Origin of the sequence: Alteromonas sp. NFXS44 (genome assembly GCF_040148705.1) — a bacterium.
In the GTDB taxonomy this organism is placed as follows: Bacteria; Pseudomonadota; Gammaproteobacteria; order Enterobacterales; family Alteromonadaceae; genus Alteromonas.
Genome location: NZ_JAGDEA010000007.1, coordinates 115,343 through 173,013, shown reverse-complemented (window position 1 = coordinate 173,013; position 57,671 = coordinate 115,343). Strand labels below are relative to the sequence as shown.

53 protein-coding genes, 3 tRNA genes and 1 pseudogene (2 of these 57 running past the window's edge) are annotated in these 57,671 nt (G+C 45.5%); 29 read left to right on the top strand and 28 right to left on the bottom strand.

The window, feature by feature from the left end; genetic code table 11:
- The 11 genes from uvrC to J3369_RS10955 form a co-directional block, all read left to right on the top strand.
- A protein-coding gene (gene uvrC / locus J3369_RS11005; RefSeq protein WP_349586698.1) for an excinuclease ABC subunit UvrC crosses the window boundary here: on the top strand, positions 1–869 show its end. It extends 949 nt beyond the left edge of the window; 869 of the gene's 1,818 nt are visible here — the last part of the coding sequence; its start codon lies beyond the left edge, outside the window; its stop codon occupies positions 867–869.
- A 74-nt stretch (positions 870–943) separates the two neighbouring features.
- Positions 944–1,516 carry a CDP-diacylglycerol--glycerol-3-phosphate 3-phosphatidyltransferase gene (gene pgsA / locus J3369_RS11000; protein ID WP_349586696.1) on the top strand — a complete coding sequence of 191 codons (573 nt, stop codon included), beginning with the start codon at positions 944–946 and terminating at the stop codon, positions 1,514–1,516.
- A 277-nt stretch (positions 1,517–1,793) separates the two neighbouring features.
- Positions 1,794–1,869: transfer RNA gene (locus J3369_RS10995), tRNA-Gly, on the top strand.
- Between the two features lie 4 nt (positions 1,870–1,873).
- Positions 1,874–1,947: transfer RNA gene (locus J3369_RS10990), tRNA-Cys, on the top strand.
- A gap of 54 nt (positions 1,948–2,001) precedes the next feature.
- Positions 2,002–2,088, top strand: a tRNA-Leu gene (locus J3369_RS10985).
- Between the two features lie 154 nt (positions 2,089–2,242).
- On the top strand, positions 2,243–3,076 hold the full coding sequence (locus J3369_RS10980; RefSeq protein WP_349586694.1) for a sulfurtransferase: 834 nt from the start codon (positions 2,243–2,245) through the stop codon (positions 3,074–3,076).
- A complete protein-coding gene (gene cobB, locus J3369_RS10975) occupies positions 3,073–3,807 on the top strand; it encodes a Sir2 family NAD+-dependent deacetylase (RefSeq protein ID WP_349586692.1) in 735 nt (244 codons plus the stop codon). The genes J3369_RS10980 and cobB overlap by 4 nt, the downstream gene beginning before the upstream one ends.
- Positions 3,808–4,443 (top strand): LysE family translocator, encoded by a 636-nt coding sequence (locus J3369_RS10970; protein WP_303574693.1) that lies wholly within the window; start codon positions 3,808–3,810, stop codon positions 4,441–4,443. It abuts the gene before it with no gap.
- Between the two features lie 61 nt (positions 4,444–4,504).
- Complete coding sequence (locus J3369_RS10965; RefSeq protein WP_303574692.1) at positions 4,505–5,254, top strand: DUF2189 domain-containing protein; 750 nt, start codon at positions 4,505–4,507, stop codon at positions 5,252–5,254.
- Positions 5,247–6,032, top strand: a complete 786-nt coding sequence (locus J3369_RS10960) for a glucosaminidase domain-containing protein (RefSeq protein ID WP_349586689.1) — start codon at positions 5,247–5,249, stop codon at positions 6,030–6,032. Before J3369_RS10965 ends, J3369_RS10960 begins: the two co-directional genes overlap by 8 nt.
- A complete protein-coding gene (locus J3369_RS10955) occupies positions 6,032–6,670 on the top strand; it encodes a DUF2987 domain-containing protein (protein WP_349586687.1) in 639 nt (212 codons plus the stop codon). The genes J3369_RS10960 and J3369_RS10955 overlap by 1 nt, the downstream gene beginning before the upstream one ends.
- Before the next feature lie 33 nt (positions 6,671–6,703).
- Here J3369_RS10955 and rssA read toward each other — a convergent pair whose 3' ends face one another.
- The 6 genes and pseudogenes from rssA to J3369_RS10925 all read right to left on the bottom strand — a co-directional run bounded on the left by rssA (position 6,704) and on the right by J3369_RS10925 (position 12,331).
- Entirely contained in the window at positions 6,704–7,639 is a 936-nt protein-coding gene (gene rssA, locus J3369_RS10950; RefSeq protein WP_119501402.1) for a patatin-like phospholipase RssA, read from the bottom strand.
- A 3-nt stretch (positions 7,640–7,642) separates the two neighbouring features.
- Positions 7,643–8,410: pseudogene (ttcA, locus tag J3369_RS10945) on the bottom strand (tRNA 2-thiocytidine(32) synthetase TtcA); the annotation flags it as partial.
- A gap of 315 nt (positions 8,411–8,725) precedes the next feature.
- On the bottom strand, positions 8,726–9,595 hold the full coding sequence (gene ttcA / locus J3369_RS10940) for a tRNA 2-thiocytidine(32) synthetase TtcA (RefSeq protein WP_349586684.1): 870 nt from the start codon (positions 9,593–9,595) through the stop codon (positions 8,726–8,728).
- Positions 9,592–10,005, bottom strand: a complete 414-nt coding sequence (locus J3369_RS10935; protein WP_349586682.1) for a hypothetical protein — start codon at positions 10,003–10,005, stop codon at positions 9,592–9,594. The genes ttcA (J3369_RS10940) and J3369_RS10935 overlap by 4 nt, the downstream gene beginning before the upstream one ends.
- A gap of 428 nt (positions 10,006–10,433) precedes the next feature.
- A complete protein-coding gene (locus J3369_RS10930) occupies positions 10,434–11,810 on the bottom strand; it encodes a DEAD/DEAH box helicase (protein WP_349586679.1) in 1,377 nt (458 codons plus the stop codon).
- Entirely contained in the window at positions 11,807–12,331 is a 525-nt protein-coding gene (locus J3369_RS10925; protein ID WP_349586677.1) for a VspR family transcription factor, read from the bottom strand. Before J3369_RS10925 ends, J3369_RS10930 begins: the two co-directional genes overlap by 4 nt.
- Before the next feature lie 72 nt (positions 12,332–12,403).
- On the opposite strand from J3369_RS10925, the gene J3369_RS10920 reads away from it, so the two are divergent.
- The 16 genes from J3369_RS10920 to J3369_RS10845 all read left to right on the top strand — a co-directional run bounded on the left by J3369_RS10920 (position 12,404) and on the right by J3369_RS10845 (position 31,850).
- Positions 12,404–12,670 (top strand): helix-turn-helix domain-containing protein, encoded by a 267-nt coding sequence (locus J3369_RS10920; RefSeq protein ID WP_349586675.1) that lies wholly within the window; start codon positions 12,404–12,406, stop codon positions 12,668–12,670.
- Positions 12,671–12,994: 324 nt separating this feature from the next.
- Positions 12,995–14,500 (top strand): SAVED domain-containing protein, encoded by a 1,506-nt coding sequence (locus J3369_RS10915; RefSeq protein WP_349586673.1) that lies wholly within the window; start codon positions 12,995–12,997, stop codon positions 14,498–14,500.
- 5 nt (positions 14,501–14,505) lie between these two features.
- Positions 14,506–15,645 carry an SMODS domain-containing nucleotidyltransferase gene (locus tag J3369_RS10910; protein ID WP_195812080.1) on the top strand — a complete coding sequence of 380 codons (1,140 nt, stop codon included), beginning with the start codon at positions 14,506–14,508 and terminating at the stop codon, positions 15,643–15,645.
- Entirely contained in the window at positions 15,642–17,444 is a 1,803-nt protein-coding gene (locus J3369_RS10905) for a ThiF family adenylyltransferase (RefSeq protein WP_349586671.1), read from the top strand. The genes J3369_RS10910 and J3369_RS10905 overlap by 4 nt, the downstream gene beginning before the upstream one ends.
- Positions 17,434–17,916 carry a Mov34/MPN/PAD-1 family protein gene (locus tag J3369_RS10900; RefSeq protein WP_349586669.1) on the top strand — a complete coding sequence of 161 codons (483 nt, stop codon included), beginning with the start codon at positions 17,434–17,436 and terminating at the stop codon, positions 17,914–17,916. Before J3369_RS10905 ends, J3369_RS10900 begins: the two co-directional genes overlap by 11 nt.
- A gap of 1,148 nt (positions 17,917–19,064) precedes the next feature.
- A complete protein-coding gene (locus tag J3369_RS10895; protein ID WP_349586667.1) occupies positions 19,065–19,556 on the top strand; it encodes a DUF411 domain-containing protein in 492 nt (163 codons plus the stop codon).
- The gene (locus tag J3369_RS10890; RefSeq protein WP_349586664.1) at positions 19,553–20,938 is read left to right on the top strand and encodes a TolC family protein; all 1,386 of its coding nucleotides are present in this window, start codon (positions 19,553–19,555) and stop codon (positions 20,936–20,938) included. The genes J3369_RS10895 and J3369_RS10890 overlap by 4 nt, the downstream gene beginning before the upstream one ends.
- On the top strand, positions 20,938–22,668 hold the full coding sequence (locus J3369_RS10885) for an efflux RND transporter periplasmic adaptor subunit (protein ID WP_349586661.1): 1,731 nt from the start codon (positions 20,938–20,940) through the stop codon (positions 22,666–22,668). Before J3369_RS10890 ends, J3369_RS10885 begins: the two co-directional genes overlap by 1 nt.
- Positions 22,669–22,684: 16 nt before the next feature.
- On the top strand, positions 22,685–25,825 hold the full coding sequence (locus J3369_RS10880; RefSeq protein WP_119500359.1) for an efflux RND transporter permease subunit: 3,141 nt from the start codon (positions 22,685–22,687) through the stop codon (positions 25,823–25,825).
- Positions 25,826–25,900: 75 nt separating this feature from the next.
- Complete coding sequence (locus tag J3369_RS10875; protein WP_349586657.1) at positions 25,901–26,254, top strand: copper resistance CopC family protein; 354 nt, start codon at positions 25,901–25,903, stop codon at positions 26,252–26,254.
- 19 nt (positions 26,255–26,273) lie between these two features.
- Positions 26,274–27,167: a CopD family protein gene (locus J3369_RS10870; RefSeq protein ID WP_349586654.1), complete on the top strand. Its 894-nt coding sequence runs from the start codon at positions 26,274–26,276 to the stop codon at positions 27,165–27,167.
- 13 nt (positions 27,168–27,180) lie between these two features.
- Positions 27,181–27,645, top strand: a complete 465-nt coding sequence (locus J3369_RS10865) for a YybH family protein (protein WP_349586651.1) — start codon at positions 27,181–27,183, stop codon at positions 27,643–27,645.
- 749 nt (positions 27,646–28,394) lie between these two features.
- Positions 28,395–28,820 (top strand): MerR family transcriptional regulator, encoded by a 426-nt coding sequence (locus J3369_RS10860; protein ID WP_119500363.1) that lies wholly within the window; start codon positions 28,395–28,397, stop codon positions 28,818–28,820.
- Between the two features lie 89 nt (positions 28,821–28,909).
- Positions 28,910–31,153, top strand: a complete 2,244-nt coding sequence (locus J3369_RS10855) for a heavy metal translocating P-type ATPase (RefSeq protein ID WP_349586720.1) — start codon at positions 28,910–28,912, stop codon at positions 31,151–31,153.
- A gap of 11 nt (positions 31,154–31,164) precedes the next feature.
- Positions 31,165–31,524, top strand: a complete 360-nt coding sequence (locus tag J3369_RS10850; RefSeq protein ID WP_349586647.1) for a cupredoxin domain-containing protein — start codon at positions 31,165–31,167, stop codon at positions 31,522–31,524.
- A 2-nt stretch (positions 31,525–31,526) separates the two neighbouring features.
- Positions 31,527–31,850: a DUF2933 domain-containing protein gene (locus tag J3369_RS10845; protein WP_349586645.1), complete on the top strand. Its 324-nt coding sequence runs from the start codon at positions 31,527–31,529 to the stop codon at positions 31,848–31,850.
- A 24-nt stretch (positions 31,851–31,874) separates the two neighbouring features.
- Here the strand turns inward: J3369_RS10845 and J3369_RS10840 are convergent, their stop codons facing one another.
- The 11 genes from J3369_RS10840 to J3369_RS10790 all read right to left on the bottom strand — a co-directional run bounded on the left by J3369_RS10840 (position 31,875) and on the right by J3369_RS10790 (position 45,773).
- The gene (locus tag J3369_RS10840; protein WP_349586643.1) at positions 31,875–32,744 is read right to left on the bottom strand and encodes a cation diffusion facilitator family transporter; all 870 of its coding nucleotides are present in this window, start codon (positions 32,742–32,744) and stop codon (positions 31,875–31,877) included.
- 41 nt (positions 32,745–32,785) lie between these two features.
- Positions 32,786–35,896, bottom strand: a complete 3,111-nt coding sequence (locus J3369_RS10835; protein WP_349586640.1) for an efflux RND transporter permease subunit — start codon at positions 35,894–35,896, stop codon at positions 32,786–32,788.
- A 12-nt stretch (positions 35,897–35,908) separates the two neighbouring features.
- Entirely contained in the window at positions 35,909–37,090 is a 1,182-nt protein-coding gene (locus J3369_RS10830) for an efflux RND transporter periplasmic adaptor subunit (protein ID WP_349586637.1), read from the bottom strand.
- A complete protein-coding gene (locus tag J3369_RS10825; RefSeq protein WP_349586634.1) occupies positions 37,083–38,282 on the bottom strand; it encodes a TolC family protein in 1,200 nt (399 codons plus the stop codon). Before J3369_RS10825 ends, J3369_RS10830 begins: the two co-directional genes overlap by 8 nt.
- A 143-nt stretch (positions 38,283–38,425) precedes the next feature.
- Positions 38,426–38,797, bottom strand: coding sequence for a hypothetical protein (locus tag J3369_RS10820; RefSeq protein WP_349586632.1), 372 nt, complete (start codon positions 38,795–38,797; stop codon positions 38,426–38,428).
- A gap of 369 nt (positions 38,798–39,166) precedes the next feature.
- A complete protein-coding gene (locus J3369_RS22030; RefSeq protein ID WP_502877438.1) occupies positions 39,167–39,331 on the bottom strand; it encodes a hypothetical protein in 165 nt (54 codons plus the stop codon).
- 428 nt (positions 39,332–39,759) lie between these two features.
- Positions 39,760–41,085, bottom strand: coding sequence for an APC family permease (locus J3369_RS10810; RefSeq protein WP_349586629.1), 1,326 nt, complete (start codon positions 41,083–41,085; stop codon positions 39,760–39,762).
- Positions 41,086–41,241: 156 nt separating this feature from the next.
- Positions 41,242–41,991 carry a copper resistance protein B gene (locus tag J3369_RS10805; RefSeq protein ID WP_502877437.1) on the bottom strand — a complete coding sequence of 250 codons (750 nt, stop codon included), beginning with the start codon at positions 41,989–41,991 and terminating at the stop codon, positions 41,242–41,244.
- Between the two features lie 9 nt (positions 41,992–42,000).
- Complete coding sequence (locus tag J3369_RS10800) at positions 42,001–43,815, bottom strand: copper resistance system multicopper oxidase (RefSeq protein WP_349586627.1); 1,815 nt, start codon at positions 43,813–43,815, stop codon at positions 42,001–42,003.
- 703 nt (positions 43,816–44,518) lie between these two features.
- The gene (locus J3369_RS10795; RefSeq protein WP_119500373.1) at positions 44,519–45,250 is read right to left on the bottom strand and encodes a MauE/DoxX family redox-associated membrane protein; all 732 of its coding nucleotides are present in this window, start codon (positions 45,248–45,250) and stop codon (positions 44,519–44,521) included.
- A 1-nt stretch (position 45,251) separates the two neighbouring features.
- Complete coding sequence (locus J3369_RS10790; RefSeq protein ID WP_349586625.1) at positions 45,252–45,773, bottom strand: DUF305 domain-containing protein; 522 nt, start codon at positions 45,771–45,773, stop codon at positions 45,252–45,254.
- A 108-nt stretch (positions 45,774–45,881) separates the two neighbouring features.
- Between J3369_RS10790 and J3369_RS10785 the strand changes: the two genes are divergently transcribed.
- Positions 45,882–46,277: an ion channel gene (locus J3369_RS10785; protein WP_349586622.1), complete on the top strand. Its 396-nt coding sequence runs from the start codon at positions 45,882–45,884 to the stop codon at positions 46,275–46,277.
- A gap of 547 nt (positions 46,278–46,824) precedes the next feature.
- Here J3369_RS10785 and J3369_RS10780 read toward each other — a convergent pair.
- The 11 genes from J3369_RS10780 to J3369_RS10730 all read right to left on the bottom strand — a co-directional run bounded on the left by J3369_RS10780 (position 46,825) and on the right by J3369_RS10730 (position 56,488).
- Positions 46,825–49,812, bottom strand: coding sequence for a Tn3 family transposase (locus tag J3369_RS10780; protein WP_349586619.1), 2,988 nt, complete (start codon positions 49,810–49,812; stop codon positions 46,825–46,827).
- A 116-nt stretch (positions 49,813–49,928) separates the two neighbouring features.
- Positions 49,929–50,495: a hypothetical protein gene (locus J3369_RS10775; RefSeq protein ID WP_040133153.1), complete on the bottom strand. Its 567-nt coding sequence runs from the start codon at positions 50,493–50,495 to the stop codon at positions 49,929–49,931.
- The gene (locus J3369_RS10770; protein WP_040133152.1) at positions 50,492–50,887 is read right to left on the bottom strand and encodes a hypothetical protein; all 396 of its coding nucleotides are present in this window, start codon (positions 50,885–50,887) and stop codon (positions 50,492–50,494) included. The genes J3369_RS10775 and J3369_RS10770 overlap by 4 nt, the downstream gene beginning before the upstream one ends.
- Positions 50,888–50,910: 23 nt before the next feature.
- Positions 50,911–51,345, bottom strand: coding sequence for a MerR family transcriptional regulator (locus J3369_RS10765; protein WP_349586615.1), 435 nt, complete (start codon positions 51,343–51,345; stop codon positions 50,911–50,913).
- A gap of 19 nt (positions 51,346–51,364) precedes the next feature.
- Positions 51,365–52,165: a putative bifunctional diguanylate cyclase/phosphodiesterase gene (locus tag J3369_RS10760; protein WP_020833625.1), complete on the bottom strand. Its 801-nt coding sequence runs from the start codon at positions 52,163–52,165 to the stop codon at positions 51,365–51,367.
- 11 nt (positions 52,166–52,176) lie between these two features.
- A complete protein-coding gene (merA, locus tag J3369_RS10755; protein ID WP_020833624.1) occupies positions 52,177–53,844 on the bottom strand; it encodes a mercury(II) reductase in 1,668 nt (555 codons plus the stop codon).
- Between the two features lie 37 nt (positions 53,845–53,881).
- Positions 53,882–54,301 (bottom strand): organomercurial transporter MerC, encoded by a 420-nt coding sequence (gene merC / locus J3369_RS10750; RefSeq protein WP_007642843.1) that lies wholly within the window; start codon positions 54,299–54,301, stop codon positions 53,882–53,884.
- A 3-nt stretch (positions 54,302–54,304) separates the two neighbouring features.
- Positions 54,305–54,580, bottom strand: coding sequence for a mercury resistance system periplasmic binding protein MerP (gene merP, locus J3369_RS10745; protein WP_011711647.1), 276 nt, complete (start codon positions 54,578–54,580; stop codon positions 54,305–54,307).
- 55 nt (positions 54,581–54,635) lie between these two features.
- Entirely contained in the window at positions 54,636–54,983 is a 348-nt protein-coding gene (locus tag J3369_RS10740) for a mercuric transporter MerT family protein (protein WP_007642845.1), read from the bottom strand.
- Positions 54,984–55,076: 93 nt separating this feature from the next.
- Complete coding sequence (gene merR, locus J3369_RS10735) at positions 55,077–55,463, bottom strand: mercury resistance transcriptional regulator MerR (RefSeq protein WP_040133151.1); 387 nt, start codon at positions 55,461–55,463, stop codon at positions 55,077–55,079.
- Between the two features lie 2 nt (positions 55,464–55,465).
- Positions 55,466–56,488: a tyrosine-type recombinase/integrase gene (locus tag J3369_RS10730; RefSeq protein WP_139758094.1), complete on the bottom strand. Its 1,023-nt coding sequence runs from the start codon at positions 56,486–56,488 to the stop codon at positions 55,466–55,468.
- 204 nt (positions 56,489–56,692) lie between these two features.
- Here J3369_RS10730 and J3369_RS10725 point away from each other — a divergent pair, with 204 nt between their 5' ends.
- Positions 56,693–57,671: the 5' portion of a DNA-binding protein gene (locus tag J3369_RS10725; protein WP_011711649.1), read on the top strand. The gene runs 71 nt beyond the window's last position; 979 of the gene's 1,050 nt are visible here — the first part of the coding sequence; the start codon lies at positions 56,693–56,695; the stop codon falls past the right edge of the window.

Genomic DNA, 57,671 nt, shown 5'->3' with positions numbered 1-57,671 from the left:
CCCGCGCATTAACCGAAGAAGACAGTATTCTTGATGTGTTATGCGAAGAAGCAAAACGCAAAGTTAAGATATTTAAAGGTGCACGGGAAGAAAAGCGCCGGTATCTGAAACTGGCTCAAACCAATGCTGAAAATGCACTGGATGCCCAGTACAGTCAGCAGAAATCTGTGCATGCCAGATACCTGGACTTAGAAGATATCCTTGAACTTGATACGCCGGTACAGCGTATGGAGTGTTTCGACATCAGTCATACATCCGGTCAGCAAACCGTGGCGTCCTGTGTGGTGTTTAACCGTGAGGGGCCACATAAAAGCGACTATCGCCGGTACAATATTGAAGGTATAACGCCGGGTGACGACTACGCCGCGATGGCTCAGGCGCTCAGACGCCGCTATAAGAACGTTAAAGAGGTCAGTAAAATTCCTGACATCCTATTTATTGATGGCGGTAAAGGGCAACTGGCACAAGCTGAGTCATTTTTTGAAGACTGGCCGGAAGATAAAAAGCCCATGCTTATCGGTGTGGCGAAAGGCACAACCCGGAAACCCGGACTGGAGACGCTTATCCTGGCCGGTTCTCATGAAACCATTCCTATGGAAAGTCACTCACCTGCGCTACATCTTATACAGCATATCAGGGATGAGTCTCACCGGTTTGCCATTACCGGGCACAGAAACCGCCGGCAAAAAGTTAAAACGACCTCCAGTCTTGAATCGATTCCCGGTATCGGAGCGAGGCGCAGACAAAGCCTGCTTAAATACATGGGCGGTTTGCAGGGTTTGAAAAAAGCCAGCAAAGATGAGATTGCAAACGTCCCCGGGATCAGTGCTGAGCTGGCGGAAACCATTTACGATCATCTGCATCTTTAAGCAGGTGAATAATCAGGGACGTGTTACCATGCTTACCTGTGTGATGTCATTGATGAAAATTGAGAAGTAATAATATGTGGACGGTACCAAATATCATCACGCTTTTTCGTGTTGTGCTTATTCCTGTATTCGTGGTGGTGTATTTTCTTGACTGGCGCTGGGCAAAAGAGGCTGGTGCCTTTGTATTCTGGCTCGCAGCCATAACTGACTGGTTTGACGGTTATCTGGCAAGAAAGCTGAAACAGTCAACACCGTTCGGTGCTTTCCTTGACCCTGTGGCGGATAAACTCATTGTTGCAACGGCACTGATCATGATTACCCATACCTATGGTTCTTTGTGGATCACGCTTCCGGCTATCGCTTTAATGGTGCGAGAAATTTATATTTCAGCATTACGTGAATGGATGGCACAGCGGGGGTACAGCGATACGGTAAAAGTCAGCTTTATCGGTAAAGCGAAAACCATGGCGCAGATGCTGGCATTAATCGGATTGTTATCAGGCCTCGAAACGTTTATGGGCTTCCCCATTTATTGGGTAACACTGGGGCATATTCTGCTTTATATAGCGGCAGTTTTGTCTGTCTGGTCCATGCTTGTGTATACCGGCGCGGCCTGGAAGCATATCTCCGGACGTCATAAGCCATAAGGGTTGGCTGGATGTTGTGCAATACGAATAAAAAAAAAGCAAACAGACAGCAAATTAAGTATTTAGGTGTATTTTGATGGTTTTTGCTGTTGACAGTTTTGTCCGTGCAGGTAGAATGCACCCCACGTTTCAGAGAGCAGCAGCGAACTGAAACAGCAGCAGAAATGCTTATGCGGGAATAGCTCAGTTGGTAGAGCATGTACCTCGTCACGAAGTGATTGCCAAGCTTGGCAAGTTTCGGAGATACAGACTTAATCAGCGGCAGGAACGCAAATATGCGGGAATAGCTCAGTTGGTAGAGCACGACCTTGCCAAGGTCGGGGTCGCGAGTTCGAATCTCGTTTCCCGCTCCAAATTGGCGGAATGGCAGAATGGCTATGCAGCGGATTGCAAATCCGTGGATCTCGGTTCGACTCCGGGTTCCGCCTCCATCATCGCAGCAGCGATAACAGGTTCCAACCTGTACCAGTCGAAAGACAACCCAGGCCCGGGTGGTGAAATTGGTAGACACAAGGGATTTAAAATCCCTCGCTGGTAACAGCGTGCCGGTTCAAGTCCGGCCCCGGGCACCATTTCTTAATGATCTCAATTTTTAATCAACCATCCATAGCTTAAATCACTAAATTTTCAAATTTGTGACGATAATTGGCTGTATTTTTAGGATGAATCTTCGTATAGTGATTGAATCGTGCAGTTTTATTTACAGCCGTTCTAAGCAGGGACGTAATGAATCGATTCTTAATCTCAGCCGGTACACTTCGGCAAACTCTTGATGAAAATGCCACTTGCGTACTCCGTGCCATTATGTCGGATCCTGTAAACGGTACTGCTGATATTTCCGGTTCACAAATTATACCCGGCGCCCTTGATATTAATATTGATGAAGAAGGCAGTGACCATTCAGGAGATTTGCCGCATACAAATCTTTCTCCTGATGCGCTGGCGGTATTACTGGGAAGCTTAGGCATTACCGAAAATAGTGATGTTGTGGTTTATGATAATCGTGGCATGTTTACGGCACCACGGCTTTGGTGGATGCTAAAAGCAGCCGGCCATGATAAAGTGACTGTATTAGACGGCGGCTGGCCAGCCTGGCAAGCAGCGGGCTATCCTGATTCCGGAGCGGCCCCGCAAAGCGGGAATGCACTTTACAATCCGTCTTCGCCTGTCCGCAAATGGTTTGTTAATGCTGAAGAAGTCAGCAACGCACTTTCACAAGATATCCAGATTATCGACGCCAGAAGCGAAGCCCGCTTTTATGGCGAAGTAGAAGAGCCCAGACAAGGACTACGTCGGGGTCACATGCCCGGCGCGTTTAATTTGCCTTTTCAATGTGTATTAGACAACGGATGTTTTAAATCACCGGAAGCACTCAAACAGATTTTTGCAGACAAAGGGATCGACCTTGATAAACCAATCATCTGCAGTTGTGGCTCCGGTGTTACAGCATGTATTACCGGCATGGCCGCTCTGTTATGTGGTGCCACAGACGTATCCGTTTATGATGGCGCATGGGCAGAGTGGGGAGCTAATTCACACTTTCCTGTGGAGGTTAAATGATGAGCAATAAACCACGTGTCGTCGTGTTAACCGGGGCAGGTATTTCAGCGGAATCCGGTTTGAAGACATTCCGCGACAGCAATGGCTTATGGGAAAACCATAAAGTTGAGGATGTTGCGACACCTGAGGCGTTTGCTGCAAATCCTGAACTGGTTTACCGCTTTTATAATGCACGGCGGGCACAATTGCAGGAACCCGGTGTGTTACCTAATGCTGCACACAGTGCACTGGCCAGACTTGAAAAGCAGCTTGGTAAAGACTTTCTGCTTGTAACCCAGAACGTGGACGACCTTCACGAGCGAGCCGGCAGTCAGCGCATGATTCACATGCACGGAAAGTTACTCTCAGCCCGTTGTACTGGTTCCGGCCAGTCTCACTCCCGGGATGAGTCTTTTGATGATCAAACCCCTTGCCCGTGTTGCACACCTTCTGCAGGTCTTCGTCCTGACATTGTGTGGTTTGGTGAGATGCCGCTGCAAATGGATGATATAATCCTGGCTTTGACTAAAGCGGATTTGTTTATCTCAGTGGGGACATCAGGTCAGGTTTATCCGGCAGCCGGCTTTGTGCAGGTTGCGAAGGACAGCGGAGCCAGAACTGTGGAGCTGAATCTTCAACCCAGTGATCGCTGCGACATGTTCGATGAGTCATACCACGGCCCGGCGTCTAAAGTTGTTCCTAACTTTGTCGACAGTCTGCTTGAAGAGTTATCACTGACCGCCATGTTGTAAATGTCGCCGTATTTTGATGAATTTATTACTATCGCTCTGGTACACCTGCTGGCAGTAGCCAGCCCGGGGCCTGATTTTGCTGTAGTGGTGCGTAACAGTGTTGCTTATGGTCGCAGGACAGCCATGTTTACCAGTGTGGGGATTGGCGTGGCAATTCTGGTCCATGTGGCTTACTCACTCGTCGGAATTAGCGTACTTCTGAAAACCACCCCCTGGCTGTATACCGCGTTTACCTATATTGCCGCAGCCTACCTGTTATATCTCGCTTCGGGAGCGCTAAGAAGCGGCCCTGCACAGACAAACAATGAAGCAGGTGCTGAAATCGCCGCTAAACAACCGGCTATCAGCGCTAAAAAAGCGTTCATTCAGGGTTTTCTTACCAATGGCCTTAACCCTAAGGCCACTTTATTTTTCCTGTCACTGTTCACTGTCATCATTGACTCACAAACACCATCAGATATCCGGTTAATGTACGGGCTTTACCTGTCTTTCGCGACGGGGGCGTGGTTTTGTCTGCTTTCCTATTTGCTCAGCACCAGTCGTGTTGCAGGCGCTATCCGGTCAAAAGGCTACTGGCTCGACCGGGCCATGGGCGTTTTACTCATCGGGCTGGCTGTGAAGTTAGTCTTAGCGTAGTAGGCAATCTGGCCCATTGGGGTATAATCGCCACAACTTATTGAATTAAAGAAGTATCTGAGTGCCTGATATGCAACCTGACAACAAAAAAGCCTTGTACAATGACCGTTTTAACCTGCTGAACGGCAAAGGGTTATTTGATTTCAGAAAGCTGGCCTCCACATCAGTAAACCTGCTGAAAAGTAACTTCTGGCCGATTTTTCAGGCGTGCGCGCTTATCATACTGGTCGTGTTTGCGTTTGCCATGGTGATCTCCGGCATTTATCCCATAGAGCAACTTACTGCAATGCCCGCTGAACAACAGGGTATTCTTGATATCGCGATGATCCTGATTGTTGCGCCGTTGTCAGCCGGGTTGTCACTGATGGGAATTAATATCGCCAGGGGTAACAAAATTAAAACCAGTGATGTATTTCGTTATTTATCCTGGGTTTTGCCGCTGGCTCTGGCACAGCTTCTGGTCACAATTCTGGTACAAATAGGGCTGACTGTGCTCATCCTGCCCGGTTTGTACCTCTTCGTAGCCACCACATTTACCTTACCTCTGATTGCAGATAAGAAGCTGGGGGTATTGCAGGCCATCATCACATCCTGCAAAGCAGTGAATCAATTTATACTATCGTTTATTGTTCTTTTTGTTATTTTTCTCGTACTGTTCCTGTTAAGCATTTTTACATTCGGGTTAGCCTTTTTAGTGATTATGCCGCTATATTTCGTGGTGACTGGTATGCTGTATACCACACTGTTTGATACTGCGGAAAATCATCAGGTTAACGAATCAGCGGGGCAGGAGTCGACGTTCGATGCATAAAAGAGAAACCATGAAAATTGTACTGATCACGGTTGCCGTATTACTGGTAATTGTTATCAATGCCTGGATCATGTCCTCACGGGAGCCTGATATTCTGGACATTCCGGTGACAGAACAGGCAAGAAAGCCGGTACCGGACTTCAAAGAGATTGAAAATGTGCAGGATAAGAAGGAAGCTTTCTTCTCGTATCTGAAGCCTGAAGTCGAGAAACAAAACGAATATCTTCTGTCTCTGCGACATTATATTCAAACATTGCAGCGACAGTTATCGTTAGGTGAAACGTTAAGTGAAGACGACACCAACCGCATAGCGTGGCTGGTCAATGAGTACAAAGTGGGCGAAGGCGCAGATTTAACAGATCAACTTCAGGTACTGATGCGCCGTGTAGATATTTTACCGGTATCACTGGTTCTTGCTCAGGCAGCAAATGAATCTGCATGGGGAACCAGCCGCTTTGCTACTGAAGGATATAACTTCTTCGGACTGTGGTGTTTCAGAAAAGGATGCGGTTTTGTCCCGTCACGGCGAAGTGACGGACTCGATCATGAAGTGGCCAGGTTCCCGAATCTGTCGAAAGCCACTTATACCTATATGCGAAACATAAACCGCCACTATGCCTACAAAGAACTGCGCGATATTCGAAATACACTGCGCAGCAATCAGCTTCCTGTTACCGGCGTTGCGCTGGCTGAAGGACTGATGAATTACTCGGAACGCGGGGTCGCTTATGTTGAGGAACTACAGGCGATGATCCGTTATAACAAGGATTATATGTAGTGAAAAAGGCTTTACTGGCAGCAAGCTTTCTTTGTCTGAACATGTTTCAGGTGTCGGCTGAAACCATTCAGGTGGAGTACAGCCGTTTCTATAGTCATGTTAAAAAGCTCGATGGTGAAGATACTCAAGCTCTGCAGTTTGCATTTGGTTTTGTGCGCGTAGGGGAAGGGTATCTGTGTGGTATTAACGATGCGAAAATCATCACAGAAAAACAGGTGATGCCACTCACTGTTTCGCCGGAAAACCGATTCACCGTCCCTGATGACAAGATCCTGAAAATGGCAGAAGCAGTGGTTGAAATTGATTTGGCGGAAGCGGCGAACCTGTGTGATATGTCCGTTCAGCTCGAGACAAAGCCGGCTTATCTTTCCAAAACCTACACGAAAGAAGAACTGGTATTTCTGCTCGGGCAATACAAATCATTCTTCAATGCTATGGGCAGTTTTTTGTCATTCATGATGCCTACTGTCGACGGGCTGAATATACAGTTTGCCGATGATAACATCAGTATGCCTCTTAAAAATGCGCCTTCAATCAATATGGGCATCGTGACGTTACCTGCTGACTGGATAGAACAAAGTAAAGGCCTGACTCTGCCGGATGTGCCATTGAGGATCACAGCTAAAGCCGTGCGCTGAGACGGAGAGCAGAAAAAGTAAAGGAGCCGCTTCCTATGAAGCGGTGCCGATTGTCGTGTTTTCTTCGATATTATCTTCAATAACCAACTGATATTTAATTTCTTCGGCCAGCCGGTTAACTGTTTTTTCCCCTTCCAGACATAATTCACCTGCACGGTGAAATTCCATCAGTCCTACATCTGACAGATGAGGTTCTATCAGTACGTCAGGCGGATCTCCGGCCAGTCTGGAGCGGGTCACGCGGGCTTGCAGTATTTCCAGAGAACTGCTCATGACACTCAGGATCCCGGGCGGTTCCGGTTTGTCGGACCTGGATTCCGGTGAAAACCACTGCCTGACAATATTTGAACCTTTAGAGAAAAAGTCGTCGGTTTTTTTCTGGATTTTTTCATGTTCTGCGGCTGGTCTTTCCAGGCGCTGAGGCTTGAAATCAGCGTTGAGATTCACCGCAATCACAAAATCTGCGCCCAGTTGACGGCAAAGGTTTACAGGTACAGGATTGACGACAGCACCATCCACCAGCCACCGGCCATTATATTCAACCGGACTGAACAGGGCAGGAATTGCGCAGGATGCCTGGATACAATTATCAACGGGCCCCTGGTTGAACATGACTTCGCGGCCGGAGTATAAATCCGTGGCAACCACAGCAAAGGGTTTATTCATCTCTTCAAAAGACGGGGCGCAAAATTCTTCCGCCAGTTTGGTAAACACTTTTTGTCCGCTGGCAATGCCTCCTTTGCGGATGCCAACACCCATTAAAGACAGGATTTGCCATTCTGTTAACGAGCAAGCCCACTCTTTGAGGGGCTCAAGCTTACCACTTGCATAGGCTGCGCCCACATAAGCACCTATCGAGCAACCCGCAACCACATCTATCTTAACGCCCAGACGTTCAAGTGCTTCAATGATGCCAATATGTGTCCAGCCCCTAGCAGCGCCGGCACCGAGTGCGAGTCCGATTTTCATGGTTTATTCCGTCAGATTAACAATTTGAACAGGGGATTGTGCATCATCACTGACCGCACTGGTAAAATCCGGCTTGTCGAAGGCTGTATCACCGTCTTCTACCGGTGCGCCTGTGGCCTTGATCCCTTTAAAATCATACAAATTGCCATCAGCGAGGTGTGATGGGGCAACGTTCTGAATTGCACGGAACATAGACTCAATGCGACCCGGAAAACGCTTATTCCAGTCCTGCAGCATCATTTTAATATTCTGTCTTTGCAGATTCTCCTGAGAACCGCAAAGATTACAGGGGATGATCGGGAACTCAGTGGCGTCAGCGTATTTCTGAATGTCTTTCTCACTGCAATAAGCCAGCGGGCGAATAACAATGTGTTCACCGTTATCACTTACCAGTTTGGGGGGCATGGCTTTTAGCTTTCCGCCATGGAACATGTTCAGAAACAATGTTTCCAGCATATCATCACGATGATGACCGAGGGCTATTTTGGTTGCGCCGAGTTCCTTTGCAGTACGGTACAGGATCCCGCGTCTTAATCTTGAACACAGTGAACAGGTGGTTTTCCCTTCAGGGATTTTATCTTTAACAATGGAATAGGTGTCTTCTTCTACAATTTTGTAGTCAATACCCAGAGAATTCAGGTATTCAGGTAACACATGCTCCGGAAAGCCGGGCTGCTTCTGGTCGAGGTTAACCGCGACGATATCGAAATTGACCGGTGCAATTTTGCGTAAAAATAGCAGGATATCCAGCAAGGTATAGCTGTCTTTGCCTTCTATTAAATAATGTCCCTCGAATTGAAGAGGTGTAGATATTGTAACCCATTGTTTAATATTGCTAAAATATTTAAGTGGAAGGTCGGATGCTTTACACAATATATAGCTTTTGTATACAAACGTTAGTGCAGCCCTCAGATATCTGCTTAATAGCAATGATGAAGCTTTACAAAAATTGACCAAGACTTTGTAAATGTGCCAAATGAAAATTATTAACTCTGTATTTAATAACAGTCCACGATAGGCTGATGTCCAGTCAAAGCCGGGAGCATAAACCAGCTTATTTTGATACTGCATTAGAGAGGTCCTAACTTAAGCTTCATAACTTATTGCTACATCAATAAGGTTTGTGGATGAAATGGTTGGGCCACTGTGCTCATACTCTTGACGAGGTCCCTCTCTAACAATCTTTAAGTCTTCAAAATTGAAAATACTGTTATCGGCCAATTGGCTGGGGCTCACATCACAAATGCTGTTAAATATATTTTCAATTCTTCCGGGGCTTGATCTATCCCAGTCAGTGAGCAACCCTTTAATCATTTTCCTTTGAAGATTTTCTTGTGAACCGCATAAGTTGCAAGGAATAATGGGAAAGCGACAGATTTCAGCATACTTTGCGATGTCTTTTTCGCGACAGTAAGAGAGAGGGCGGATTACTATATTGCGTTTATCGTCACTGAGCAGTTTTGGAGGCATTGCCTTCATCTTTCCATTGTTGAACATGTTAAGGAATAATGTTTCAACAATATCATCCATGTGATGACCCAAAGCAATTTTAGTTGCGCCGATTTCTTCAGCGAAAGTGTATAGAGAACCTCGTCTTAATCTCGAGCAAAGCGAGCAGGTTGTTTTTCCTTCTGGTACCTTTTCTCTAACAATCGAGTAAGTGTCTTTATCTATGATATAGTAATCGATATCCTTTGATTCAAAATAATTTGGCAGAATGTGTTCTGGGAAACCTGGTTGCTTCTGATCAAGGTTTACAGCAACCACCTCGAAGTCAATTGGCGCGACTTTTCTTAGATGAATCAATATATCTAGTAATACGAATGAATCCTTTCCACCACTGACAGCACAAAGTACCTTGTCTCCATGCTCAATCATATTGAAATCTTGAACAGCTTTGCCCGTAAGACCTCTCAATTTTTTTTGTAATTTCTTTTGATTGTTTGAAAGTGTCACAGTTTGTCCTCGGGTCTCTCTGCGATAAGCAAATCTATATTTCCTTTAAAAGCAGGTATTTCTGCAGCATTCTGAAGAATTCGCTGAAGAAACCTTTTTTGTTCATTGATGATTTTATTCCTGATTTCAACATCAGCCTGAAGCTTCTTAACTTGTAAAACTAAATCGACATCTTTTTTTGTAATAGCTTTCTCTATTTGGGGTGTAGCCCCTCTCAAGCTTTTCTTTTTTGTTCTGTAAGCATTATAAATGCCTTTATAGTCTTCAAGTGTCTGCCTGGTTATTTTTAAGCCTAATTCAATCTTTATCTTTTGAGTCAATAGTGCCCAAGTCAGCCTACCTTCCCAGTCCCAAAGCATCTTTTCGATCCTAAACTGCATTTCCTCAGTTATTTTTGGTTTGGCTGGCAATGAAAAAAACTCCTAACAATTCACAAGTAGAGACAGGAACACTGCAATATTGTAAATCCTGTAGATACACCCACTCAAGCTCAAATATTGTCTTTTTGATACAGAAATTTCTGAAACCCAATGAATGTTTCGCGAATAACGGGTTCTATCCAGACTTTACGTATACATCCATAAGGAGGCAAATTATGCCTGTAAGGAGTGTCTATCACCAAACGAAGGAAGCATTCCCCAGAAGTCAAACGCGAAGTGGTGTTACTTGCACAGGAACCTGATGCAAGTAGCCGTCAAATTGCATGGCAACTTAAATACCAGCCTAATCATTCGAAGTAATTTGAGGCAATAAAATGGTCTTTTGCTATCGGCTTATTTGACTTCCCAGCTTTTACTTTCATCGACTTTTTAGAACCTAAAGAGTGTATTGATTAATTTTACAACATGAATATTTTTTTCCGGAAGCGACCAAATGAGTCGATCGTCGATCCATACCATCTAGGGAGAGGGTTGTAGAGAGGATTCTCTTCTATTTCCTTATCTGCGAAGGCTGTTGTTATAATATGTGAGTTGACGCCTCGAGAAGAAGTACCATTTACCATGTTTAATTTTGGAAACTCCGTACTATTTATCTCATTTGTTTCTGAAGTTTTAATGACGGCACAATGTGGTACTTCTTCAGAAACTCGACTTGCAAATTCAAGCAAGCGTGGGTGTGCCAAGGAAATAAAATAGCCCATACCTGTATCATTAGGTTGTGCCCTTAAAACTCGTCCCAATACTTGCCTGAAGTAGAGTTCAGTTGTTACCAATGAAAGATAGCAACAGACCCTTAAGCGGGGAATATTAGTTCCTTCGCTGATCATGCCAATCGATATAATCCATTTTTTTTTACTTCGTTTGAAATTTTGAATTAGTCGTTCAGGCTCACTTTCTTTGTAGGTAACCACTTCGCTATATTCACCCAGTGCAAGAAGCAAAGATTGGATTTTTTTAGCATGAGAAATCGACGCCGCGACAATTAAGCCTCCTGCATCTGAAGCAGTTAGACGTTGTTCGTTTAACCGAACAATCCCACGCTTTAGGATTTGTCGTAACACCTCATCGTGGGAAGTGAATTCTGAGTAAGGTAGGGTGCTATTCTTAAGAAATTTCGTTATCGAATTAAAGTGCTTTTTATTATCATCCTCAATGACAGTAATAAGCTCGTTGTCTAATAGAGTGAGATGTGGAACGCGACAGACGCCATCATTGATGGCTTGCTTTAGGTCATAACTGTGATCAACCTGTATTTGGTTGTTCTCACCCACATAATTCGCCAGCGCGATCGGAATAGTGTCGCTTCTCCAAGGAGTACCAGTTAAAGCAATAGTGTAAATTGCTCTCCCTTGAATATGCTTCAGAATTTTAGCTCCCCAAGCATTGGCATTTTCAATCTGACTACCTGAACAGTGATGTATTTCATCAAAAATTACAAACACTCGGTAGGTACTCAATAAATGCCAAAATGTATCATCCAGATGCCTCATGCTTTGATAAGTAAGTGATGAACCTATTGCGCCTATTCGTCCACAGAAGCGTTTTCCAGTAATGGCTTCAAGCTCAGTTCTGAAGTCATTTGCTACAACAGTCGAAGGAGAAAAGCATAATACGAGATCAATCTTATCTTGCTTTAGGAGGATGTCAGCGAGGGCAGATGCCATGACAGTTTTTCCGGCACCAGGCGTTGCAAGACATAAAAAATGAGAAAAGGGTGACTCAAATTTTTCTAGAGCGGCGTTAATGGCTCTTTGCTGCCAGTTTCTTAGCATCATGACAATCGGGCTTCATGCTCAGCGAGTAAACGTTCAAAGCCCTTTACTTTTCCCAGCATGAGTTTCGCTTGCTCTCTTGTATTCTGATAGTGGGGTTTGACGTACTCTGCAAAATCAGGCATTTCTTGCACCCACTCTGAATACGCTTCTGTCTCACCTACGCTCATCAGCATTTCCGTTTTATAACGTCGTATCTTTTCTTGTAGCTTTGAAACTATGAGGTCACTAGTTTTATTTCCATAGATCTCAGTTCGATGAACCAACTCTGAATCTTCTGAGGACTCAGTACACCAACGAAAAACGATCGCTTTGCCACTCTCTCCCTGAATAGCTGAAATTATTCCTTCCTTTGAAAGTCGTTTTAAGTGCCTATAGACGAACTGCGTGGCATTTTTCTTATTATCAAACTCTTTCGAATATGTTTCGAAAAGATATCTCGTTACGTCAGTTACTGTAAAAGAAGGCAAATCAAGAGATTCGATAAATTTATAAAAATCAATGTTATATAATTTTTTAGGCATAATGTACTTCTCAAATGCTTAGCTCTCGTCTCGAAATTCGCGACAGTCTACTTTGTCTCTATCATCGAGACAATGAAAACGTCAGTATACTCCTCACATTACGATAAGCTCAGGTTGTGGTTAAAAGCACGACGTGAAGAGCAATCTTTGTCTTTGCGAGAGGTCTCGGAAAGATGGGGTAGACACCATTCTATTTTGGGAAAGATTGAACAAGCCCGGCGCAAAATTGAGTTAGTAGAGTTCATCGAGCTATGTGAGATAATCGGTGCTGACCCGCATGTCGGGCTTTCTCTACTCATAACATCGATGAATGAAAAATCGTCGATACATAAACTGTGAATTTTCCCTGAGATCAAACTTCAGTTTGCTTTGCAGCTATCTCTAAATTAAAACGATTGTGATACAAATGTGTTCTTCGGGCACTAAGCGGATATTGAGAAAATGGAAGTCTTACTCCGGTACGAGCGATTAGGTTAAGTGGGCAGTGCGGACTTTTAAGGAGATTTTTCGCTCATAGCTCACATCCGAAACTATTAAATAAATCCCACCAAATTTAGTTGAAACTACTGTCTGTAACATTTATGGCCTGTAATGGTTTTATATTCATAGCTTTATTGAATCCCTGAATTTAAGGTGATAATTTTAAGATTTGGGATTCTTCTTATGGCAAAGGCTGTTGTTGCAGGTTGGCAGGGGCACGACTATCAAGCTAGGGTATTCTGGTATTACGCTTCATTTCTAAAAGATAGGACTAGGTCTGATGTTATAGAAGTGTCGTATGAAGCTGATGCCCCTAAAGCGTTTGATGATGTAGTAGTTAAATATAATCCGCCAAGATCAGGTTACAACCCAGAACGGATTGCTGCAGAGTATTTCCAGATAAAATATCATGTTGTTTCGGGAGGCCGATTTGGTTACGAAAGCCTGATTAATCCCGAATTCATCAACGCGCAGTCCAACTCTTTGCTTCAACGTCTCAAAGAAGCAAAAGTAGTAGCTGATCCAAGTTCTTCTTTTATTCTTGTCACTACCGACACCATCTTAGACGGCGATCCCCTAGGAGAAATTCATAGGAACACTGACGGCTCTTTGGATTTGGATAAGCTTGCGGTTGGCAAAACGGCAAGAAGCAATATGGGCAAAGTTAGGAAGTTGTGGCGCGATCATCTAGGACTTAATAATGATCAAGAACTCTTTGAACTCCTCAGAGGTTTTAGGATTGAGGCGCCAGCAGATTCTCTAGAGCGTCTACGAGAAAATGCTAATATGCGGTTTAAATTTGTCGGGATAACGCCTTGCGAAACCAGCTCAGATTTTCGCTATGACGGTCTGATTCGAACGCTGAAAGGCCAAGGAAAATACCAATTTAATCGTGACCAGTTTGAGAAAATGTGTATAGCTGAAGGACTAATACAATCACGTCCTATTGAAGATTATACCGCTGTTTCTCTCCGTTCATTCAGAGATGGTCCATTTGAAACCTTGGACGCCTCCGAGGAAAATACACTTTCCCTGCTGCATTATTTTGAGGGACGTTTTCCTGTCCTAGGTATCGAATGGGAGAATTCAATTCAGCCTGTCGTTACGGAATTTCTTCATAAAATTAGGCAATCTCAGAGAGGAAAAAAAATCAGGCTTTTTCTTGATGCACACTCATCTATCGCTATGCTAGCAGGAAAGTGCTTTGGCGTTAAATCAAGTGTAATAGTAGAGCTAGTGCAGAAGGGAAGGGGTTCACCATCTATATGGAACGTCGATGATGGAGGCGAAATTCGACTTACAGATGTCGAAATAATAAATATGGAAAGAGGTAGGGACATTGCAATTGTACTCAGTATCACAAGAAATGCTCTTCCGGACGCTCAAGATTACATCGTGTCCGAGTTGCCCGAGGTTGGTCAAATTCTGCATTTCTCCCCGAGAGAGGGGGTTGGTTTGCAATCAATAACGAGCGGCGCTCATGCTTCGAACGTTGCGGAATTTGTAGCAAAAAAGTTTGGAGATGTCCGTGTTCCTGTTGGGGCCAAAGTCCACATCTTTAGTGCTGCGCCTAATGCAGTTAATTTCTTTGTCGGTCAGCAAACAGACTACTTTGGAACCTGTATTTTTTACGAGTTTGACTTTAATCGTCAGGTACATGCCTCATATATTCCTTCGTTCAGGGTATAATTACTATGGAACTTAATGCACAATTTAATGAATTTTTAACAAAAATCAGGCCTACAGATAAACAAAAAGAAGACTGGAAAAATGGGGCCAAAACGCTTCGTACTAGGTTAAATAACTATGAGCCGCTGCGGGATATTGTTGTTTCTACTTTTCTCCAGGGGAGTATTCGTCGTTCAACTGCCATAAAACCATTGAATGATAAGCGTCCCGATGTTGATATTGTTGTTGTTACTAATCTTGACTATGCTCGAACTACACCCAGGGATGCGATGGATCTATTCGAGCCATTTCTCGAAAAATTTTATTCTGGCAAATGGCAGCCACAAGGACGATCTTTTGGCATTACACTTTCTTACGTTGAACTAGATCTCGTTATAACCGCAATACCTGCATCTGGAGAGGAAAAGCTATCGCTTTTGCAGCTCTATCGGTCAGAGTCAGTTCAAACAGTAAATTCATTGGAAGAACAGACCGACTGGCGGCTTAACAAAAATTGGAAGCCAACAGGCTTGTTCGATTCTAGCTCTAACAGCTTACAAGACGCACCAGCATCTGAATGGAAGGCACACCCCTTGTTACTCCCAGACAGAGATGAAAACATTTGGGGAAGAACACATCCTCTAGCCCAGATAAAGTGGACTGCAGAAAAAAACCGTGCTTGTAATGGCCACTATATAAACCTTGTCAGAGCAGTAAAGTGGTGGAAACAGAATAATAACGACAATCTACCTAAATATCCTAAAGGATATCCTCTCGAACATTTAATTGGTAACGCTCTGAACGATGGTACTCCCTCCATGGCAAGTGGTCTGGTTCAACTTATTGATACTTTCTTGAACCGATGGGAACCTTTCTACAATCAAAAAAGAAAACCCTCTCTATCCGATCATGGTGTTCAAGAACATGACGTACTTGCTAGGTTGTCCCTTGAAGACTTTTGTCTATTTTATGAAGGTATAGCCGGGGCTTCTGTAATTGCACATAAAGCACTGGCATCTGAAGATGCAAAAGAAAGTGCAGAACTTTGGCAACAGCTGTTTGGTACATTGTTTCCACTCCCTGGCCCACAAGGGGGAGATCGAAGTGGTGGATTTACAACTCCGACAAAGCCGGCAGAGCCTCAGAAAACTGGACGATTCGCTTGACTAATGTTGTTCAAAGTGTGCCCTATGAATTACAGGAAATCTCTGACTTAATTAATGCAGATCCCAGAACGGAAACCATCAGCTCCTGGGTATTCTCAGAGGGTAAAATATGGTCATTAAAATTTATCGTTCAGCTTTCGGTTCAACCATCTCAATTTATGCCAGTGTTCAGCTCATGGCATCTTGTGATCTGGCAAGAAGGCACTTTCGTCAAAATTGAAATGTATCCGGATAAAAAAGATGGGATATCGGTTACGTTTCAACATCAGGATAGTAACTATAAAGATGAAACTCAGCGACCTTGGACTGCTGGAAAACCATGCCTTGAAAATGCTTTTGCAGTTTTTGGTCGATGTCAATGGTTGGAAGAGCCAGAGGAATTGGCTGATAGAGTACTCTGGCGGCTTAACCGATTACAACAATGGATAGATGCAGCTGCGCTTGAAAATCTTGCTGTCAAGGGTGAACCGTTGGAATTACCAGCCTTTACAGGACACTCTGCATATTCACAGATTGGATTTGCGGAGAAAACAGATGAGCTGAAATTCTGGCAGTCAATGATTGGAAAGTGGGGCTATGCCAGCATTAGTGTTTTACAGGGTACTCTTGATACACGTTATATAAGAGAGTTTTATAATAGTGAAAAGAAGTTAATCCGGAGGTCGGAATGGTCTCCGGCTATGTGTAATAGGCCCAAAATCAAAGATATTATTTGGTTTATGCTACCTGCACTTCCTATTTTGCAACCATGGCAGGCTCCACGAACGTGGATGGAGCTTAACCAATCGTTAAAAAACTTAGGTTTATCTTTCTCAGATTTTCTGGTTGATATTGGTTGTTCATTAAGGAAAGCATATCGCCGTCGTCTTCCAAAAACATTAATGCTCGGATTTCCGCTTCAAGAAAAAGTAGGAGAAGAACCACAGCACATTCACTGGCTGGCGTTACGCCTATCTGGTATTAGTGACAACTCGACGACACGACGTGGATTCCGATCTACCGAACGGAATAGAAGAGAGTGGGACCGTGAGCAATCATTGTCGCGGGAGCCCATCAAATGGGTACGCACACAAAATTGGACTTCTGGCCAACTTAGAACACGTGGAGAAATAAGCGGTGACATTCAAAGCAAGAAAATTCTGATCATTGGCGCGGGTTCGTTAGGAAGTGCAATATCAGAAAACCTTTTACGGATAGGAGTCGTCTCTCTTGGAATTCTTGACTCAGACTACATCCAAGTAGGCAATCTTAGTCGTCATGCTCTAACCATGTCGGCAGTGGGTAGAAACAAAGCAGTGGCTCTTGCCGAACATTTGAATTGCATTTTGCCGGACGCAAACGCGCGTTCGTTTAACTGTGATTTTCCGCCAGAAAGCGAGTTCCTTAGAAATTCTCTGAGCAAGTTTGACGTCGTTGTAGACTGCACAGGAGAAGACAAAGTACTCAAGGCTATGTCTGATTTTGACTGGCAATCTGAGAAAGTCTTTGTGAGTCTGGCTATGACATGGAAAGCGGAAGGTCTTTTCGCTTATGCTGCTAAAGAGACTATATTTCCTGTAATTGATGCTATATCACATTTTAAAAAATGCCCTTCACCTGAAATTGACGTAACCGATGCTAAAATCGAGGGAGTAGGTTGCTGGCATCCGGTATTTCCTGCCCGGGCGGAGGACGTAAATTTATGGGCTGCCATAGGCACAAAATTTATTTGCAGGGTAGTAGGCACATCAAAGAGAACATACGAATATTTTAAGCAAAACCAGGATGGTACTGTAGAGCGGCAAACCCATGAGCATTGAGGATATAACGTTTTCTTGCGCAAGTGCAAAGTCTATAGTCAAACTTAGTGCCACGGCACTGAAACAAATTATTGATGAATGTATCAAAGCTGGGAACAATGAAACCGGCGGTATTTTAATAGGCTCTTACAGTAAAGACGGTTCTACCGCTTTTCTTGTTGAAGCCACTGCGAGACCTGATGATTCCCTCGCTGGGAGAACAACATTTCAACGAGGGATAAACGGGTTGCAATCCTTACTCGATTTGCGCTGGAAAGCGGGCAGATATTACGTTGGCGAGTGGCATTTCCATCCCGGAGGTTCTCCTGAGCCTAGTAGGGTTGATCTAGAATCGATGAGACTAATTTCCCAAGCTCCAAATTATCAATGTCAGGAACCCATAATGATCATTCTGGGCGGTAATCCACCAGTGTCTTATAGGCTAAGTGGCAGCGTTTTCCCTCGCGGAAAAATACCTGTTCGCCTTAATTAAGAATTTGCAAACTTTAGAGTTGCACTTGCTTTTCGTCATTTTAGCTAGTAACTGATCTCTGATCATGGTCATAATCAGACAAGAGAATAGGTGATGACAGCATTAAAGCCCCAAGTTATTTAATAATTTATGAACCTGAAGAAACACCGTGAAAGAATAATTTAATTGCGGGCAGGTGATTACTTGTCTGCTAAATATTGACTTAGTGTGAAATCATCCTGAAATCGCTGCAACTGCTCCACAGTAAATTGAAAGACAAAAAAAACCAATAATTCGTTTTTCGCATAACAATTAATCTGGAAGCACGATTAGGCAACTTTATTCCAACTGCATAATAGAGATAGGCGCCGTATATGTCTGAGATATTTTGACAAAGTACAGGTACCAGTTTTCCGGAGTGAAGGTGCGCAGCGACATTCAGGTTTGCCAGCAACCCAATTCCCATTCCACGTAAAACTGCCTCTGTTATGATAATTTGTGTCTATCTTAATTTCTTAAATTCAATGGCTTATGTAGTGAAAGATTAACTTTGCAAATTCTTTGCATGACGAGCTGGGTTCTGTAATGTACCCATAAGTAGCAATTTCTCTATCACGAATCTAGCCAATCATTATAAACGTTGGTGTTTACGAATCAGTCAAAATGGTCTATATTTTAAAGCTGTTAAGGATAGGCTGATGTATAAATTCCATTCAAAACATATTGTTATTATTGCTTTATTATTTGCCTTCGCCACAAAGGCAATGGCTTTTGGTGCAATGACTTGCAAGCTTATGGATAACGGCCATCATACATACTCGTCGATGAATCATTGCTCTGTAGACGAGTGCATCAAGATGAAGCTTAGCAATGATAAATCTGAGGAAATTAAGGATATCTCATCATGTGAGTGTCCACCTAATGGTTGCACTTCAGGTCCATTCTTGTTCTCGACAGTCAGAATGGTCGATACTGTAACTTCAGATAAAATTACTTTTATTTTCCTATTAAAACAGCCGATCTCAAAGACCTCTTCGCTTTACAGACCACCAATTTTTGCCTGACACGGGATTAGTGCGTCCGCAATTTACACACTACAAATATTACTTCCTGTTTATTAAATAGGTGCATTCACACCTATATTTTCCAGCAATGTCTGGGGGCAAAAAATGTTTAAAAAACGACTTCATAAAGCTGCATTGACGTTGCTGCTTTTTCCTTTGTTTGCAAGTTCTAATGAACACGCTGAGACAAACCAAGTTTTAGAACTATTGGTTTATAAAACACCTACCTGTGGGTGTTGTAAAAAATGGATATCACACATTCCGAATGAGGGCATCCGTGCATATTCAAAGGATTTTCAAATCATCAGCAACATCAAAAGAGAATACGGGATCGCTGCTAAATATCGTTCCTGTCATACGGCAGTTACGAGAGAGGGGGTTGCATTTGAGGGGCACGTTCCAGCGAAATATATAAAACAGTTCATTTCAGAGGATCATCCTGACGCTATAGGATTATCTGTTCCTGCTATGCCAGTTGGTTCCCCCGGTATGGAAATGGGGGATCAATTCATGCCGTATAGCGTTCTCATCCTGTTTAAAGATGGAACAAGCAAAGCGTATGCAGAAGTAAATTCTTTTGAGGAGCAGTTTGAATGAAGCAAGAATTAGCCATTTTGTTGAACCTTTCAATTGCTATAGCTTGTGGCCTCTTATCCTTAAACGTAAGAGCAGAGCAAGTTATATCGCTGGAGCAGGCCATTGCTATTGCACAGCAAAATGATCCCTGGCAGCACGGCAATAAACTTAAGCAAACTGCTTTAGAGGAGCGCAGTATTGCGTCTGGATCGTTACCCGACCCTCAGATATCCCTTGGCTTAGCTAATTTACCGACAGATACATGGAACTTCAACCAAGAGGGTATGACTCAGTTCAAAGTCGGTATATCGCAGATGTTCCCCAGAGGAGACAGTCTGGAAATTAAGCAGGACAGACTAAAAACGGCATCAACTAAGTTTCCCCTTCTACGTGAAGACAGACGCGCAAAAATCAAACAATCAGTTTCTGAGCTTTGGTTTGATGCATATCTTGCACAGCAAACAATCAGGCTGATTGAGAAAGATCGCGGGTTATTTGAGCAAATGGCTGACGTTGTTAAGGCAAGTTACTCAAACGTCGTCGGTAAGATAAGGCAACAGGATGTGATCCGTGCTCAATTAGAAATTGTTCAGCTTGATGACAGATTGACCGCAGAAAAGCAGAAATTTGAATCTGCAATTGCTCGATTAAATGAATGGCTGGTGATCTACAACAGTGACGATTTGAATCAGACCTACGACTTTGATCGTCAGACATCGGCCTTTAGCGTTTCTGAACAGTTGCCACACGTAAAACTGACCACCCCTGCACTTGTTGAAGCTAATAATTACTCGCGCAATGCATTAGCTAATGAGTTATTAGCACACCCAGCAATACTCGCAATCGATGTGGAGCAAGAAGTAGCGGATAAAGGAATATCTCTGACTAAACAGCAGTACAAGCCCCAATGGGGAGTTAATGCGAGTTACGGTTATCGGGACAATATGCAAAGTGGTGAAGGGAGGGCCGATTTATTTTCAGTTGGTGTCACATTTGATTTACCACTATTTACCGAGAATAAGCAAGATAAAGAAGTGGCTGCATCAATAGCGGAGTCTGAAGCGGTTAAAACCGAAAAATTGCTACTAGTTAAAAAGATGCTAAGTGCAATTGATAAGGAGTTGCAACAGCTTAAACGCCTTTCACAAAGGCAATCCATTTATAACGATCTGTTGCTCAAGCAAACTCATGACCAGGCAGAGGCAGCTTTAACAGCCTATACCAACGATGATGGCGATTTTGCGGAAGTAGTGAGATCCAGAATCGCAGAATTGAATGCCAAAATATCATCACTTCAAATTGAAGTGGACACACTCAAAGCTATTACCCGCATTAATTATTTCCTGACCCAATCCACCGGCAATAACCATGTTGGGCGCAACCACCAATTTGGAGAAGAGTAATGTTCTTAAATAAAAAACTTATTGTTGCAACGCTTATTGGCGCGGTATTAGGTGCAGGAGGGCTTAGCTTTTTCAAAAATTATGATGACACCAATCAGAATTCTGCGAATGATTCGGAGCAAAAAAAGCCATTATATTGGGTCGCGCCAATGGATTCCAATTACCGTCGTGATAAACCCGGCAAATCGCCTATGGGTATGGACTTAATCCCGGTTTATGAAGATGCAACATCCAGTGATGATGCTGGCCCCGGTGCAATAAAAATATCCCCGAATGTGGTAAACAATCTTGGTGTTCGCACTGCAAAGGTTGAGATGAAGCCAATGCAGACTGAGATATCAACAGTCGGTTATGTTCAGTACGACGAGGATAAATTAATTCACATTCATCCTCGTGTAGAAGGTTGGATAGAGAGATTGTATGTGAAAGCGGCTGGAGATCCGGTAGAAAAAAATCAACCCTTATACACGCTTTACTCACCTCAGTTAGTCAATGCGCAGGAAGAGTTACTGATAGCACTAAAACGCAATGAAACTTCTTTGATCGCTGCGGCAAAAGAGCGCTTGAAAGCACTACAATTATCCTCTCAATTTATCGCCGAACTGGAGAGGTCACGAAAAGTACAACAGAACATCACCTTTAACTCCCCACAAGCTGGCGTTGTTGATGGTTTAAACATCAGGGAAGGCTTCTATGTTAAACCGGGTACAACTTTATTGAGTATCGGAGTGCTGGATCAAGTGTGGGTTGAAGCTGAAGTTTTTGAGCGTGATGCCGGGTTAGTTCAACAAGGTCTGCCAGTATCAATGAAACTCGACTATTTGCCGGGGAAACAGTGGACAGGAGCTGTTGATTACATCTATCCAACACTCGACAGTAAAAATCGAACCTTACGTGTTCGGCTTAAATTTGACAACGCAGATTATCAACTTAAACCAAACATGTTTGCACAAATCACAATTCATACCAGTCAGGGCGGTAATGCTCTGCTCGTGCCCAAAGAGGCGGTTATCAGAACGGGTAAACAGGATCGTGTAGTGCTGGCGTTGGGTGAAGGCCAGTTCAAGTCTATTGCAGTGACCTTAGGACGAGAAGGTGCAGATAATATCGAAATTCTGAGCGGACTCAATCAAGACGATAAGGTTGTCACCTCTGCACAATTCCTAATTGACTCAGAATCGAGTAAAAGCTCCGATTTTAAACGTATGACTCACGATGAAGTACCCAATTCTATTTGGATGCAAGGTGAAATCAATAGTGTCATGGCAGCTCACCGTATGGTCAATATCACCCACCAAGCTGCTGAAGCTTGGGATTGGCCTGCAATGACAATGGATTTTGACGTTGCTGAAAGTGTCGATATCAAGGCACTTGAAGCCGGACAATCCTTACATTTTGAAGTGAGTAAAAAAAATGGTAACGGGTTTGAGATAACTGGCGTTCATATTATGGATAAGCCTGAAATCCCCTCTGCTACTGTATCGGGTGTGGTTAACGCTATTGATAGAAGAAGCCGTATTTTGAATATAAGTCGCGGCCCTATTGATAAGTGGAATAGAGAGGCTGCAACGATGGATTTCCACGTTGCGGATGATATTGACCTATCCAACATCGCAGCGAGTGATAAGGTGACCTTTACTTTTGAAGTAAGAGATGATCTGACTATCACCAATATCTCCCATGACAACGACGTTCAACAGCATAGCTCTGTTGATCATTCGTCACATTAATTAATGGGAGACAACTATGATCGAATCAATCATTAGATGGTCGATAGGTAATCGCTTCTTTGTCCTTCTGGCCACATTGATTTTAATTGGTTTGGGTCTGTTTTCGTTAAAGAACACCCCTGTCGATGCCATTCCCGATCTGTCTGACGTTCAGGTCATCATAAAAACCAACTATCCCGGTCAAGCACCACAGGTGGTGCAGGATCAGGTGACGTACCCTCTGACGACAGCAATGTTATCCGTACCCGGTGCCGTTACGGTCAGGGGCTATTCATTTTTTGGCGATTCTTTTGTTTATGTGATCTTTGATGAGAGCACAGATCTCTATTGGGCACGAAGCCGGGTATTGGAATACCTTAGTCAGGTTGCACCTTCTCTGCCAGAAAATGCCAGACCCCAGTTAGGTCCTGATGCGACGGGGGTGGGCTGGGTTTACCTATATTCCTTAGTGGACAGAACCGGCCAGCTCGATATAAGTCAATTACGTAGCATTCAGGATTGGTTCCTCAAATACGAATTGCAGACTGTACCCGGTGTATCTGAGGTAGCTGCGGTGGGAGGCATGGTTAAGCAGTATCAGGTTCAGGTCGATCCTGATAAATTGCGAGCCTACGGCATACCGCTAAGTCACATCCAGATGGCATTAAAGCGCGGTAATCAGGAAACTGGTGCATCAGTAGTTGAAATGGCAGAAGCCGAATACATGGTAACCGCCTCTGGTTATATCAAGAATATTTCAGACATTGAATCCATTCCATTGGGAATCAATTCACAAGGTACACCACTAACCATTGGTGATGTGGCGCAAATTACCCTTGGACCACAAATGCGCAGAGGCGTTGCCGAGCTAAACGGTGAGGGTGAAGTCGTTGGTGGTGTGGTGGTAATGCGTTTTGGTGAAAATGCGCAAAAGACTATTGATGGTGTCAAAGCCAAGCTCAAAGAATTGCAAAAAGGTTTGCCTGAAGGGGTTGAAGTTGTCACTGTCTATGATCGTTCAGGTTTGATTGGAGAAGCAGTAGAAAACCTCTGGCATAAATTACTGGAAGAGTTTGTGGTCGTTGCCTTGGTTTGTGTGGTGTTCCTTTTTCATGTGCGGTCTTCACTCGTGGCTATATTCAGCTTACCGGTTGGCATATTAGCGGCATTTATCATCATGCACCTACAGGGCATTAACGCCAATATTATGTCTCTGGGAGGTATTGCTATTGCCATCGGGGCCATGATCGATGGCGCAATTGTTATGATTGAAAACATGCACAAGCATATGGAGAAAACCCCTCTTACTAAAGAAAACCGTTGGCAAATTGTCGCAGAATCCGCCAGCGAAGTCGGACCTGCTTTGTTTTTCTCGCTGCTGATTATTACGGTGTCCTTTATTCCGGTTTTCACACTGGAGGCACAAGAAGGTCGGATGTTTTCCCCCTTAGCCTTTACAAAAACCTACGCTATGGCTGCATCTGCGGCATTGGCCGTTACGCTTGTGCCAGTGTTAATGGGCTATTTCATCAGAGGTAAAGTCCTGCCCGAACATAAAAATCCTATTAATCGGCTGCTCATTGCTGCTTATGTGCCGCTATTGAACTTTGTGCTCAGATTTCCCAAATCAACCATTCTGGTTGCAATTGGGGTCACTGTGATCGGGTTTTGGCCCATAAATAAAATTGGCAGCGAATTTATCCCGCCACTGGATGAGGGGGATCTGATGTATATGCCAACGACATATCCGGGTATTTCGATTGGCAAAGCGAGAGAGCTATTACAGCAAACCGACAAACTGATTAAAACTGTTCCTGAAGTTGAAACTGTGTTTGGTAAAGTAGGCCGCGCTGAAACGGCCACCGATCCTGCACCACTAACTATGATCGAGACCTTTATTCAACTTAAGCCTCGATCTGAATGGCGAGATGGCGTTACAACGGAAAGTCTTAAAAAAGAGTTTGATCAATTAGTTAAATTCCCCGGTGTCACTAATGCATGGGTGATGCCCATCAAAACGCGCATTGATATGCTGGCAACGGGAATTAAAACCCCTGTGGGCATAAAAATAGCAGGAGCTAATCTCGGTACGATTCAGGATATTGGTAAACAACTTGAAACCATACTCGCAGATGTGCCGGGGACGGCATCGGTTTACTCTGAGCGGGTTGCCGGAGGGCGCTATTTAAAAGTCGATATTAACCGTGAAAACGCCGCCCGATACGGACTGAATATTGCTGATGTCCAGCAGGTAGTTGCCTCTGCGATAGGTGGGATGAATGTAACTCAAACCGTCGAAGGGCAGGAACGCTATCCGGTCAACCTGAGGTATCCGCAAGACTACCGGGATTCACCCAAACAATTATCCCGATTACCCATAGTGACACCCAATGGTATGCGCATTGCCTTAGCGGACGTCGCGTCAGTGTACGTAGAAGACGGGCCTCCGGGGATCAAAAGTGAGAATGCCCGGATTAATGGTTGGGTATTTGTCGATATTGATGGTGTCGATATCGGCAGTTATGTACAACAAGCGCAACAAGCTGTAACCGACAAATTAGTATTGCCTGCCGGATACTCATTAAACTGGTCAGGTCAGTATGAATATATGCTTCGGGCAAAAGCGAAACTAACCTACGTTGTGCCTCTGACTCTCGCCATCATTATTATCTTGCTGTATCTGAACTTCAGAAATGTCGCCGAAGTCGCTGTCATTATGGGGACGCTTCCGTTAGCAATGGTGGGCAGCATATGGCTGATGTATCTGCAAGGATTCAATTTCTCGGTTGCTGTTGGAGTCGGTTTTATTGCACTGGCAGGTGTGGCGGTAGAGATAGGCGTCATTATGTTGGTCTATCTCAATCAGTCTATTAACGCACTCAAAGCTCGTTGCCTGGCAGAAAATCGGTCGCCTGACATTGAGGAATTGCGAAAGGCGGTTCTGGATGGGGCAGGCATGCGCGTGCGCCCGGTTATGATGACCGCTGCCGCCATTATCGTTGGTCTTCTACCTATTTTATATGGCACCGGCACCGGCTCTGAGGTTATGAGTCGTATTGCAGCGCCAATGGTTGGCGGAATGGCAAGTGCCGTTGTACTGACGCTACTTGTACTGCCTGCTATTTATTTTCTAATGCGCTTGCCTTCCATCAAGGCACTTCCACAAAAAGGAGATTAAGTGGTCATACTTTAACGTAAACAAAGCGAAACAAGATTTTTCTATACGATAGGTTCATATACAAAAGAGGTAAAAATGAAAACATTAATTAAGTCGGTTGCAGTTTTGGGGTTGCTGTTCAGCAGTATCGCTATGGCTCATGAAGGTATTGAGATTGAATCCAGTGTACCTGCTGATAATGCGATGCTAATGGAAAGTCCAAGTGAGCTAGCAGTCAGTTTCAGTAAGGAAGTCAGACTGATTAAAGTGGTCTTAAAAAACCAGCAAGGGGATGAAGTAGACTTTGATTTTACACCATCAAAGGAAGCCGCTGCTCATTTTTCATGGAGCTTGCCAAACCTGAGTCCTGCTCACTACCAAGTCAAATTAATCATGCTGGGTGCTGATGGGCATAAAATGAAAGAAAGCTTCAGCTTCATGGTGCATTAATTTAAGCGGGAAAATGATAATGGAAATGTATATCTGGAATACTGTGATAGTGATATCCAAATTGATGTTTTATACGGGGGTTGCGGCAGTGGCTGGATATACATTTTTTGCGTATAGCAACCTTACCGAGTCTAAATCAGCAGTTAATGTCAATTATCGGAAATTGACGACTGCATTTGTGATACTCGCTATTGTTGCAACTTTCGTTTGGTTTTTTGCTACGACAGGTGCAATGGCAGAAGATGGAATACAAGGCGCATTTGATCCTGACATGGTCAGTATTATGTGGAGTACGGCTATAGGCGACACTACTTTAATGCGGGGACTTGGACTGCTTGCTGCCTTAGCAATCATTTCAGTATCTTCTACTTCTCAATCAGCCAAGTATAAGCATTATATTGAGTACGCATTGATGATGGCAATTATCTTGGTGTTGGCGTACTCCTTTATCTTATTAGGGCATGTATCCGAGCTTAATTTCATTAAACAGTTACTATTAATGTTTCATGTACTCGTAATGGCGTGGTGGTTTGGCGCATTGTATCCGCTAAAACTTGCCTGCAATTATTTAAGCGACGACAAATTATTGAATTTTATGGAAAGCTTTGGAAGACAAGCATCTGTGCTGGTGAGCTTGTTATTCATAGCGGGCTTGATTCTGGTGACTCAACTCGTCAATAGTTTCGATGACTTGCTCAAGTCAAGCTATGGCCAAGTCTTGCTCTTGAAATTAAGTTTGGTCATTTGCATTTTGGCTATCGCGGCCAGACACAAATTAAAACTTGTTCCAGAACTTAAAAATAGAACCGGCAGACAGTTATTGTCAAAATCTATCACAATAGAAATGATGATTGCTTTTGCCATATTGTTGGTAACTGCTGCGCTAACCTCAGTTGTTGGTCCAGCGTCCTGAAAATGAGATAAAAATGAAAATTATAACGGCCTTATTTTTTTCCGTTGCTACATTTAGTTCCATTGTATTTGCGCATGGTGATAAACATCAAAATGAAGCGCTATTCAAGGGATTAGACTCTCCTGCTGCAAAAGTTGTAGTTGCCTTTCATGAGGCATTGAAATCAGGAGATAAGCAACAAGCACAAGATTTACTTGCTGATGATGTAACAATTTTTGAAGGCGGTGGCGTAGAGAGAAGTGCGCTCGAATACGCTCAGCACCATATGTTAGCTGATATGGCGTATTTAAGCGCAGTGGATAGTCAAACGCTAGAGCATCAGGTAGAGGTTGTTGGAACAACTGCTATTTCGATTTCAAGAAGTCATACAAAAGGTGTTTATAAAGGCAAAGAACGTGACTATGAAAGTATGGAAACCATGATACTGGAATTGCAAAAAGGAAGTTGGAAAATCATTCATATTCATTGGTCTAATTAATCCGGCTGTGTAAAACTTGATCCATATCAAGAAGGAGTGTTTGGGTATTTGCTAGTTTATCCTGATGATAACGGGTAGATTTTTCATGTATCGCATATTTAGGTGGTTAAAGATAGCGTTGGTTACTGTGCTGCTAACACAGCACAGTTTTGCTATTGCTAAGCCTATGAGATGTGATGACCATGCAGAATCAACCTTCCATCCACAGACTGATAAATCGACAGAAGGTCCTTCTCATACATCGCACTCCGCACACAAGCAAGGCTCTGACCTGACTGCAAGACATGGTCAAAATGAAAAGGATTGCCAGAAATGTCAATCAGGACAATGCTCTTGTTGTAAAGGTGGATTTTGTACAGCTTTCCATTTGCAGACTTTCGTGACGACAGAAAATTATGGGCTACAAAGCAAGAACGCTAATCTGGGTTCATTTTTTGAACTGAAAATTAATCCATTGGCTGGTATCTATTCACCTCCCTATCATCCCCCCAAAATAAGCTAATCACAGGATAGGTGCATCTTTTTTACGCCAATTCCGGGTTGAAAAATACTAAAATTATTAATTAAAAGAACCGATTAGCAAACAAACAGCAAAATAGTGGTCGCTTCGCGCTAGCGGGGTATGAATACGTTGATTTCGAGATCAGAAGATTAACTGAAACTATAAAATCCTGCTTGACCTGTGTCTTAGACACAGGTCTATGCTCAAGGTGAGAGTATAAACCTAGGTGAAAGACAGCGGAGTAACCATGAAGGTTAAAGAGATCGCAAAAGCATTGGCTACTACGCCAGACACTGTGCGCTATTACACACGCTTGAAGTTGGTCAATCCGGCTAAATCTGACAATGGCTATAAGCTTTATTCAACGAAAGATGCTTCCAGATTGAAGTTCATATTAAGCGCAAGACAACTAGGTTTCTCGGTTGATGATATCAAACAAATTCTTAGTGAAGCAGATCACGGTAAGACGGCTTGTCCTCTGGTTAGAACCTTAATTATAGAAAGACTGGCAGAAACAGAAAGACAGTTTAAAGCAATGCAATTACTACGCGAAAATATGACGTTAGCAGTAAGTAAATGGGAATTAATGGAAGATAAAGCCCCAACCCCACACATGGTATGTCATTTGATAGAAGGGTTTGAACATACAGCTTTAGAGGAGGACAGGAAATGACACAGTTTAACGCAGATGTTTTTTCTGAAAAAAGTTGTTGTTGTCAGTCTAAAAAGAAATCTTCGGAATGTGAGAAAAAGGAGAACACCATGAGCGCAGCAGTAACAGAGCAACAATTAGTAATAGAAGGTGCAGGATGTGCCAGTTGCGTCGGCAAAATAGAAGCAGCCTTGAAGCAGACACCGGGGGTGCAGAGCGCAGAGATGAATTTTGCAGACAGAACAGTGCTTATATCGGGTACAGCGGATGCTCAGTCATTGGTTAAAGCCGTAGAGTCTGTTGGTTACAACGCCAAGCCACTTGAAGATAGTCCCGACACTGATGCTCTTGATGAAAAAGAAGCCGCAGATTGGGCCTATTACAAAAAGTTGATGCGGGATACTTTTATTGCGCTTTCGTTGGGTGTCCCCCTAATGATCTATAGCATTGTTGTCGGTGAAATGACGGTTGAGACCAATACAGAGAGACTGTCATGGTTTGTCGTTGGCCTGCTAACGCTAGGTGTCATGTTCTTTTCCGGCAGGCATTTTTATATTGGTGCGTGGAAGAGCTTTAAAAATCATTCTGCCAATATGGATACCCTGATTGCGCTTGGTACGGGCACCGCGTGGTTCTATTCGATGTTGGTTGTATTTGTGCCTGACACAGTGCCGCTAATGGCAAGGCACGTATATTTTGAAGCGACAGCCATGATTATTGGCTTGATTGACTTAGGTTTAGCACTTGAACTCAAAGCCAGAGGCAAAACATCGGAAGCTATCAAACGTTTGATTGGGCTACAGGCGAAAACCGCAACAGTCATTCGGGACTATAAAGAGGTCCAGATTGCTATCGAGCAAGTGCTGCTCAATGATGTTATCAAAGTCAGACCCGGTGAGAAAATTCCCGTTGATGGTGTCGTCATTGAAGGTCATACCTCGATCGATGAGTCCATGCTCACGGGTGAACCCATGCCCGTTGAAAAAATGTTAGAAAATGAAGTTGTAGCGGGGACCCTCAACAAGTCAGGCATGATTTTATTCAAAGCGACACGAGTGGGTAAAGACACCGCGCTGGCCCAAATCATCTCGATGGTCAAACGAGCACAGAATTCAAAACCGCCTATCGGTCGCTTAGCGGACGTGATATCTGCCTATTTTGTTCCTGTTGTCATGATTGTTTCTGTGCTCAGTGCGTTGGCATGGTTGAACTTTGGGCCAGAGCCAGCACTGGCGTTTGCTATCGTTTCAGCCACCACAGTACTGATAATTGCCTGCCCATGTGCATTAGGCCTGGCCACGCCGATGTCAGTGATGGTGGGGGTTGGCAAGGCTGCTGAAGCAGGCGTGCTTATTCGCAATGGCGAAGCGCTACAAACTGCATCAAAAATCACTGCAATGATACTGGATAAAACCGGGACGATTACGGAAGGTACACCCAAAGTCACTGACATTATTTTAGTCAATGCCAGTGATGAAAAGACAGTGCTGCAACTGGCGGCCAGTCTGGAAAGCGGTTCCGAACACCCTTTGGCTATGGCGATAGTGGAAAGTGCCTTAGAGCAAGATATCGAGCTGCTTAAAATTGAGGTATTTAACGCCATTACGGGTATGGGAGTCGAAGCCCGTTGTGATGGAAAAGCCTTGTTGTTTGGTAACAGCAAGCTCATGGCAAAAAAACAGGTGGACTTAGGCAAGTACACCGATAAAGCACAAGCTCTGGCCAAAGAAGCCAAAACCCCGATGTATTTCGCAGTAGATGGACAACTAGCAGCCATCATTGCGGTTGCCGACCCCATAAAATCAGACTCTATTTCTGCCATCAAACGCCTGCAAGCCAATGGTATCCGAGTCATCATGTTAACAGGTGATAATAAGGAAACTGCCGCAGCGGTGGCAAATAAAGCGGGGATAAGCGAATTTTTTGCTGAAGTATTGCCGGAAGACAAAGCCAACAAAGTGCAGGAACTTCAGGATCAGATGGAAATAGTGGGCATGACGGGGGATGGGATTAATGATGCCCCGGCACTTGCGTTGGCAGACGTTGGCTTTGCCATAGGAACAGGTACAGATGTTGCGATTGAAAGTGCAGATATCACCCTTATGCGCGGCTCTCTACATGGCTTGGCTGATGCAATCGTGGTAAGCAAAGCTACCTTACGTAATATTAAACAAAACCTGTTTGGTGCGTTTGTTTATAACGTGGCTGGTATTCCTTTCGCTGCTGGCGTGCTCTATCCATTTTTTGGTTTGCTGTTAAGCCCGGTCATTGCTGGGGCCGCTATGGCCTTTTCTTCGCTAACAGTCGTGTCGAATGCCAATCGACTTCGCCTTTTTAAGGCACAAGAGCACTAAGGAGACACATTATGATGATTATTAACCTTATGGGACTAGCAATTATCGCGCTGATTGTCTGGTGGTTTTGGCTATATACAGCCGACAATACAATGGTAATCAACAATGATGTGACAATAGAAGTCAAGGATGGCGTATATTCGCCGTCCGCCATTCAGGTAAACGCAAACCAACCTGTTACACTTAAATTTTTGCGAAAAGATCAAACTCCCTGCTCAGAAACACTGCTTATCCCCACACTCAATATCAGTGAGCAGTTAAAACTGAATAAAGTCACGCAAATCCACCTTCCAGATATTCCACCGGGCGAACATGCTTTTCACTGCCAAATGCAGATGTATCGCGGTGTTCTCAAAGTGGTACAGGGCTAATCATGAAAAGCAAGCATCCTAAATTTTGGTCGACACCTACCGGTTGGGCGGCGTTAGCCCTTATTGCCGCCGCAACTTATTTTTTAATTTTTGAACATGGTCATCATGTTGCCCAGTTTCTCCCCTTTCTGATATTGCTGCTGTGCCCATTTATGCACATGTTCATGCACGGTAGCCACGGACATGACCACTCTCCTGACGCTGAAAGTAAACATGAGAGTTTTCAGGAATTGAGCGATGAAAACGCTGCCTATCGTGATGGCTACATTCAAGGATTAGAGGAAGGGCGAAAAGAAGCGCACAGAAAGGAGAAAGATCGTGACTGAAACATCTGATTATTCATCATCAAATTAATCTGTATCCCGACATTCTCCGCTGGTTAGCTCAATTTCAATAGTGGTATGCGATAACTCAAACTCTTGCAGCGCGTTGGATACACTTTCTTTTAGTTCGAGGTATTCAGCTTTCGATTCAAATTGACTAACGATGTGAACTGTCGCGACATGATGCTCACCATCTAGCGACCAGATATGCAGGTGATGCAGATCGTTAACAGCATCAAGTTCAAGCAACTTATCAGTCACGTTTTGTAAAAGGTCGTTGTCTGGTGACGCCTGAAAAAACAGCTTCACGGTGCTGACGAGGTTTCGGATAACGTTGAACAGAATGAAAAGCGTAAATCCGATGGAAAGAACTGGATCCAGAACGGGCCAGTCTTTGAACTGCATAACAATAGCGACAATGAGTACCGCTACCCAACCTAAAACGTCTTCGAGTAAATGCCAGTTCAGAACTTTTTCATTCAGCGATTTACCACCTTGTAATTTAAAAGCGGCGAAGCCGTTGACCAGTACGCCAAGAATAGCCAGTGCAATCATGCCATCTGTTTCTGGCATCTCTGGATTACTCAGCCGTGGCACTGCTTCATAAAGGATCCAGGCAGAACCAACGATTAAAACAATGCCGTTTATCAGCGCCCCGAGTAAGCTCAGCCGCCGATAGCCATAGGTAAACTCTTTCGTTGCGCTTTTAGTGCCGAGTTTATTCAGAAGCCACGCACTGCCAATTGACAATGTGTCACCTAAGTCATGCACGGCATCCGCCATAATAGCGGTACTGTTTGTTAACCATCCTCCAATAAACTCAATGATAGTGAAGCCAAAATTGAGGAAAAAAGCCCAGCCAATTTTTTCTGAGCTATGGGAATGTGAGTGCCCCATACATACTCCTGTCGTGCCCTGGTTTTATCCAGGGCATTGTTTTACTGTTTATCCGCTTTCCTGTGCACCAGTTGGTATAAGGTTGGGAGAACGAACAGTGTAAGTAAAGTCGATGAGATAATGCCGCCGATAACCACCGTCGCGAGCGGCCGTTGAACCTCAGCACCGGTGCCTGTGTTCAGTGCCATGGGCACAAAGCCAAGACTTGCTACCAGGGCAGTCATCAAAACGGGACGAAGCCTGACTATTGCCCCCTCAATGACAGCGGTGTAGAGCTCGCCTTTTTCAAACCACAACTGCCTGATAAACGCGAGCATCACTAAACCATTCAATACAGCGACGCCTGACAATGCGATAAACCCTACACCGGCAGAAATAGACAGCGGCATACCCCGAATCCACAACGCAAGTACGCCCCCAGTTAGTGCCAGCGGCACACCGGTGAAGATGATTAAAGCATCCTTTACTGAACCAAATGCAAGAATAAGGATGCCGACGATGAGCGCCAGCGTCACCGGGACCACCCAGGACAGCCTTTTGCTTGCCGACTCCAACTGCTCGAACGTTCCGCCATATTCCAGCCAGTAGCCATCTTGTAGTTTCAAGTCTTCATTCAACGTAACCTGCAACTCTGCGACAAAACTGCCTAGATCGCGCCCGCGAACGTTGGTTGTAACGACCACGCGGCGTTTGCCGTTTTCCCGACTGATTTGTGCTGGCGCGGGTTTGACTTCTAATGTGGCCACCTCCTGTAAAGGAACATACCCATCGGGTGTGCGGACTGGCAGTACCTTAAGCTTTTGAACGTCGCGTCGCAGTTGCTCAGGAAGGCGAATTACCAGTTTAAAGCGCCGGTCACCTTCATAGATCAAGCCTGCCTGCTGACCACCAATACTGGTCGAAACCAGAGACTGAATGTCGTCGATGTTCAGGCCATAGCGTGCCATTACATCACGTTTAGGAATGACTGATAACATAGGCAGACCGTCTACCTGCTCAACACGGGTATCTACTGCGCCAGATAACCCTTTCGTCAGTGATGCAACCGAATTTGCTGATGCCAGCAATGTATCCAGGTCATCACCAAATACTTTAATCGCAATGTCGGCTCTGACACCGGAAATTAACTCGTTAAAGCGCATATGGATAGGCTGCGTAAACTCGTAGGTATTGCCCGGTAGCGCTGTGACTGCTTTCTCAAGCTCCTTAATGAGCTGCGATTTAGGCTTATCCGGAGTGGGCCACTCAGAGCGGGGCTTGAGCATCACAAATGTGTCGGCAACATTGGGTGGCATGGGGTCGGTGGCCACCTCTGGCGTACCCACTTTCGCGTATATCTTGTCAACTTCTTCAAAGTCGATAATGGTTTTTTCAAGGAGTTCCTGCATTTCAACAGACTGCTCTAATCCCGTACCTGTAATACGCAGTGCATGCAGCGCGATATCCCCCTCGTCCAGCTGTGGAATGAATTCTGAACCTAAAGTAGAGGCAAGCCATGAGCAAACCACAACGAGACCCAGCGCGCCTGCCAGAATAAGCGATTTGAATTCAAGCACCCATTCAAGCGCTGGTCGATAAATGGCTTTTGCGCCGCGGATAATGATGCTCTCCTTTTCGCTGATTTTTCCGCGCATAAATACGGCGATCGCAGCAGGCACAACAGTGAGTGATAATACCATCGCACAAAGCAATGCGATTACCACCGTTGTTGCCATGGGGTGAAACATTTTCCCTTCTACGCCAGAAAGGGTGAATATCGGGAAGTACACCGCGGTGATGATACCCACGCCAAACATACTGGGGCGAATAACTTCAATAGTGGCCTCTTTAACTTCCTGTAAGCGCGCTTTAAGCGCCAGTGTACCCCCTTGTTGCTTTTGCGCCTCTGAGAGCCTGCGAATACAGTTCTCCACGATGATGACAGCGCCATCCACAATCAGACCAAAATCCAGCGCTCCGAGACTCATCAGGTTGGCAGAGACTCCCCGCTGAACCATGCCGGTAATAGTCATCATCATCGCGATAGGAATAACAGCCGCCGTAATGAGGGCGGCACGGATGTTTCCTAACAGTAAAAACAGGATGACGATAACCAGCAGTGCGCCTTCCAGAAGGTTTTTTTGCACAGTCTGGATGGCTTTGTCTACTAGCGTAGTGCGGTTATATACCACCTCTGCCTTAACCCATTCAGGCAATGATGTTTGTATTTGCTGAAATTTATCATTGGTGAGCGCTGCAACTTCACGCGAGTTTTCTCCGACCAACATCATCACGGTGCCCATCACGGTTTCCTTGCCGTTTCGGGTTGCTGCCCCTGTGCGCAGTTCTTTGCCCAGTCCCACTTCGGCGACATCTTTGACTAAAACAGGCACGGAACCTTTACGGCCGACAACAACGTTACTGATATCCTCAATGGTTTTTAACTGGCCCGGTGAGCGGACTAACAATTGTTCGCCATTGTTCTCTATATACCCGGCTCCAGCATTGTCATTGTTGCTTACCAACGCTTTGCGGATATCTGCCATAGTCACACCCATTTCCAGCATCTTCGCTGGATGTGGCATCACGTGATACTGCTTGTCATACCCCCCTATGGTATTCACTTCCACCACGCCCTTAACCTGAGCCAGTTGTGGTTTGATTATCCAGTCCTGAGCTTCACGAAGTGCCATAGGCGTAACGGGCGAGCCGTCCGGCATCTTGGCGCCGTCTTTCGCCTCCAGCGTGTAAACGAAGATTTCACCCAAGCCTGTTGCAATTGGTCCCATCTCAGGTTCAAGCCCAGGCGGCAGAACGCTTTTCAGCGTTGCTAACCGCTCATCGATAAGATTCCGGGCAAAGTAAATGTCAGTTCCTTCTTCAAATACCACTGTGATCTGAGAAAGTCCGTAGCGTGAAATAGACCGCGTATAAGATAAATTCGGTAAACCATATAACGCCGTTTCAACCGGAAAGGTGATCCTCTGCTCGGCTTCAAGTGGCGAATAACCAGGTGCTTCCGTATTTATCTGAACCTGAACATTAGTAATATCCGGCACCGCATCTATCGGTAGCCGCTGATAACTCCAAATGCCGATGCCTATGATGACGAGCACCAGGGTTAACAGCAGGTAACGCCGCTCGACTGAGAGGCGAACAATATTATCTATCATTTTCTCCCCCCATTAGTGCGCGTGCGATGCGCCGGATTTTTGTATATCCGCTTTGATTAAGTAGCTGTTGTCGACAACATACCTTTGTCCGGCAGATAGTCCGGCGACGACTTCGGAAAAGTTGTCGTCCTGCAATCCTAAGGTTACAGGTGTTGCCTGATAAGCATTGCCTTCATTCAGGAACACAACTGGCTTATTGTTCAGGATTTGAATGGCCCGATTTTCTATTTTTACCGGCACCGATTTTTGTTGTGAGTCGACGATGCCTGTGACTAAATCGCCGGGAGAGAGTAAACCGTCCTTGTTCACCACTTTTACCAGTGCTAGCTGGTAGGGTTGCCCTTCGTGAGAAGGAATAATGCTGGTAATTGTACTGTCGAATTGACGACCATTTGCGATAATGTGAACAGATTTGCCTTCAGCAATCTGACTTCGCTGGGATGGAAATACCTTTAATTCCGCCCAGAGAACTGAGGTATCAACAATCGTAAAAAGCGGTGTTGTGCTGGTAAGCTCTCCGATATTCAGGTTACGCGATACGACAATGCCATTGATTGGTGCTTTCACAGCGTAAGACTGGAGGCTGTCATTCGACTGTACGCGTACCATTTGATCACCGGCTTTCACGATCTGGCCAATATCAGTAAAGAGCTGCTCTACAATACCCGTAAACCGGGCGTGAACTTCGGCACGCTGCTGGGGCGGTATAGTCAGTTGACCATAAACCTCGGTGTGCTGTTTTATTTCACCGCCTGTAGCCATTGTTGTGGTAACGCCAGCCTGACTGGAATAGGCATCATCAATCTCAGTTCGGGCCTCGTGCTTTTTCCAGTCCCAGGAAAAGCTATTTTCTCCCAGTAAGAGTGTAATATTCGCGAGAAATGAGTGCGGCTCAGCGATGAAGCTTGTGGATCTGAGTCCATTTTTATAAGTTTCAAAACGTATATTTTTCTGACGTCCTCCCATACGATTGAGAGTGACCTTAAGACTGTCGGGGGGCAGCGGCTGTGAGCGTTCAACCCTTTCTGCCAGTAAATATGCCCCCTTATTTGTATCCTGAATACTTAATGTCAGGGATACGCTGCTATTGGTAAATGTTTTGGATTCAGCCGCATGGGGTTGTTTATCACTTGCTGCGGCACTGGCATCTGTCAGACACAGAAGTAGTGAGATAATAACGAATAGTCTATTCATGGTTATTCCGGAATTCTTGAGTAGGAGAGGCCTGACCGGATAGTCCGGTCCACTGTTCAACGAGTGACTGGTTCACTAACGCGCTTTCGCTCAATTCGATGACCTTTGCACGTGCCCGTATCAACGCATCTCTGGATGCAATCCAGTCCTGGTAGCTGTATGCCCCTCGCTGGTAACCTTCGAGCACGAGCGTGGTAGCTGTTTCAAGGTCGGGCAAAACGGCGTCGTTGATATGCTTTACAGCATCAATGGAGAAATTGAGGTATTGCTGCGCTTTAAAGAGCAATGCTTTTATCTCCAGTATCTGACTGTCTCTGGCAATTACCGCGGCTTTTTTCTTCGCCAGGGCAGCCCGAGAAGCACCCTGGTTTCTTTGTTCAGCGAAAAGCGGCATGGATACAGCAGCAACAACAGACGTATCCTGAACCGTCTGAGAGCGCCGCACACCAATGCGCCATGAAATATCAGCACTGGCATTACTTTCTACCAGCTTTTGTTCAGCTTCTTTCATATTGATAGCTTGGGTGAGTCGTTCCACATTTGCTGATTCAAGAAACTGTTGATAAACAGCGGAATACTGCCGTTTTGGAGGAAGCTTACTCAGAGAGCCAGATACTATGTCAATCACTTCAGCATCTCCCTGCCAAAATAGTGCAAGTGATTGTTTGGTAATAGCCAGAGCCGTTTCAGCGGATGCTTTGTCGACTTTGGCTTGATTGAGTGCGGCTCTGGCGCGCAGAAATTCCGCTTTATTGGTTGCGCCTTTCTCCACACGCTGTTCAACGATAGACAGAGCTTCTTCAGCAAGAGAAACAGACGTTTTTGCCAATGTGAGCCGCTCTTTTGCCGCGAGTGTTTTTACATAGTGCCGGGTCAGTTCGCTTAACAGTTTGAGCGAAGCGACATAGCGTTCTGACTGTAACAGGGATAAATTGGCATCTGCCAAAGATACCCTTGCATTGCGCTTTCCTCCCATCTCGAAGACAGAAGAGAGTGAAACCGTCAACTCAGTATCATTAATGCCTGATGCCTCTCCTGAGCCGAGCAGGTTTTCTGCTTCAACGCCAACATGATAAGCCGGAGTAAGATTAGCCTGCGCTTTATCTGCCTCAGCGGCTGTTAGCAGTGACTGATATCGCTGTAAATCGGGGTGTTGCTGCAATGTTAAGCGTGCAGCTTGTTCCAACGTCATCGTTTTGCTTAAGGACGCGGGTGAGATAAATAGCAACACGCTACCCACGACAAGTGTGCACATACGCTCACGCGCATGCGAAAAAAAAGAGTTCATAGTGTAAATCCTGGTCAGTAACTAAATGGGTAAAAAATGACTAGGATTCAGGCTCTGGGAGGACGATCGATACCAGGTTGCAGGTGAGACGGAGGGAGTGTACGGTAAGCGGCAAGTGCCGTCTCGCCAAGTTTTCCTAACTGGCTATCGATATTTTGGAATAATACGATATGGGTAAAATGCCCGTGACAGGAGCAGCAGTGGTCACAGTTGTCTGGTCCATCGTTGTCTACAGAACCATTATCTGGCTGACAAACATTGGAGTCCTGAACACACAGTTCATGATGGGATTCTGAAGCGTTTTCGATGAGGTTATCAAAAGCAAAAGCATCTGAGGCAAACAAAAACAACTGTGCAAACAGCATCAGGGCGGTAATCACCACCTTGCTGTTAGTTCTATTGTTTTGATGCGATTTCATTGCGTTCCTCGTTCTATTGACAGCGTTAACCTATTATCTTTAGCGCAAGAGATCAAGTGAAGGCTTAAGTCATACTGAATTTTGTGGTTATTACAACAAACTTTTATGCACAAAAAATTGCTTTGGTAAACATGGTGGTTGCAATACTCTTCGTTATATATTTACGACTGAGCTTTTACTAGCTGGATAAGGTAACCAAACTATTTAAGTATTACTGGGGCATCCATCAGTGCAAACAGTGCAGATATACACGCTTGCAGTAAAACAAGGGTTGTCAATCATGGTGACTGAAATTTCTCCTCATTTGACTTGCAGCAGTAGCATGCTAAGTCATATTAATTTGAAAATACAATCACCAAGGTTAAGGGGCTACTCCATCAGCCCAAGGATAGAGACTTTATTACTCTCCCACAACGATGACAGGTATTGCGTTGCACACAGACTGGCAATGGATGGGATGGCACATGCCCGTATCGTGATAGGTGGTGTTTTGTGGGTATTGCTTACAGGCGTACTGGGTTGGCTTATTGCCATAATTTACAATAGGCAGTAGCAGGGGGCCGGCAAAATAAATAGCCAGCTTTTAATATCTTAACGTCGGTACACTATTTGCTGCTTTATTGTTTTAAATAAAAGTGAGGCACTATGGTAACCAATTATACAGACTCCGCATTGCAGAAAACCACGGAATTACTCAATCAAACCGGCACAGAGAAAGCGGGGTGTAGCCAGTCTTCTGAGTCAAAGCAAAAGGGGCAAGAGTTTGCTGAAATACTGGATACTCTAAAACAACAAAAAAACGGATAAAGGATGCCGTGAGAGGAAATAACCGGCACGCTAATGCCGGTTATTTCCCTTACTGCCCCATGACAGAAGGGCACAATGCTTCGACTGCTACTCAGTCCCCGTTGACGGTTTTATTTTCCAGTGGGAGTAGTTTATTTACTGACCAGTGACTCACATCAGTTATAATTCGTGTCATCTTCTTCATACGCATGTAATTTTAGAAACCATTTTTCGGCGGCGAAGACAATAAGAAGTCCGGCGACAGAAATCCAAACAATAAAAATATCTGACTTTGCTTTAACCCACAAAAACGCCAGAAGTACAACGATATCTAGAATAATCGCACTTACCAGCACCCAGGTTTTGGCGTGTACGTCATCTCTTAGGCGTTTAAACACACCCCAATGGATGAAAATATCCATCACGATATAAAAAACTACGCCTATCGATGCTATCCGGCTTAAGTCAAAGAATATGGTCAGAATTATTGCGATTACCAACGTATAAATTAACGAATGCCTTCTTAAATCTCCCGGTAATGAAAAATGACGATGGGGCACAAGTTGCATTGATGTAAGCATTGATAGCATGCGGGAAACTGCAAATATGCTGGCGATGACGCCAGAAGAGGTGGCAATAATCGCAAAGATTATAGTAAACCATGCGCCATACTGGCCGAAAGCAGGTCGTGATGCTTCAGCTAGAGAATAGTCTTTAGCCTTTATAATTTCGTCAATTGACAGGTTTGCGCCAACTGCGAACGCTACAAAAACATACAGTACTACACAAATTGAAATAGAAATGATAATGGCCTTTCCAACATTTTTTTCCGGTTGTTTTAGCTCGCCGCCACTGTTTGTGATTGTTGTAAAGCCTTTGTAGCCTAAAATACCCAGTGCTACTGCTCCCAGAAACCCGGTTGCGCTGGTTTCCCGGGGTTGCGCTGATACACTCTCAAACGATAAGCCGGTTGCCCACAGTCCGCCTATTGCCAAAATCGCCAGCCCGGCGATTTTGATAAAAGCCATGATAAATGAGAGCGTCTGAATGAACCGGTTGCTTAGAATATTGACAATAAATGCAACAATAAGAAGACTCACCCCTAGTGCGGGAATGAGCCATTCAGCGCCCTGAGAGTCGAACAATTGCAGGACATAGGTGCCAAATGTACGGGCTACCAGGCTTTCATTGATAACCATGGAAAAAAACATCAGCAATGCGCAGGCCCCGGTCATCGGGCCTCTGCCATAAGCTTTTTTTAAGAACATGGCTATTCCCCCTGCGGAAGGGTATTTCTGTGCCATTTTGACGTAACTGTATGAACTGAATCCAGCAATTATCGCTGCTACAAGAAACGCAAACGGAAACCATGTGCCAGCCAGCTCAGCTATTTGACCGGTTAAGGCAAATATACCTGCGCCAATCATCACACCAGTTCCCATTGATACCGCGCCCCAGAGACTTAACGAATCTTTATTATTTGAATGGTCATGAGCATTCATATAAATTATCCCTTTTTGTCGTCTGACCAAATCAGACGCAGTAGTGGCTCGCTGCGTACATCAAAACATTGGTCAGAAAAATAGATATTCGAAGGTTTTACTTTTTGAAATAACCGGCACTGTCTTGCCGGTTATTTCTCATCTTTAGCAGAATTTTTAAAACCAAATCCTGGCACCTAACACGACACCAGTTTCGCTGGTTGACTCGCCCTCTGCTTCCAGAGCGTCAGCCGTATTACCAACGGATTTGCTGTAGTAAACGCCGACATAGGGCGCTACCTCCCTCACAATCTCATGACGATACCGCAAGCCGATACGAATGTTACTCAGCCCGCTGTGGCGGTTATATTTTTCCGAATCGGTGAGGTTAGCTACTACTTCCAGGCGCGGTTGCAGATAGGAAACCTGACTTAATTGCCAGTCGTATTCTGTTTCATTGATGAACTGCATGTCACCGTCTTCGTTGATACGAAGTGAGTTTTCCATTTCAAACCAATAGGGGGCGAGTCCCTGATAACTGATCACCGCATAGTTTTCCATGTCAGCATCTGACGACATTTCGCCTTTCGTACCAAGGCCGACCTGCACAGACCAGAAAGCAGAAACGAGGTACCCGTAAAGTACCTCGGCGCGTTCAAGATCCGTGGGCATGCCGTCGTTTTGGGTATTTTCACCTTCACTTTTAAACACTAAGCGATGATAATCACCGCCATACCAGGCCTGCATATCCCACACAGCCTGATTTTGTTGTTCATCAGTTCGCGTATACTCGAGTCGGTCAAACAGTACCTGACCAAAGTTCTCATTCGGAATAGGAGACGGCCAGTTATCTTTTGACTGCGCCATTACCATATTATTGAAGCCTAGAGCAAAGGCGATGAGCCCTGTTGACAATATCTTGTTCATCTTCATCTCCTATGCAACCTGAACAACACGAAACATGCCCGCTTCCATGTGGTAAAGCAGGTGACAATGAAAAGCCCACTCTCCGGGTGCATCTGCGCTAATCTGCAACGATACTTTCTCACCGGGTTTGAGGCTGATGGTATGCTTCCTCGGTCTTGGATACTGGCCATTTTCCAGTTCCATCCACATACCATGTAAATGAATGGGATGGTCCATCATGGTGTCGTTAACCAGAACTAGACGAAGCCGCTCTCCAAAATTAAAACGGACATACCCATCTACTTCGCTGAACTTCTTGCCGTCGAACGACCACATGTATCTTTCCATGTTTCCTGTTAAATGAAGCTCGATTTGACGCTCTGGCTCTCGCTCATCAGGCCATGCATGTTCGCCTATTAGGTCAGCGTAAACCAATACGCGATGTGGACTGCCTTCCAACCCTATGCCCGGCTCGTCTAAACGCGGTCGTGGATTTTGTGCGATCATAGCGGCGCCTTGACCATGCCCGTCTTCACTATGAACAATGTCTATCTTTTCTACGGGCAGCACCCGTGAAGATTTCATATCCCCCTGCATCATGTTGCTATGCATCGTGTGTTCGCCATGCTGGGCCATTTTCTTCATTTCCATTTCTGAAGAAGCCTTTCCTTTTTTCATGCCTCCTGATTTTTGCGTGTTCATACCGTCCATGCCTGACATGTCCATGCCCATTGCTGCCATGCCGCGCTCCGTGATAGTTCGTTGCGGAGGAATAGCAGCAGTCATGCCTATTGATGGAGTGAGCGTGCCGCGGGCATAGCCGCTTCTGTCAAAACTCTCAGCAAAAAAGGTATAAGCCTTTCGTTCTTTTGGTTGGACAATGACATCGTAAGTTTCAGCTACTGCAATTCGGAACTCATCTACATTGACCGGCTTAACGGGCTGACCGTCAGCAGCAACAACCGTCATCTCTAATCCCGGAATACGAAAATCAAAGTAGGTCATAGCAGAACCGTTGATGATGCGTAAACGCACTTTCTCACCCACATTAAACAGCGCCTGCCAGTCATCCTCTGGGGTGCGGCCATTCATCAGGTAGGTGTAAGTGCTGCCTGTGACATCTGCGATGTCACGAGGACTCATGCGCATTGCGCCCCACATGGCGCGTTCCTTCCATGTTTCGCTAAGACCTTTTTTCTCAACATCTTCCAATGTGTCGAAGATAGTTCGCTTTTGGTAATTGTAATAACCCTCAGCCACTTTCAGCTTTCTCATCACGTCGTGAGGGTCAGCAAAGGTCCAGTCACTTAGGATGATAGTGTGTTCCCGATCTGCGCCGATGTCTCCGTCGGCAGGCTCAACGATGAGTGGGCCAAGATGCCCGCGTTGCTCCTGAAGACCGGAGTGGCTGTGATACCAATATGTTCCGTTTTGCACTACATCAAACGCATAATTGAATGTCTGACCTGGCTTTATCCCAGCAAACGAAACGCCTGGTACTCCATCCATCCCAGCGGGCAAAATAATGCCGTGCCAGTGAATAGACGTATCTTGTTCAAGTCGGTTGGTAACATTCAGTTGAGCACGCTGACCTTCTTTTAGCCTTATCAGGGGCCCCGGCATCTGGCCGTTGATGGTAATAGGCAGGCCAGTTTTTGAGCCTATTGCTAAATTGGCCTCAGCAATCGTCAGATTTTTAATGTTATCAGTCAGCACCTGATCTTTAAAGTGACGACCAGCGGGCGCGGCCCAAAGCGGACTGACCTTAGTCAGAGCCGCCGCTGCGCTCGCAGTCATAGCACCAAGAACGAACCTGCGACGACCGTCGTTAAATGAATTATTCATAAAGTTAGCCTTCAATAGTGATACTTTCAGGTTGAATAACTCCAACCTGACTGAAATAACAATATTAATGATATTCAGAGAAAGGCTATTGGTGGCCGGTATGGCGGTGCTGCAATGGTTGAAGGAACGGACAGAACAGTAAATTTATAACGCTCTGCGAATTTTGAATTTAAATAATACGGCAGTAAGTTCGTTAGAGAAAAAATGTGATGACAGTTTGTCATCTTGCAAGAGCAACCGCCTTCACAACAATCTGGTGTGTCGCTATGAGATGCACCGTTCGTATCCATATCTTCTGATAGAAGATAATGTATAATTTCGTCAGCAGTGATGCTTATATCTGGTATAGCATACATTGCACTGGCAGTGCGCTGTTTTGATTCCTCATCGCAGGTGTTGGCCTTCCATATAAATAGTGCCAATAAAATTCCGAGGGACGAAAAAACAATGGGAAGTTTCATAACTCAGCGTTTAGATTCCTGACAAGATTTTGCTATTCTGCGGCATACTTTTGTACAAGTAAGTTTGCTTATGGTTAACGCATCTTCAATTACCTAATATACGATGGAGTCGAGGAAAAGATCTCAGTTTGTATCGCTAAGCGGTTATGAATTCATACATGCGGCAGGTGATACTGTAGTGTCTCAGTTTTATTAGCGACCTCGAAGCCGGAACTTCGAGGTATACTGTAAAGAAATGCGGTTTACATCAGCAACATTATTAATGCACCAGCGATCATAAACAGATTTTCAGATAAAGACACGAATCCCAGAGGGACATTACTGTCCCCACCGACACAGGCACATTTGAGCTCGCGCTTATCAACGTAAACTGCTTTAAAAACGGATATGGCACCTACCATACCGATGAATAACGAAAATGGTGCAACCACAAGTGCAGGCAATTGTGCAACCATACCAATTCCGGCGTAAGCCTCGATAAATGGATAGATATAGCCATAGCGCAGCCATTTCATTGCCAGTAAGTCATAGGTAATAAATGAATTAGTAAAGCCATATAGGTCCTTTAGTTTTTGTACAGCCAGAAAGGCCATAGAAAAGGCAATGAACAACATCAGTGTTCTAATTGAGACAAACTCGCCTGATATTGCGAACTGATATGCCAGTGATAGCAGGGCTGCCACAGAGAAAATAGCAATAACAGGGGTGTATGTTGTACCTGTCTGACCTGCCTCATCTTTACCGAAGTAGTCCCTGAGATCATCATAGCCTCCAATTCGTTTATCATTAATAAAAGTTTGAGGTGTCGTTTTGACGCTATGCTTTTGCTTGAATTTATCGGTTTCTTCACGAGAGGTGAGATGGTGATCCTCTATTGAGAACCCCTCACGTTCCAATAGATCTTTTGATCGTAAGCCGTAAGGACATATGTGTTCGTCAGTCACCATTCGATAAAGGATAGCTTTTTTATTCATTTTATTCTCCTTGATTCAGTCTGCCTTCGAACTCAGGAATGGGTCGCTGAGCAACATCAGATTGATTAGTTATCTTTCCGTTTACTGAAATGTCGTTAATCAGCCATTCCATCTCTTTTATCTCTTTTCGTTGCGCTCTAATAATACCATCTGCCAGTTCACGCACACGTACGTCCTCTATGCCGGCACGCTCACTGGTAAGAATGGCAATTGAATGGTGAGGAATCATTGCTTTCATGTAGGCCGTATCAGATATGGTGCTTTGTGAGCGAACAAGGTAGAGACAAGTAGCAAAAAGCACTGCTGCTAGTGAAAAAATGGCCACGTTTAGCTTTTTGTTGTTATACATGCCAAGCATAAATGCCAACATGATTATCGCCATGCCTGCACCCATATAAATTGCCATATAGGTTCGTGTTTCACTGAACCATACATGCGAAACTGCGTAAGTGTTCAAATACATCATGACAAACATCGCCATAGTTGAAGTGACGATCATTGCGACAAATTTGGTGTATTTCATATGTAATCCTTACTCAATAGAAATTTGATTTGTGTAATATCCTCTCGTCATGACGGGTAAGAGAAGCTCATATACGATAGTTCAAAATTTGTACCAATGGAGGGCGAAATGTTTACAGCAATAATTATCAGTGCGGTGACACTTTTAGTGAGTGTTTCTATACATCTCTTTAATATTTCTGTGTTAGCTGACAGGGTAATTGCGTATCACGATAGAGTCTGGTCAAAAACGCCTGTTTTGGTCTTCATTGCCATTTCCAGTCAGCTTTTACTCGCCGTTGTTTTCGCGGTTGCGTATAAAGCCGGTCTGTTTTTGGACTTGGGCGACTTTAAGCAGCCGACAAGCTCAGGCGATATTTTCTATTTTTCGCTAACGACCATAACTACGCTCGGCCTTGGAAGTATTGAACCGACCGGGCATCTACGCATGCTTGCAGGAGTTGAATCGGCTACCGGATTTTTACTAATAAGTTGCTCAGCGTCGAAAGTATTTCAGACAATGTAAATTTATTTAAACAGAATTCACCTACAGCTTTGACAGATGTTGAAATAAAGAGAAAACATATGCCGTGACAGATAATCCTTAGACTCCTTGAAATGAAGTGTTAAAAGTGTACGACACGTATTAACTAGTTTGAGATTTTAATGCTTTACAACACAATGTTAATGAATATTAGCATGGCTTAAAAAACTCCTATTAAAAGTAGGCCAGTATAAAATCAAGGGATGCGAAAGCATCCCTTTTTCTATTCCAGACCAATAAAATCAACTGCTGGAATCCAGTAATAGCATAAGTTTACGATACTTTGTTTACTAATAACAATACCTTACGTCACAATCGACTTTGATTGATTTATATACTATAATATAGAAATAGTCGGTTCTTAAGGTTGGGGGATTTATGGCAAGGCACGTTGTTGTTGATACCGAAACTACAGGCTTAAGTACCATTAAAGGTCGTCATAGATTGATAGAGATCGCTCTTGTAGAGGTCCGGCCGGTAAAAGCGTTGAATTTAGCCAATTCTAACGTAACCGATTGAATATTATGAATTAATCAACCAGCAGTTCAAAAGTCATGGGCTTAACCTGCTTGGTTAGATCCAGCTCAAAACTTCCTAGCCGCCCCAAATGCTCGGTATGATACGGTGAGAATTCGGCCATAATGTCGCGGGTAATATTGTACCCTTCCGACTTCAATTGATTGAACACTTCGGTCATCGCGTTTACGTTGTATAAGATCGCGAAGTTGGCCAGCAAATGATTGTATTTAACGATTTTGCTTTGTTCGTGTCTCAAGTTTGCAGGAATTTTCCCGCCATTAGCAAAAAACAACCACCGGGCAAACTCATTGAACTCTTCGCTCTTACAGGTCGCTGCCTGGATTGTTTTGCGCAGATCAACGTCGGTAATGTATTCCAGCAAAAACATGGTTCTGACCACGCGCCCGAGTTCACGGAACGCAAAGTACAGCTTGTTTTTCCGGTTCTTGGTGCCGAACCGGCGCAGGATTGTCGAAGCGGTGATTTTCCCTGCTTTAACTGACATGGCCGTTCGCATCATATCCGCATAGTGCTTTTCAATGAGATCCCACTTGATCGGCTCCTTGAACAAAGACTGAATATGCTTGAGTACCATGGAGCGATCAGGCTTATAAAAGCTGAGATCTTTGATATTTCGGATACGGGGCATGAGCTTTATGCCCAGCAAGTACGCCAGGCCAAAGACGGGTGTGGATTGCGCCTGTGTATCGCCGTGAACGGTGTCCGGATTAAAATCAGATTCATCGTTGAGTAGGCCGTCCAAGATATAAATCGCCTCGTAGACACCGCAGGGAATAAACCGGCTGAACAATGCAATATAGGTGTCCGAGACGTGGTAATAGGCAATGCCGCCATAGCTGCCATACCGAATATGGTATTCAGATAGCAAATTATCTTCGTAGAGATCCCAAAGCTTTCCATCAGCGGACACACTGCTGCCTGATCCCCAACACTCAATGAGCCGGTATTTCTTATACTCGCTATTGATCTTCGCAATAGCTTTATCGAGACGCGCTTCCGTCGTGCGTTTTAAGTTAAGCCAGGCGACTTGCTTGCGAGAAACGCCCTGCACAGATCGCACGGTTTCGGTGGGACCAATGTTGGTACCGTAACAAAACACGGTCAGGACAAAACGTAACTCCGGGTCGCTGATACGTGATTCGAAGCCCGACAACGGGCCAAAATGTTTATTCAGGTTCAGCCACTTTTCGACATTGATAATCACATCAAGCAGGTTGATTTTGTCCAACCGATCGCGCAAAAGCGCTCCAATTTCTTCGACTTCAGGTAAGGGTTGATCAGGCTTTGGTTTACCGATAATCAGATTCCCGTTTTCAATACGAACCAGTTCGTCCTCCGGGAATTGGCTGTCAGCTTTCCGGCAGCTCGTTTCCATGGACTTCTTCAGCGTTGTTGTAAATTCAGTATCACCGGCGACGAGCCCTACCTCCTCGCAATAGGTAGGCAACTGCGCTTCGTATTCTTCCCAGGTGATCATCTGCTCCCGGTAATCATCGAAGGTTTCACTGTAGGGAATGAACAAGTCACCGGTACTTAGTTCTTCAGCGATCCGTTCAAACACACACAGCTCAAAACAGGTTTTATTAACCTCCGACACCTGTGCTGATTTGGTTGATTTTCCCGTGACTAATTTCCACCAGCTTTCGCGAATCCAGCGAATATTAATGACATTTCTGGAAGAGGGATCGTTCGGATCGCTTTGAATTGACAGGAACTCCGTGCGACGCTTTTTGTGCGTCAAAATAAACTGGAACGCATTGAGCAAGTCCTTGTCTTCCGTGGCCGATGCCAGGTTGAGTATTTCAATCGTACGAAACAAGGTGGATCGTTGCTTTTTATAGAGTCGAACCATAAACGGCAAATAGTTGTTGCCTGCGAATGCCATATATTGTTCGCACATTTGCATTAGCTGATCACTGTTCTTTCCCAGTATCGGATCAAAAGCTGCCACCGAATCGGGTTTATCAAGATACACCTTGACCGTCCCAGACAACACAGAAATCAAATGATCGGTTTGCTTTTGATGGTCTGCAAGGTACTTCTCCAACAGCTTCTGCGCCGAGCGATCCATTTTTAACAACATCTTGATAAAAATATCGGCGGCGTTATCCAGTGTTTGTGCGTATTGGTGCCGGATTAAAACGATGACGAGTGCGAGTCGCTTGTTCAGCTTTAGTTTCATCAATTCGGCGTAATCCAGGGCCTTGGCCTCGTTGATAAACTGCTGGTGTTTAACTGGCGGCAACCCCAAATCCGTGGGCAAAAGTGTTTGCAGGGATGTAAGCCATTCCAGGTATTGGATGTACGCATGGATATTGCGAGGGGTCGGGCGTTTGGGTTCATTTTTCAGCGTGCTCCAACCAAAACCATTCAGTCCTGTGCTAGATCGAAGAATATCGTTGATGCATTGGCGACTTTCAGACTCTAAAAAGCCACACAATTGATCGTAATACCGAGTGTTGACTTCGGCCCTGGCCGCCTGACATATCCGCTCAAGTACACTGAACGCCGGTAACTCGTATCGCTCTTTGACCAAATATTCCAACGTGACATTGATGATATCCGGTAATGCTTCTTTGGTAGTCGCTGCCTCAAGTGCCCAAATCTGTGCCAATTCAGAGGTCTTGGTCGCATCGTAGGCTTTTATATTAAGATGGCGCCGAATCAGCTTTACGTGACGATCCTTCGCGCCCGATGTGTAATAGGTTTGGAGATCCTTCAGTGTCACCCGCGAACGGCACTGATTTTTAATGTGCGTGATGATCACCTTTGGTATTTCACCCAGGTTTACGAACCGGCCCAATCGCTGCGTGATTTTTAGCTGAATCAGGAGCCCCAAAAAGGATGCGCTGGTTCGTTTACAGTGACGCAGTGCAAACTTCTGATCTTCCGGCGTAGGTGTATAGACATCCCCTAACTCATCTTCGGTGATATCAGATTTAATTCGTGGATAAGCTGTCTGATAGATAGCGGCCATCGACTTAAATTTTCTCTGATAGATGCATTATTGTGTAAAAGCATCGCGTTATAGTTATCAGGTTTCTAGTCGTCATTTGGATATGCCTAGATTAGTCGCAAGTGGCTTTCATTGCTTTATTCCTTGTGATGGCCTGCCATTACGTCGCCTGAATTGAGATGCCAAGCATTTTGAACAATCGCAAACAACAGTAATACCAACGCCAACAGCAACAGTTCGGTTTGATACACATTGACCGCATACTGAATTTTGAGACCCATACCAGAAACAGCGGAAGGAAACAAAATGGCGATAAAACTTAAGATGGTCGGCAGCAGCGGGGTACAACACAACAGGGGGCTTACAATCCCGATAACTATGCCGCCCGCCGCTGGTGCCGTTCTGCAATGGGTCTTCTTGCGTATCAGTTGAACCCATAAATTGATGAGAACGCTCTCCAGCGTTGCGAACAAAAACGCAAATAGCGCGATTCTCAGATTAAGATGTGCAAAAGAACGCAAGCCAATATCGGAACCCAGTTCATGCGCTGGCAGGACAACCAAGTGGACGACCAGCACCAGACTAAAGAGGATCGCGGTACGCCGTTTTGAGTGAGAATCCTGAACCGGCGATTGAAATGCATACACTACAAGTGACCAGAGGCGTTTTATAGAGTTTGTAGCGCGCTTCACTATCGCATTCATTCTTCTTTGCCGTTTGTCGCAACTTTGTAAGTTCCCCAGAACATCTCCGGTAACACGCAAACCAGTGGTGTACCGATCAGTAAAAAGAGTCCTAATCCGTTAAAGGTGAGCCATTGTATCCACTGCATCCCAATGCCTAATGCCAACATGGCGGAACCCAGAAAAAATGGCCCGCTGAAAAAACAATGCATTCGCCCACATTGACGCGCATTTCTTAAACAGGCATATCCCATCCAACTTAAAGCGATCGCCCAGATACTGCCGGTCATCCACGGTGCAAGTTGCATCATGCCGGTAATCACTATGAGTATCGCTGGCAATACCCAGGTGAGAATAAATCGGCCTTTATTGGCTACCCAGTCGTGGGGGCCGGTTTCACATTTTTCTGACATCGTATACTCCTTTGTTATGGCGATCAGGCCAGTTGGCGCAGCTCCGACAGCTGTGAATCCAATGCCTGCAAGTAAGCCTGGCGTTCATCAATTTTGGTTTGCAGTTCGCGAATGGCGGCTTCACAGGCTTGCTGGTCGCCTTCGTTGATGGCGTAGAGCAAGGGTTTTATATCCAGGATCAGCAGGCCCGCCGCACGCGCTGCGCGAATGAAGCGCAGCCGGTTTAAAGCGCATTGATTGTATAAACCGAAACCACCCGCGGAATGCTCTGGGCAAAGTACCAAATTTTCCAAGACGTAATTCCTGACGGTATGCACTGTGGTTTGCGCGGCTTTCGCCAGTTGCGAGATCGTCAGGGGAAATTCGAGTGCCTGCCCATCGGCATCCATGAATGCCGCAAAGTCGGGGATCACCTCAAAGTATCGTGACACATCTTTTGACACGGCGGCTTTTGACATGGGTTTGTCTCCGTTCGTTTCAAACACTGCGGCCTGGCCACAACGCTTCAGTCGTTTCGGCATCGGCTGGCCGCGCCAGCCGATAGCCCTGTAATACATCACAGCCAAGCTTCTCTAAAAGTTGTTGTTGAGTGGCCGTCTCAACCCCTTCCGCGACGATGGATAAATTCAGGTTATGGCCAAGGGTGATGACGCTTTCGGTAATGGCGCGATCCTTTGGCTCGGTTGTCATATGCGTGACAAAGGTTTTGTCGATTTTTAGGCGGGTCACTGGGCAGCATTGCAAGCGTGCCAGCGACGAACTCCCGGTACCAAAATCGTCGATGGACAGGCGAATGCCCAGCGCCTGGCAGCGATGCAGGTTTTCGATCAGGATTGGCGTATCCTCCAGGGCCAGTGTTTCGGTTAATTCCAGTTCCAATGCCGGAGCAGGCAGTCCCGTATCACGCAATATCCTGGCAAGGTCTTCGACAAAGTCAGGTTGGTGGATTTGTAAGGCAGAGACGTTGACCGCGATGATACCCTCGGGTAAACCGCGTTGACGCCAATGCATCATCTGTTGACAGGCCGCCCGTAAGACAAACGCGCCCAGTTCCAGAATTAATCCGCTTTGTTCGGCAACGGGAATAAAGGTGTCTGACTGGATCAATCCTTCAGTTGGATGTTGCCAGCGAATGAGCGTTTCAGCGCCTTCCCAGCATTGGTGTTGAACATCCCATAGAGGCTGGTAAAAAGGAACGAATTCACCCTTGTTCAATCCATCCGCCAACGCATTGACCGTTGGGGCTGTCAGTGAATGCGTGGCGGGTGCCGTTCCCATACTGCCCTCTCTTATCCTGCACAACAGGACAGTTCTTTGACATCCTTGTTAAAGGTTTGCGCGCAGAGCTTCAAACCTTCCACCATGGTGAGGTAAGGGAAAAGCTGGTCGGCTAATTCCGTCACCGTCATACGGTTGCGGATGGCTAAAGCCGCACTCTGGATCAGTTCGCCGCCTTCGTGAGCCAGGATCTGCGCGCCTAGCAACAACCCCGTTTCCTTCTCTGTGACCAGTTTGATAAAACCGTCGGTTTCAAAGTTGGCTAACGCACGTGGGACATTTTCCATACCCAGTACGCGGCTGTCGGTCTCAATATCCTGAGCCCTGGCTTGCTCCTCGGTCAGTCCGACGGTAGCCACCTGTGGATCGGTAAAGATCACGGCGGGCATGGTGGACAGATCCAGTTTGGCGTCGCCGCCCGTCATATTGATACCAGCACGGCTACCGGCGGCCGCGGCGACATAGACAAATTGCGGCATGTTAGAGCAGTCACCGGCAGCGTAAATACCAGCAACATTGGTTTCCATGCGTTCGTTAACAACGATTTCGCCCTTTTTGTTGGTGGTGACACCCACCGCGTCCAGATTGAGTTGGCTGGTATTGGCGTGTCGCCCGGTGCTTACCAGCAAACGATCACAACTGAGCTCGCCTGCATTAGTGTTCAGGGTGAATTGATTTCCATCGTGGGTCACTTGGGTGGCTTGCGTGTTGTTTAAAACTCGAATGCCTTCTTTTTCAAAACAGCCTGCCAGTTTTTCACCGATTATGGGGTCTTCACTGTAAAGTAGTGAGTGTCTTGCCAACACGGTGACTTCACTGCCCAATCGTCGGTAAGCCTGGGCAATTTCTAGCGCCACGACCGATGAACCAATCACCACCAGGTGCTGCGGCAATTCCTCGGCAAACAGCGCTTCGGTAGAGGTCCAGTAAGGCGTTTCGGCCAGCCCCTCGATGGGAGGAATGGTTGGCGTGGAGCCAGTGGCGATCAGGATTTTATCAGCAAAGATTTCCTGCTCAGTGCCATCATTTTTTCTGACTATCAGGGTGTTTGCATTTTTAAATTGCGCCCAACCTTTAAGTAAACTAAGCGCAGGATTTGTCTCTAGAATATTCTGATACTTTGCAGCGCGCAGCTCTTCGACTCGAGCGGTCTGCTGCTGAGCCAACAAGGCTCGACTCAGTTGGGGCGCATGATTTTCCAGTCCGGCAAAGGGATTATTGCGTTGCTGCTGTGCCAATTGAGCGGCGCGGATCAAAATTTTTGAGGGTACGCAGCCGACATTCACGCAACAGCCGCCAATCACATCGGCTCCCTCAATAAGAGTGACCTTGGCACCACCTTCAGCGGCTTTGATAGCACAGGCAAAAGCGCCGGAACCCGTACCGATAATCGCCACATGTTGAGTTCGGTTGCTTTCTGTGTTGCTGGTATTTTCGTTGTCACAGTAGGCGTTCGGTGCTGTGTTTTCCGCTAAGGGGTTTTCTTTTGCGGTATAACCCAGGGCTTCAATCGCTCCAATGAGATCGGTTACGCTGACCCCACCGTTTGTGGTGATCGTTGCGCTGGCGTTTTCATAAGATATTTCAACCTTATTCACGCCTTCGATCGCATCGAGCGCTTCTTTAACGTGAGCGACGCAACTTGGACAGGTCATCCCTTCTATCGATAGTAAGATCATTCGTTTTCCTCAAATAGTAGTCAGGCATTGCGTCGTGTTAAACAGCACAGCTGTCATCATCACAGCGTTTATTCGCGGGTGAAAAAATATCCCAAAGCGATACGGCAACCATCAGGCCTAACGCTGAATAGGTGACATAGCTGCTCCAGCCGTATTGGAAAAACGGATAGAGCGATAACAGCAATAAAATGGGGCCGACCACACCCAGCGCACTACGGTGCCATTGCCGGTGGCTGAACCAGCCAAGTCCGTTGAGTACCAGGGCAATCCAGGCAAACAACGGTAACAGGGTATTAACAAACAAACCTTCCCATTGGCTGAGAAAACCCAACCCGACCGCAGCGCCCAGGCTGGCGATGGCCGGGAAACACATGGCGCATCCCATAGCAGAAACCAGCGCGCCCAATGAGCTAATCTTATCGCCGAAACGGGTCAGTAACTGTATTAGCATTTCCATGCTTTACTCCTTGAGCGTTGATGGATAACCCGCATTAGTGGTGGCTTCGGTCAGTGCTTTTACTGTGGTTTTTTCGTCGTCGAATGTGACAACTGCCAATTTGGTTTCAAAGGTGACTTCAGCTTTACTCACACCCTCAACATTTTTTAAGGCATTTTTGACCGTAAAGGGGCAGGTCACACAGTTCATGGTTGGAACTTCCAAAGTAACTGTTTTCGGCGCAGCAAAAGCGGTCAGGCTGGTCAAGGCTAGCAAAGACAACAAGGCAATTTTCTTCATCATTTTCTCCAGTAACGTATTAAGTCATTAATAAAAGTGAGCGGTAAGAAAGTATTCAGGCAAACCAGACAATCCAATAATTGCTGGTGACTAGCACCAACGCAGTCAGTGCCGTTAACCAAAAGATCACCTGCCGGCGTTTTCGCACTTGAGGAACTGCACAGGCGGTGCCTGGCTCACAGTCCTCAACGGGGCGATAGACCTTCCAGCCTGCGAAGCCAAATAAGGCTAAAACCAGCAGGATAAAAATGGGACGATAAGGTTCTAACAAGGTTAAATTACCAATCCAGGAGCCACTCACGCCTAGCAGCAACAACACGAAAGGACCAGCGCAGCACAGGCCAGCGCCAACAGCCGCGATAACGCCGCCAATAATAGGTAGATTGGATTCTTTCTGTGACACGACTTACTCCTCTGATTTCAGTGTATGGAGCAAGTGTAATCTCCGTACCGATGTACGGAGTCAAACGTTTTTGTGATGCCCGTGTAAAACTAATTAAGGTTGCAGGGAGTCGATAATGGGACAATGTGAGTCATCGTTATTACTCTGACATTGCGTCAATAATGCCTTGAGTGCGCTTTCGAGCCGCTTCAGATCGGCAATTTTTTCCATGACGGCGCTGAGTTTATACTCGGCCAGCTCCTGCACCTGAGCACATGGGCGGTCATTCAAGCTTAGCAGGTTGGCGATCTCTTCCAGGGTAAACCCCAATTCTTGCGCCCGCTTAATGAACCGGATGCGATTAACCGTTTCATCGGGATAATGGCGGTAGCCCAACTCGGGTTTTGGCGGTTGCTCTATTAATCCACGACGCTCATAGAAGCGAACGGTTTCTATATTGATAGCCAGTTCTTTGGCAACTTTACTGATAGTTCTTGTCATGTTCATATCTCTTTTACCCGAACGGTATCTATAAGAACCGCCATTTTCTCCATCAATATATGGGTAGCGTTATTGGAGAGCTGCTGTCCTTCTTCAATGTACTCCCAGACGGTGGCATCGCTCTTCCATCCGCCTTGCTTTTTAATCAACTCAAAATCAACTCGTTCTCGGGCTGCCGATGTAGAGAGGCCGCGCCGGAAGCTATGGCTGCTCAATTCCGGTACAAAATCGAACTGGCAGGCGTTACCCAAAGTCTTGAGTAATTCATTAATGGCACTGGGATTCAACGCTTTAGGCTGAATCTTATCCCACCGGTTAATGGGGCGAAAAACCGGACCTTCATTAATGCCACCCAGTTCTATCCAGTTTTTCATGGCCGTAGCAGGACAGCAGTCTGGTGCACCGAAAGGTAATGCTCGCACTAAGCCGGAGGCTTGTTGATCGGTCTTGGAACTAGACAGCCGGATGAGAAGTCCTTCAGGTTCCCACACCAGATCACCGTAGCGAATGGCCACCAATTCGCTACGGCGAAAGGCACCGAAAAAGCCGGTCAACACCAGCGCGATATCCCTCAGTTTCTTTTTGGTGGTTGGTAGTTGCCGCAAATGATTCACCATTTGGGCGACGTGCTCCAAGCGCAATGCCTTGGCTTTGCGCTTGGGTTGGCCATGGGTACGACGAACGCCTTCCATGGTTTTGCGGACCAACGGATCACTTACTGGATCGATGAGCCCTTGATAATGGTGCCATTGGCTAATAGCGGTCAGGTGCAGATCCAGGGTTCGGGGATTAAGCGATTCGGCTCTGGCCAGCAGGTAACGCACGACAGTATCCCGATCCGAGGGCAGGCGACCACCCCATTTTTCAAATTGTCGAATGGCCGAACGGTAGGCTTTACGTGTGTTGTCGGATGTCGCTGCCTGGAGGTATTGCCGTAGTGGTTCGGGCCCCTGGCGTTCAACCAGGGTCGCATCCTTATTACGTAACGACAAGTTGCTAGCCTGTATTGGCGGTTTGTTGTTCATGAATAGGATTTCCTTCGATGTCGCTCAAAAGGCGGCTATGTACCGGCGTTACAAGTCGAAAATTTACGTCAAGATCAACTAGCCCACGATAAGGATGATTATCAGTGGTTAGTATCATGAATTCAAGCGATCTTGAAACGAACCAATATAATGTTATATTACGTGTTATGTAATATGTTACTAAATAATCCGAGAGGAATCACCATGGCCCGTGCCGGAGTCACTTATCACGATATCGCTAAAGCCGCTGAAGCCATTAAAACGCAAGGCCAGGAACCCACGGTGGATCGGGTGCGCGAACACCTGGGCACCGGCAGCAAAAGCACCATCGCGCCATTGCTCAAGCGTTGGCGGTCAGACAATGGGGAGGCGGCCGATGTCAGTGGGCTGCCGAACGACCTCGTCGAGGTGGTAAAGTCCCTGCATGAGCGGGTACAGCAGATGGCCGACCACCGTATCGAACAAGCTCGCCAGGAATTCGAGACTTTAAAGGAAGAACTCCGCAAAGAGTTGACCCATGCCGACAACACCATGGCGCAACTAACTGCCCGACAACGGGACCTGGAGAACCAGACCGAACGGCTGAGCAAAGAAAAAAGCGAGCAAAGTCGGTCCCTGGAAGACGCGCGTGTCAGCCTGGCCAAGGCCGAGTCCCAGCGGGACGAAGCTGCTGCACGGATTGTTGAATTGAAGGAGAGCGTTGCGGAACTCAAACAAGAAAATAAGGATATCCGCGATCATTTCGAACATTACCAGCAGCGTACTGCCGAAGACCGCCAGCAGGAGCGCGAACAATTCCGTTCAGTTAACCAGGGGCTGAACGATCAGATCCAGGATCTGCAACACCGGCTCGCCCAGGCTGAGTCGAGAGCGTCAGAGCTGTTTGACGCCAATGTGCAGTTACAACGACATGCCGATGAATTAAAACGGGCCAATGGGGCGCTAAATAGCGACGTGAAGGGAAAGATAGAAGATGTCCAGAACCTGAAACACGAGCTTGAAGAAGCCGTGGCAAAGTGCCGGGAATACCAGCATCAAAATGATCATTTGGCGCAAAACATGGCCGTGCTCACCACTCAGAAAGCTGATGTTGATAAGCAAGTGGCCGTCTTATCCCAAACACTGGAGACCACAAAAACCGAATTGAAAACCACCCAGGATAAAGCGGCGCTTCTGATCGACG

What these genes read in the sequence shown, in the direction of transcription:
- J3369_RS10915 (WP_349586673.1), top strand. Translation starts at nt 12,995, where the DNA reads ATGGCAAAGGCTGTTGTTGCAGGTTGGCAGGGGCACGACTATCAAGCT.
- J3369_RS10870 (WP_349586654.1), top strand. Translation starts at nt 26,274, where the DNA reads ATGGAAATGTATATCTGGAATACTGTGATAGTGATATCCAAATTGATG.
- J3369_RS10875 (WP_349586657.1), top strand. Translation starts at nt 25,901, where the DNA reads ATGAAAACATTAATTAAGTCGGTTGCAGTTTTGGGGTTGCTGTTCAGC.
- rssA (WP_119501402.1), bottom strand. Translation starts at nt 7,639, where the DNA reads ATGAAAATCGGACTCGCACTCGGTGCCGGCGCTGCTAGGGGCTGGACA.
- J3369_RS10795 (WP_119500373.1), bottom strand. Translation starts at nt 45,250, where the DNA reads ATGAATAAAAAAGCTATCCTTTATCGAATGGTGACTGACGAACACATA.
- J3369_RS10850 (WP_349586647.1), top strand. Translation starts at nt 31,165, where the DNA reads ATGATGATTATTAACCTTATGGGACTAGCAATTATCGCGCTGATTGTC.
- J3369_RS10810 (WP_349586629.1), bottom strand. Translation starts at nt 41,085, where the DNA reads ATGAATGCTCATGACCATTCAAATAATAAAGATTCGTTAAGTCTCTGG.
- J3369_RS10970 (WP_303574693.1), top strand. Translation starts at nt 3,808, where the DNA reads ATGTCGCCGTATTTTGATGAATTTATTACTATCGCTCTGGTACACCTG.
- J3369_RS10790 (WP_349586625.1), bottom strand. Translation starts at nt 45,773, where the DNA reads ATGAAATACACCAAATTTGTCGCAATGATCGTCACTTCAACTATGGCG.
- J3369_RS10865 (WP_349586651.1), top strand. Translation starts at nt 27,181, where the DNA reads ATGAAAATTATAACGGCCTTATTTTTTTCCGTTGCTACATTTAGTTCC.
- J3369_RS10890 (WP_349586664.1), top strand. Translation starts at nt 19,553, where the DNA reads ATGAAGCAAGAATTAGCCATTTTGTTGAACCTTTCAATTGCTATAGCT.
- J3369_RS10840 (WP_349586643.1), bottom strand. Translation starts at nt 32,744, where the DNA reads ATGGGGCACTCACATTCCCATAGCTCAGAAAAAATTGGCTGGGCTTTT.
- J3369_RS10770 (WP_040133152.1), bottom strand. Translation starts at nt 50,887, where the DNA reads ATGTCAGAAAAATGTGAAACCGGCCCCCACGACTGGGTAGCCAATAAA.
- J3369_RS10830 (WP_349586637.1), bottom strand. Translation starts at nt 37,090, where the DNA reads ATGAATAGACTATTCGTTATTATCTCACTACTTCTGTGTCTGACAGAT.
- J3369_RS10960 (WP_349586689.1), top strand. Translation starts at nt 5,247, where the DNA reads ATGCATAAAAGAGAAACCATGAAAATTGTACTGATCACGGTTGCCGTA.
- pgsA (WP_349586696.1), top strand. Translation starts at nt 944, where the DNA reads ATGTGGACGGTACCAAATATCATCACGCTTTTTCGTGTTGTGCTTATT.
- merP (WP_011711647.1), bottom strand. Translation starts at nt 54,580, where the DNA reads ATGAAGAAAATTGCCTTGTTGTCTTTGCTAGCCTTGACCAGCCTGACC.
- J3369_RS10885 (WP_349586661.1), top strand. Translation starts at nt 20,938, where the DNA reads ATGTTCTTAAATAAAAAACTTATTGTTGCAACGCTTATTGGCGCGGTA.
- J3369_RS10880 (WP_119500359.1), top strand. Translation starts at nt 22,685, where the DNA reads ATGATCGAATCAATCATTAGATGGTCGATAGGTAATCGCTTCTTTGTC.
- J3369_RS10825 (WP_349586634.1), bottom strand. Translation starts at nt 38,282, where the DNA reads ATGACGTTGGAACAAGCTGCACGCTTAACATTGCAGCAACACCCCGAT.
- merA (WP_020833624.1), bottom strand. Translation starts at nt 53,844, where the DNA reads ATGATCTTACTATCGATAGAAGGGATGACCTGTCCAAGTTGCGTCGCT.
- J3369_RS10730 (WP_139758094.1), bottom strand. Translation starts at nt 56,488, where the DNA reads ATGAACAACAAACCGCCAATACAGGCTAGCAACTTGTCGTTACGTAAT.
- J3369_RS10780 (WP_349586619.1), bottom strand. Translation starts at nt 49,812, where the DNA reads ATGGCCGCTATCTATCAGACAGCTTATCCACGAATTAAATCTGATATC.
- J3369_RS10845 (WP_349586645.1), top strand. Translation starts at nt 31,527, where the DNA reads ATGAAAAGCAAGCATCCTAAATTTTGGTCGACACCTACCGGTTGGGCG.
- J3369_RS10785 (WP_349586622.1), top strand. Translation starts at nt 45,882, where the DNA reads ATGTTTACAGCAATAATTATCAGTGCGGTGACACTTTTAGTGAGTGTT.
- J3369_RS10760 (WP_020833625.1), bottom strand. Translation starts at nt 52,165, where the DNA reads ATGGGAACGGCACCCGCCACGCATTCACTGACAGCCCCAACGGTCAAT.
- merR (WP_040133151.1), bottom strand. Translation starts at nt 55,463, where the DNA reads ATGACAAGAACTATCAGTAAAGTTGCCAAAGAACTGGCTATCAATATA.
- J3369_RS10800 (WP_349586627.1), bottom strand. Translation starts at nt 43,815, where the DNA reads ATGAATAATTCATTTAACGACGGTCGTCGCAGGTTCGTTCTTGGTGCT.
- J3369_RS10860 (WP_119500363.1), top strand. Translation starts at nt 28,395, where the DNA reads ATGAAGGTTAAAGAGATCGCAAAAGCATTGGCTACTACGCCAGACACT.
- J3369_RS10910 (WP_195812080.1), top strand. Translation starts at nt 14,506, where the DNA reads ATGGAACTTAATGCACAATTTAATGAATTTTTAACAAAAATCAGGCCT.
- J3369_RS10925 (WP_349586677.1), bottom strand. Translation starts at nt 12,331, where the DNA reads ATGCCTAAAAAATTATATAACATTGATTTTTATAAATTTATCGAATCT.
- J3369_RS10765 (WP_349586615.1), bottom strand. Translation starts at nt 51,345, where the DNA reads ATGTCAAAAGCCGCCGTGTCAAAAGATGTGTCACGATACTTTGAGGTG.
- cobB (WP_349586692.1), top strand. Translation starts at nt 3,073, where the DNA reads ATGATGAGCAATAAACCACGTGTCGTCGTGTTAACCGGGGCAGGTATT.
- J3369_RS10855 (WP_349586720.1), top strand. Translation starts at nt 28,910, where the DNA reads ATGAGCGCAGCAGTAACAGAGCAACAATTAGTAATAGAAGGTGCAGGA.
- J3369_RS10930 (WP_349586679.1), bottom strand. Translation starts at nt 11,810, where the DNA reads ATGATGCTAAGAAACTGGCAGCAAAGAGCCATTAACGCCGCTCTAGAA.
- J3369_RS10900 (WP_349586669.1), top strand. Translation starts at nt 17,434, where the DNA reads ATGAGCATTGAGGATATAACGTTTTCTTGCGCAAGTGCAAAGTCTATA.
- J3369_RS10775 (WP_040133153.1), bottom strand. Translation starts at nt 50,495, where the DNA reads ATGAATGCGATAGTGAAGCGCGCTACAAACTCTATAAAACGCCTCTGG.
- J3369_RS10805 (WP_502877437.1), bottom strand. Translation starts at nt 41,991, where the DNA reads ATGAACAAGATATTGTCAACAGGGCTCATCGCCTTTGCTCTAGGCTTC.
- J3369_RS10920 (WP_349586675.1), top strand. Translation starts at nt 12,404, where the DNA reads ATGAAAACGTCAGTATACTCCTCACATTACGATAAGCTCAGGTTGTGG.
- J3369_RS10835 (WP_349586640.1), bottom strand. Translation starts at nt 35,896, where the DNA reads ATGATAGATAATATTGTTCGCCTCTCAGTCGAGCGGCGTTACCTGCTG.
- J3369_RS22030 (WP_502877438.1), bottom strand. Translation starts at nt 39,331, where the DNA reads ATGGCAATAAGCCAACCCAGTACGCCTGTAAGCAATACCCACAAAACA.
- J3369_RS10895 (WP_349586667.1), top strand. Translation starts at nt 19,065, where the DNA reads ATGTTTAAAAAACGACTTCATAAAGCTGCATTGACGTTGCTGCTTTTT.
- J3369_RS10820 (WP_349586632.1), bottom strand. Translation starts at nt 38,797, where the DNA reads ATGAAATCGCATCAAAACAATAGAACTAACAGCAAGGTGGTGATTACC.
- J3369_RS10980 (WP_349586694.1), top strand. Translation starts at nt 2,243, where the DNA reads ATGAATCGATTCTTAATCTCAGCCGGTACACTTCGGCAAACTCTTGAT.
- merC (WP_007642843.1), bottom strand. Translation starts at nt 54,301, where the DNA reads ATGGAAATGCTAATACAGTTACTGACCCGTTTCGGCGATAAGATTAGC.